Annotated in this window: 47 protein-coding genes (1 of these 47 running past the window's edge); 28 read left to right on the top strand and 19 right to left on the bottom strand. The window is 70.7% G+C overall.

What is annotated here, in order from left to right:
* The 3 genes from LWF15_RS31235 to LWF15_RS31245 form a co-directional block, all read right to left on the bottom strand.
* A partial coding sequence (locus LWF15_RS31235; protein ID WP_232814577.1) for a UbiA family prenyltransferase occupies positions 1–941 on the bottom strand: 941 nt, incomplete at its 3' end.
* Positions 938–2,182 (bottom strand): inositol-3-phosphate synthase, encoded by a 1,245-nt coding sequence (locus LWF15_RS31240; RefSeq protein WP_232814578.1) that lies wholly within the window; start codon positions 2,180–2,182, stop codon positions 938–940. The genes LWF15_RS31240 and LWF15_RS31235, both read right to left, overlap by 4 nt.
* A gap of 169 nt (positions 2,183–2,351) precedes the next feature.
* Complete coding sequence (locus LWF15_RS31245; protein WP_232814579.1) at positions 2,352–4,352, bottom strand: acetoacetate--CoA ligase; 2,001 nt, start codon at positions 4,350–4,352, stop codon at positions 2,352–2,354.
* A gap of 59 nt (positions 4,353–4,411) precedes the next feature.
* Between LWF15_RS31245 and LWF15_RS31250 the strand changes: the two genes are divergently transcribed.
* From LWF15_RS31250 to LWF15_RS31275, 6 genes are all read left to right on the top strand, one after another.
* The gene (locus LWF15_RS31250; protein WP_232814580.1) at positions 4,412–5,347 is read left to right on the top strand and encodes a M15 family metallopeptidase; all 936 of its coding nucleotides are present in this window, start codon (positions 4,412–4,414) and stop codon (positions 5,345–5,347) included.
* Positions 5,348–5,453: 106 nt separating this feature from the next.
* On the top strand, positions 5,454–8,837 hold the full coding sequence (gene recC / locus LWF15_RS31255; RefSeq protein WP_232814581.1) for an exodeoxyribonuclease V subunit gamma: 3,384 nt from the start codon (positions 5,454–5,456) through the stop codon (positions 8,835–8,837).
* Positions 8,834–12,214 (top strand): UvrD-helicase domain-containing protein, encoded by a 3,381-nt coding sequence (locus tag LWF15_RS31260; protein ID WP_232814582.1) that lies wholly within the window; start codon positions 8,834–8,836, stop codon positions 12,212–12,214. Before recC ends, LWF15_RS31260 begins: the two co-directional genes overlap by 4 nt.
* Positions 12,211–14,118, top strand: a complete 1,908-nt coding sequence (gene recD, locus LWF15_RS31265; RefSeq protein ID WP_232814583.1) for an exodeoxyribonuclease V subunit alpha — start codon at positions 12,211–12,213, stop codon at positions 14,116–14,118. Before LWF15_RS31260 ends, recD begins: the two co-directional genes overlap by 4 nt.
* Before the next feature lie 157 nt (positions 14,119–14,275).
* Entirely contained in the window at positions 14,276–14,476 is a 201-nt protein-coding gene (locus tag LWF15_RS31270) for a hypothetical protein (RefSeq protein WP_232814584.1), read from the top strand.
* Between the two features lie 194 nt (positions 14,477–14,670).
* On the top strand, positions 14,671–15,798 hold the full coding sequence (locus LWF15_RS31275; RefSeq protein WP_232814585.1) for a zinc metalloprotease: 1,128 nt from the start codon (positions 14,671–14,673) through the stop codon (positions 15,796–15,798).
* Between the two features lie 63 nt (positions 15,799–15,861).
* On the opposite strand, the gene LWF15_RS31280 is transcribed toward LWF15_RS31275, so the two are convergent.
* Entirely contained in the window at positions 15,862–16,926 is a 1,065-nt protein-coding gene (locus LWF15_RS31280) for a sodium:calcium antiporter (RefSeq protein ID WP_332879948.1), read from the bottom strand.
* A gap of 311 nt (positions 16,927–17,237) precedes the next feature.
* Here LWF15_RS31280 and LWF15_RS31285 point away from each other — a divergent pair, with 311 nt between their 5' ends.
* Positions 17,238–17,663, top strand: coding sequence for an SRPBCC family protein (locus tag LWF15_RS31285; RefSeq protein ID WP_232814586.1), 426 nt, complete (start codon positions 17,238–17,240; stop codon positions 17,661–17,663).
* Here the strand turns inward: LWF15_RS31285 and LWF15_RS31290 are convergent.
* The 3 genes from LWF15_RS31290 to LWF15_RS37955 all read right to left on the bottom strand — a co-directional run bounded on the left by LWF15_RS31290 (position 17,660) and on the right by LWF15_RS37955 (position 22,126).
* Complete coding sequence (locus tag LWF15_RS31290; RefSeq protein ID WP_232814587.1) at positions 17,660–18,307, bottom strand: response regulator transcription factor; 648 nt, start codon at positions 18,305–18,307, stop codon at positions 17,660–17,662. The two genes, LWF15_RS31285 and LWF15_RS31290, sit on opposite strands and share 4 nt — an antisense overlap.
* Before the next feature lie 58 nt (positions 18,308–18,365).
* Positions 18,366–20,078, bottom strand: coding sequence for a sensor histidine kinase (locus tag LWF15_RS31295; protein ID WP_232814588.1), 1,713 nt, complete (start codon positions 20,076–20,078; stop codon positions 18,366–18,368).
* Positions 20,079–20,359: 281 nt separating this feature from the next.
* On the bottom strand, positions 20,360–22,126 hold the full coding sequence (locus LWF15_RS37955; protein WP_232814589.1) for a sensor histidine kinase: 1,767 nt from the start codon (positions 22,124–22,126) through the stop codon (positions 20,360–20,362).
* Positions 22,127–22,242: 116 nt separating this feature from the next.
* On the opposite strand from LWF15_RS37955, the gene LWF15_RS31305 reads away from it, so the two are divergent.
* Positions 22,243–22,608, top strand: coding sequence for a hypothetical protein (locus LWF15_RS31305; protein ID WP_232814590.1), 366 nt, complete (start codon positions 22,243–22,245; stop codon positions 22,606–22,608).
* An 89-nt stretch (positions 22,609–22,697) separates the two neighbouring features.
* Here LWF15_RS31305 and LWF15_RS31310 read toward each other — a convergent pair whose 3' ends face one another.
* Together LWF15_RS31310 and LWF15_RS31315 are read right to left on the bottom strand one after the other, a co-directional pair.
* Positions 22,698–23,873 (bottom strand): baeRF2 domain-containing protein, encoded by a 1,176-nt coding sequence (locus LWF15_RS31310; RefSeq protein WP_232814591.1) that lies wholly within the window; start codon positions 23,871–23,873, stop codon positions 22,698–22,700.
* A 93-nt stretch (positions 23,874–23,966) separates the two neighbouring features.
* Entirely contained in the window at positions 23,967–24,344 is a 378-nt protein-coding gene (locus tag LWF15_RS31315; RefSeq protein WP_232814592.1) for a hypothetical protein, read from the bottom strand.
* Positions 24,345–24,466: 122 nt separating this feature from the next.
* Here LWF15_RS31315 and LWF15_RS31320 point away from each other — a divergent pair, with 122 nt between their 5' ends.
* The 3 genes from LWF15_RS31320 (at position 24,467) to LWF15_RS31330 (ending at position 26,406) form a co-directional block, all read left to right on the top strand.
* The gene (locus tag LWF15_RS31320) at positions 24,467–25,459 is read left to right on the top strand and encodes an expansin EXLX1 family cellulose-binding protein (protein WP_232814593.1); all 993 of its coding nucleotides are present in this window, start codon (positions 24,467–24,469) and stop codon (positions 25,457–25,459) included.
* A 105-nt stretch (positions 25,460–25,564) separates the two neighbouring features.
* The gene (locus LWF15_RS31325; RefSeq protein WP_232814594.1) at positions 25,565–25,912 is read left to right on the top strand and encodes an ArsR/SmtB family transcription factor; all 348 of its coding nucleotides are present in this window, start codon (positions 25,565–25,567) and stop codon (positions 25,910–25,912) included.
* Positions 25,909–26,406 (top strand): SRPBCC family protein, encoded by a 498-nt coding sequence (locus LWF15_RS31330; protein WP_232814595.1) that lies wholly within the window; start codon positions 25,909–25,911, stop codon positions 26,404–26,406. The genes LWF15_RS31325 and LWF15_RS31330 overlap by 4 nt, the downstream gene beginning before the upstream one ends.
* Here LWF15_RS31330 and LWF15_RS31335 read toward each other — a convergent pair.
* Positions 26,393–28,759, bottom strand: coding sequence for a diguanylate cyclase domain-containing protein (locus LWF15_RS31335; RefSeq protein ID WP_232814596.1), 2,367 nt, complete (start codon positions 28,757–28,759; stop codon positions 26,393–26,395). The genes LWF15_RS31330 and LWF15_RS31335 overlap by 14 nt on opposite strands.
* 123 nt (positions 28,760–28,882) lie before the next feature.
* On the opposite strand from LWF15_RS31335, the gene zwf reads away from it, so the two are divergent.
* The 7 genes from zwf (at position 28,883) to LWF15_RS31370 (ending at position 36,447) form a co-directional block, all read left to right on the top strand.
* Positions 28,883–30,379 carry a glucose-6-phosphate dehydrogenase gene (gene zwf, locus LWF15_RS31340; RefSeq protein ID WP_352396473.1) on the top strand — a complete coding sequence of 499 codons (1,497 nt, stop codon included), beginning with the start codon at positions 28,883–28,885 and terminating at the stop codon, positions 30,377–30,379.
* A 355-nt stretch (positions 30,380–30,734) separates the two neighbouring features.
* Complete coding sequence (locus LWF15_RS31345) at positions 30,735–31,994, top strand: extracellular solute-binding protein (protein ID WP_232814597.1); 1,260 nt, start codon at positions 30,735–30,737, stop codon at positions 31,992–31,994.
* Position 31,995: 1 nt separating this feature from the next.
* The gene (locus tag LWF15_RS31350) at positions 31,996–32,976 is read left to right on the top strand and encodes a carbohydrate ABC transporter permease (RefSeq protein ID WP_232814598.1); all 981 of its coding nucleotides are present in this window, start codon (positions 31,996–31,998) and stop codon (positions 32,974–32,976) included.
* A complete protein-coding gene (locus LWF15_RS31355) occupies positions 32,973–33,836 on the top strand; it encodes a carbohydrate ABC transporter permease (RefSeq protein WP_232814599.1) in 864 nt (287 codons plus the stop codon). The genes LWF15_RS31350 and LWF15_RS31355 overlap by 4 nt, the downstream gene beginning before the upstream one ends.
* Positions 33,837–34,098: 262 nt before the next feature.
* Positions 34,099–34,629, top strand: a complete 531-nt coding sequence (locus tag LWF15_RS31360; protein WP_232814600.1) for an NADPH-dependent FMN reductase — start codon at positions 34,099–34,101, stop codon at positions 34,627–34,629.
* Entirely contained in the window at positions 34,622–35,140 is a 519-nt protein-coding gene (locus tag LWF15_RS31365; protein ID WP_232814601.1) for a flavin reductase family protein, read from the top strand. The genes LWF15_RS31360 and LWF15_RS31365 overlap by 8 nt, the downstream gene beginning before the upstream one ends.
* An 80-nt stretch (positions 35,141–35,220) precedes the next feature.
* Positions 35,221–36,447 carry a hypothetical protein gene (locus LWF15_RS31370; RefSeq protein ID WP_232814602.1) on the top strand — a complete coding sequence of 409 codons (1,227 nt, stop codon included), beginning with the start codon at positions 35,221–35,223 and terminating at the stop codon, positions 36,445–36,447.
* Positions 36,448–36,523: 76 nt separating this feature from the next.
* Here the strand turns inward: LWF15_RS31370 and LWF15_RS31375 are convergent, their stop codons facing one another.
* Positions 36,524–38,161: an alpha/beta hydrolase gene (locus tag LWF15_RS31375; RefSeq protein WP_232814603.1), complete on the bottom strand. Its 1,638-nt coding sequence runs from the start codon at positions 38,159–38,161 to the stop codon at positions 36,524–36,526.
* A 235-nt stretch (positions 38,162–38,396) separates the two neighbouring features.
* Here LWF15_RS31375 and LWF15_RS31380 point away from each other — a divergent pair, with 235 nt between their 5' ends.
* Together LWF15_RS31380 and LWF15_RS31385 are read left to right on the top strand one after the other, a co-directional pair.
* On the top strand, positions 38,397–39,935 hold the full coding sequence (locus tag LWF15_RS31380) for an MFS transporter (protein ID WP_232814604.1): 1,539 nt from the start codon (positions 38,397–38,399) through the stop codon (positions 39,933–39,935).
* A complete protein-coding gene (locus tag LWF15_RS31385; protein ID WP_232814605.1) occupies positions 39,922–40,584 on the top strand; it encodes a TetR/AcrR family transcriptional regulator in 663 nt (220 codons plus the stop codon). The genes LWF15_RS31380 and LWF15_RS31385 overlap by 14 nt, the downstream gene beginning before the upstream one ends.
* A gap of 84 nt (positions 40,585–40,668) precedes the next feature.
* Here LWF15_RS31385 and LWF15_RS31390 read toward each other — a convergent pair whose 3' ends face one another.
* The 6 genes from LWF15_RS31390 to LWF15_RS31420 all read right to left on the bottom strand — a co-directional run bounded on the left by LWF15_RS31390 (position 40,669) and on the right by LWF15_RS31420 (position 48,374).
* Complete coding sequence (locus tag LWF15_RS31390; protein ID WP_232814606.1) at positions 40,669–41,190, bottom strand: hypothetical protein; 522 nt, start codon at positions 41,188–41,190, stop codon at positions 40,669–40,671.
* A complete protein-coding gene (locus LWF15_RS31395) occupies positions 41,187–42,011 on the bottom strand; it encodes a CheR family methyltransferase (RefSeq protein ID WP_232814607.1) in 825 nt (274 codons plus the stop codon). Before LWF15_RS31395 ends, LWF15_RS31390 begins: the two co-directional genes overlap by 4 nt.
* A gap of 52 nt (positions 42,012–42,063) precedes the next feature.
* Positions 42,064–42,435 carry a response regulator gene (locus tag LWF15_RS31400; protein WP_052527093.1) on the bottom strand — a complete coding sequence of 124 codons (372 nt, stop codon included), beginning with the start codon at positions 42,433–42,435 and terminating at the stop codon, positions 42,064–42,066.
* Positions 42,436–42,518: 83 nt separating this feature from the next.
* Positions 42,519–44,183, bottom strand: coding sequence for a methyl-accepting chemotaxis protein (locus tag LWF15_RS37045; protein WP_269811162.1), 1,665 nt, complete (start codon positions 44,181–44,183; stop codon positions 42,519–42,521).
* Positions 44,184–44,343: 160 nt separating this feature from the next.
* Positions 44,344–46,011 (bottom strand): methyl-accepting chemotaxis protein, encoded by a 1,668-nt coding sequence (locus tag LWF15_RS31415; RefSeq protein ID WP_232814608.1) that lies wholly within the window; start codon positions 46,009–46,011, stop codon positions 44,344–44,346.
* A gap of 182 nt (positions 46,012–46,193) precedes the next feature.
* The gene (locus tag LWF15_RS31420) at positions 46,194–48,374 is read right to left on the bottom strand and encodes an MMPL family transporter (protein WP_232814609.1); all 2,181 of its coding nucleotides are present in this window, start codon (positions 48,372–48,374) and stop codon (positions 46,194–46,196) included.
* Between the two features lie 225 nt (positions 48,375–48,599).
* On the opposite strand from LWF15_RS31420, the gene LWF15_RS31425 reads away from it, so the two are divergent.
* The 5 genes from LWF15_RS31425 to LWF15_RS31445 all read left to right on the top strand — a co-directional run bounded on the left by LWF15_RS31425 (position 48,600) and on the right by LWF15_RS31445 (position 54,443).
* The gene (locus LWF15_RS31425; RefSeq protein ID WP_232814610.1) at positions 48,600–49,274 is read left to right on the top strand and encodes a TetR/AcrR family transcriptional regulator; all 675 of its coding nucleotides are present in this window, start codon (positions 48,600–48,602) and stop codon (positions 49,272–49,274) included.
* 122 nt (positions 49,275–49,396) lie between these two features.
* Positions 49,397–49,642, top strand: a complete 246-nt coding sequence (locus LWF15_RS31430) for a DUF3311 domain-containing protein (RefSeq protein ID WP_269811163.1) — start codon at positions 49,397–49,399, stop codon at positions 49,640–49,642.
* 4 nt (positions 49,643–49,646) lie between these two features.
* Positions 49,647–51,290, top strand: coding sequence for a monocarboxylate uptake permease MctP (gene mctP / locus LWF15_RS31435; RefSeq protein WP_269811164.1), 1,644 nt, complete (start codon positions 49,647–49,649; stop codon positions 51,288–51,290).
* Between the two features lie 112 nt (positions 51,291–51,402).
* Positions 51,403–53,214 (top strand): DEAD/DEAH box helicase, encoded by a 1,812-nt coding sequence (locus LWF15_RS31440; RefSeq protein WP_232814612.1) that lies wholly within the window; start codon positions 51,403–51,405, stop codon positions 53,212–53,214.
* A 32-nt stretch (positions 53,215–53,246) separates the two neighbouring features.
* Entirely contained in the window at positions 53,247–54,443 is a 1,197-nt protein-coding gene (locus LWF15_RS31445; RefSeq protein ID WP_232814613.1) for a hypothetical protein, read from the top strand.
* Here the strand turns inward: LWF15_RS31445 and LWF15_RS31450 are convergent.
* Positions 54,433–55,239 (bottom strand): NUDIX hydrolase, encoded by an 807-nt coding sequence (locus tag LWF15_RS31450; protein WP_232814614.1) that lies wholly within the window; start codon positions 55,237–55,239, stop codon positions 54,433–54,435. The genes LWF15_RS31445 and LWF15_RS31450 overlap by 11 nt on opposite strands.
* 80 nt (positions 55,240–55,319) lie before the next feature.
* On the opposite strand from LWF15_RS31450, the gene LWF15_RS31455 reads away from it, so the two are divergent.
* Genes LWF15_RS31455 through LWF15_RS31465 form a run of 3 tightly spaced genes read left to right on the top strand, consistent with a single transcriptional unit; the run spans position 55,320 to position 57,449 of the window.
* Positions 55,320–56,015 (top strand): 7-carboxy-7-deazaguanine synthase QueE, encoded by a 696-nt coding sequence (locus LWF15_RS31455; RefSeq protein WP_232814615.1) that lies wholly within the window; start codon positions 55,320–55,322, stop codon positions 56,013–56,015.
* A 25-nt stretch (positions 56,016–56,040) separates the two neighbouring features.
* Complete coding sequence (locus LWF15_RS31460) at positions 56,041–56,628, top strand: suppressor of fused domain protein (RefSeq protein WP_232814616.1); 588 nt, start codon at positions 56,041–56,043, stop codon at positions 56,626–56,628.
* Complete coding sequence (locus tag LWF15_RS31465) at positions 56,625–57,449, top strand: sulfite exporter TauE/SafE family protein (RefSeq protein ID WP_232814617.1); 825 nt, start codon at positions 56,625–56,627, stop codon at positions 57,447–57,449. The genes LWF15_RS31460 and LWF15_RS31465 overlap by 4 nt, the downstream gene beginning before the upstream one ends.
* Positions 57,450–57,504: 55 nt before the next feature.
* Here LWF15_RS31465 and LWF15_RS31470 read toward each other — a convergent pair whose 3' ends face one another.
* On the bottom strand, positions 57,505–57,671 hold the end of the coding sequence (locus tag LWF15_RS31470; RefSeq protein WP_232814618.1) for an ABC transporter ATP-binding protein. It continues 904 nt past the right edge of the window; 167 of the gene's 1,071 nt are visible here — the last part of the coding sequence; its start codon lies off the right edge, out of view — the gene reads right to left on this strand; its stop codon occupies positions 57,505–57,507.

The raw sequence follows: 57,671 nt of genomic DNA on the forward strand, positions 1-57,671 counted from the left end.
GAGACCCCACCCACCCAGGAAGACCCATCCCCTTGTGGGGCGCTGCCCGCGGCCAAGACCTCGCCCGGAGCCCCACCTGTGCGCGAGCCGCTACCCGTTGGCGAGACCTCACCTACATGCGAGGCCCTACCCGCAGACGAGACCTCGTGCACATCCGAAGCCCCACCCGCTGGCGAGGCCCCACCCACGCCCAACGCCTCGCCTAGACGCGAAGCCCAACTCACACGCGAATCTCTACCCACTGAGCGGATCGCACCTACTCGCGTGCCCCTCCCCCCGGCCGAAACCTCACCCACTTGCGAGGCCCGGCTCTGCTCCACCTGCGTGGCCGGAGGTCGCGTGGTGCGAGCGGCCGTGAGCAGGGTGGCGGCGGCGATGGCGGCGGTGGAGGCGGCCGAGGCGTGGGCGAGGGCGGGGGTGCTTCCCCCCACCTCATCTCGGCTCACCCTCGTGATCACGTAGGTGTGGGCGGCGACGAGGCTGGCCGGCCAGAGTCCGGCGCGGAAGCTGGGGCTGCCGCGTTGTACGTCGAGGAAGCGGCAGGCGGCCATGGCCCAGGGGCCGGCGGCGGTGTTCTTCGCTGCGAAATCGTAGGTCAGTACCACTGTTCCGGTGGCCAGTGAGTAGAGGGCGGCGCGGCGGCCGGAGCAGGTCCAGGCCACCGCCAGGTCGGCCGCCAGCAGGCCCACCCCTACGGCCAGGGCCTGGTTGCTCGAGATCCGGCCGGACGGGATGGGGCGGTGGGGGCGCTCGGCAGCGTCGATGTGGCGATCGGCGAAGTCGTTGAGCGCCATGCCGGCCATGTAGGCCAGGGCTGACGAGGCCACTGCGGCGCTGGTCTCGCGCACACTGGGCGCTGCTCCACTGGCGGCGCCGAGCAGAGGGTCGCCGGGGGCGCTCAGTACTGCCGGCAGGCGCACCAGTTCGGCATAGGGGTTCACGCGCTGCCCTTGGCCCGGCCGGCCTGGTGATTTCGCATGGTGCGGCCCGGCCAGCCCACGTTGCCCGCCCCAGAGGTCTCGGCGGGAGCGGGAGCGGGAGCAGGGTCAGCCAGGTTCTGGGCCCAGGTGACCAGGCGCCGGAACTGGTGGTCCAGGCGGTGCTCGGTGCTGCCCAGTGGGTCCTTGAAGAAGAAGGCCAGCTCGTCCAGTACGCCCACCCGGCCGTTGCGGTGGGCCAGGACGGCGAAGCGGGCCAGGTCGATCACCAGCGGTGCGGCCAGCGCCGAGTCGCAGCCCTGCCAGGTGATCTGCATGGTCATCGGGGTGCCCAGGAAGCCGGTGAAACGCACCTGGTTCCAGGCCGTCTTCCACTCGCCCATGTCCTCGACGTAGTCGATGTGCACCGGGGCCGACACGTCGGCCCCGAAGGTCTCGTGCACCGACCGGGCCTTCGAGGCGAGCTTGGCCTCGGCCCGGGCCGGGTCGGCCAGGGCCCGGCCGTCACCCCCGCCCAGCAGGTTCAGGCCCGACCAGGAGGTCACCCGCAGGTTCCGGCTGCCGAACATCGAGGCCAGGGCGGTCTTCACCAGCGTCTCGCCGGTCTTGCCGTCACGTCCGGCGTAGACCGTGCCGCGGGCCCGGGCCAGCTCGTCGAGGGCGGGGATGGCCGCGCCCATGGAAGGCGTGAAGTCGATGTAGGGCAGTGCCGCGTCCAGCGCCGCGTAGGCGTAGACCGCGCTGGCCGGTAGCGGCTCGCTGCCCGCATCCAGGGCCCGGTCCAGCGCGGCGAGCGACTCGTGCACCGGCAGAACGGGCGAAACCGGTTCTGTGGAGGCGATGTTGACCACCACCACAGTGTCCAGGCCGTGCTGGTAGCGGAACGATCTGAGGTCGCGCTGGATCTGCTCGATCTCCGCCCGCCCGCCACCGCGCACCCCGGGCCGCACCCGGGCGTCGATCGCCTCCAGGTCGGGGCGCACCAGGCCGAGGGCGAAGGCGGGCAGGACGCCGGCCTGGACCAGCTCTTCGGCCCGGCCCTTGAGCGGCAACTCGGCCAGGTCGTGCCCGCCGATCACGAAGTCCCGCAGGGGCGCCAGCCCGACGCCCTCGAATTCGGCCAGCTCGCTGACCATTCCGACCCTGGCCGCCGCACCCGCCTCGGCCGAGAGCAGCGCGAGCCCCGCGCTCACGGTGGTTCCGATCGAACCTCTGGCACCGATCAGCCACAGCCCGACGGTCATTGTCGGCACCTCCCCGGCACAGCACCGGGTCACCTGCGACGCCGATGTCCGTCAAAAAGGTAACAAGCCGGACGCGGGGTGACAACACTTGATGTCACAGAATCACAGCGGTGGGTAATTCTTTGTTCAGTCGCTGATCAAAGATGCCCAGCCAGGGACCAAAGCGGCGTCAGTCGTCGGAGCGGGCCAGAGCCAGGAACGGGCCGAGGGCCGCCGGGTCGGCCAGCGCGTCCCGGCTGACGGCTCGTTCCACCGGCACCCCGGCCAGGATCTTCTTCACCGGCACCTCGCACTTCTTGCCGTTCAGCGTGCGGGGCACCACCGGAATCCGGATGAACCGGTCGGGTACGTGCCTCGGGGACAGCTGGGACCGCAGGGCCTGACGCAAAGGCTGTTCGACGTCTTCAATCAAGACACCTGGAGCCACCACCAGGAAGCACAGCAGTTCGCCCTCGGTGGCCGCACCGAGCTCGGTGGTGTCGATCACCAGCGAGTCCGCCACCTCGTCGAAAGCCTCGACCACGGCGTAGAAATCGGCGGTGCCCATGCGCACCCCACCACGATTGAGTGTGGAGTCGCTACGGCCGTAGATCACGAACGAGCCCCGCGGCGTGGCGCGCACCCAGTCGCCATGCCGCCACAACCCGGGGTAGGTGCCGAAATAGGCCTCCTGCAGACGGGATCCGTCTGGATCGTTCCAGAACGAGACCGGCATCGAGGGCATGGGCCGGGTGATCACCAGTTCGCCGACCTCGTCGCGCAGATCCTCGCCGTTCTCGTCGAAGGCATGCACATCGGCCCCTAGCGCCGCGCAGGACAGCTCTCCCAGCCAGATCGGTACCGTCGGGGAGCTGCCGAGAAAAGCCGTGCAGACGTCGGTTCCACCCGAGACCGAAGAGATCCGAATATGTTCGCCGACTTCCGAACGGATCCAGTGGAAGTTCTCGACCGACAGCGGCGATCCGGTCGAGCCGATCGTCTCCAGCGCGCTCAGATCGTGCTCGGCGCCCGGGTGGATCCCGGCCTTCACCGCAGCCTGTACGAAGGGGGCGGAGACACCGAAGAGCCGAACCCGGTACCGGGCGGCCAGTTCCCACAACCGGGACGGGCCGGGGTAGGCCGGGCTTCCGTCGTAGAGCAGGATCGTGCTGCCCGCGAGCAGACCGCCGACCAGAAAGTTCCACATCATCCAGCCGGTGGTGGTGTACCAGAAGAACACGTCACCCGGGCCGAGGTCGTGCTGGAGCCGGACGGTCTTCAGCTGCTCCAGCAGGATCCCGCCGTGGCCCTGCACGATGCCCTTGGGCAGACCGGTGGTGCCGGAGGAGTAGAGGACCCACAGCGGGTGGTCGAACGGCACCTGCTCGAAGGCCAGTTCGCCGGGCTGAGAGACGAACTCGGCCCAGCTCACCTCACCGGCCTCGCGCACCGGCTGGGCGTTCTGGTCGAGGTAGGGCAGGATCACCGTGCGCTTCAGCGAGGGCATGCTCTCGCGGAGAGTGGTCACCGTGTCGCGGATGCTGTAACTCTTGCCGCCGTAGAGGTATCCGTCCACGGCGAGCATGACCTTGGGCTCGATCTGGGCGAACCGGTCGGTGACGGCCCGGGCCCCGAAGTCCGGCGAGCAGCTGGACCAGATCGCCCCGAGCGAGGCGGTGGCCAGGAAGAGCACCAGGGCGCCGATGCCGTTGGGGGCGAGGGCCACCACCCGGTCCCCCTTGCCCACGCCGGCGGCCACCAGTCCACCCCTGGCCCGACCCACCCAGTCGCGCAGCTCGGCGTGGGTGAGAGTGCGTTCCACCCCGTCTTCCCGCACGAAAATGACCGCTTTGTCGGCGTCTTGGCGACCCGGGCCAGGAGTCAGCGCGTGCTCCGCGTAGTTCAGCCGGGCCCCCGGGAACCACTGCGCCCCCGGCATGGCGGCATCCGGAAGCACCCGCACGGCAGGCGCACTGAATCGGACGCCCAGGTATTCGGCGGCAGCGGACCAGAACTCCTCGAGGTTCTCGACCGACCAGCGGTGCAGCACCGGGTAGTCCAGATCGCCGATGGTGACGCCGCGGTGGGGCTCCAGCCAGCGGGTGAAGGCCGCGATCTGGCTGCTGCGCGCAGCCTGGGGATCGGGACTCCAGAGTGCTTCCGGGCCGCCGTCAACCGGGTGCACAGCCATCTCACAGCCTCCTCGCTCGGATAGCACCTCACCCTAGGGCCCTCTAGACTCCGGGCGATATGGCAGAACATTCGCAGAACGGGTGGCCCGTCCTGTCGAGCAACCGGCTGACCTGGTTCTCAGCGGCCGGGGGCCGGTTCGCCGCGGCCGACGCCGACGTGGCGTTCCTGGCCGCCTACCTGATCCGCTGCTTCGACGCCGAGGTGGAGAAGGTCGAGGGCCGGGTGCTGGACGACTGGTCGTGGGCCCCCCGCAACGTGCGGGGCTCGCGGTCGGTGATCAGCAACCACGCCAGCGCCACCGCCTGGGACCTGAACGCCCTGAAGCACGTCCAGGGCGCCCGGGGCACCTTCACCCGCAGCCAGGTGGACAAGGTGCACGCGATCCTGGCGCGGATCACCGACGGCCGCGGTCACAAGATCTTCCGCTGGGGCAACGACTACGTCAACGCCACCATCGACGCCATGCACTTCGAGATCAATGCCTCGAAGGCACAGGTCAGGCGCGCCCGCGCGGTGTTGCAGCAGCGACTGGAGGAAGAGGAAGACATGAAGTGGACCGACCAGATCAAGCTCACCGCCACCGACGCCAAGATCTGGGGCAAGCCCTACAAGACGGGCTCCAAGGTGACGTTCGGGCTGATGGTCCGTTACCCCACCCTGGCCCGTAAGACCCAGGCCGACCTGGCCGCCTTCGCCGCCGCCTCGGCCAAGCGCGACGCGGCCATGAAGGTGCAGCTGGACACCCTGATCGCGGCCGTGGCCGCGTTGTCCACCGGTTCGGCGCCCGAGGTCTCCAAGGCCTTCGCCGACGGCCTGAGCGCGATGCGCGCCGAGGTGACGCGGATCGATGCCGAGGTGAACGCGCTACAGGGCACCGACGTCACCGACGAGGACATCGCCGCGGACGTGGATGCGGCGATCGCCGAGGCCGAGGCGGCCGAGGCAGCCGAAGAGTCCGTCGACGTCACCGAGCGGGCCACCAGCAACGCCTGAGCATCCCGCCTCCTCGTGACCTGGCCCGGTCACGGGGAGGCGGACGTGCCCGGCCCTTCACGGGTGGGATAGAACTGTCACCCATGAAGAGAGGCCTGCCCGCGTCGTGCTGACCGTGCACCGCTGTGCGGACGGCACCGGCCTGGCCCTGGCGCTGGCCGGCCTCCTGGCCGAACCGCTGGAAGACCCGTTCGCCGTCGAGACGGTGGCCGTTCCCGCCAAGGGCGTGGAGCGATGGCTGACCCAGCGCCTCTCGCACGTTCTGGGCACCGGCACCGCCCCCACAACCGGCACTCCCGCTGCACCCGACGGGGTGTGCGCGAACGTCAGTTTCCCCTCGTCCACGGCCGTGCTGGAACGGGCCCTGGAGGAGGCGTCCGACCAGATCGCCCGGGCGGTGCGGGCCTGGGCCCCGGACCGCTCGCGCTGGTCGCTGACCGAGGTGATCGACGCCTCCCGGGCCGAGCCCTGGTGCGCCCCGCTGGACCGCCACCTGAAGGCCGGTGAACAGGACACCGGGCGGCGTCTGGCGGCCGCCACCCGGCTGGCCCGGCTGTTCGACGAGTACGGCAACGCCCGGCCGGGCATGATCACCGCCTGGGCCCAGGGCCGGGACGAGTCCGGTGACGGCCGGCCCCTGCCCGACGACCTGCTCTGGCAGGCGGAGCTCTGGCGGCGGCTGCGGGAGCGGCTCGGGGTGCCGGCCCCGGCCGAACTCCTCGACGAGGCCTGCGCCCGGCTGCGCGACGAACCGGCCACGAGCACGCTGCCGCAACGTCTCTCGGTGTTCGGCGCCAGCCGGCTGTCACCGCTGAAGATCCGGGTGCTGGCCGCCCTGGCCGAGCACCGCGACGTCCATCTGTGGCTGCATCACCCCTCCCCCGCCCTGTGGGAGGTGACCAGCGGGCTCGATCCCGCGGCCCTGCCCCTGCGCCGCAGCGACGACCCGGCCCGCACCCGGGTCCGGAACCCGTTGCTGGCGTCGATGTCCCGCGACCTGCTGGAACTGCAGCAGACCCTGATCCGCTACAGCCCGCAGGCCGGGCACCGCGAGCACCCGGCCCCGGAACCGCCCGACACCCTGCTCGGCCGGCTCAAGCGGGACCTGCGCCGGGGCGAGGTGCACGACGTGCCCGAACGCCCGGTGCTGCATCCGGACGACACCAGCATCCAGGTCCACTCCTGCTACGGCCGGGTGCGTCAGGTGGAGGTGCTGCGGGAGGTCATGCTCGGCCTGCTGGCCGACGACCCCACTCTGGAGCCGCGCGACATCCTGGTGATGTGCCCGGACGTTGAGGCTTTCGCGCCTCTGGTGACCTCGGCCTTCGCCCAGAGCGACCAGGCCGGGCAGTTGCGGGTACGGGTCGCCGACCGCTCCCCGCGCCAGACCAACGCGCTCTTCGACCTGCTCGGGCTGCTGCTCGAACTGGGCACCGCCCGGATCACCGCACCCCAGGTGCTCGACCTGGCCGGGCGCGAGGCCGTGCGCCGGCGCTTCGGTTTTGACGACGACGACCTCGCCCGGCTGCGGGACTGGCTGGTGGGTGCGGGAATCCGCTGGGGCCTGGACGATGCCCACCGGCAGACCTGGCACCTGCAGTCGATCCAGCAGGGCACCTGGCGGGCCGGGCTGGACCGGCTGCTGCTGGGCGTCTCGGTGGAGGGTGACACCGAGCAGCTCGGCGGGGTCATCGGCCTGGACGACGTGGACAGCGCCGGGATCGACCTGGCCGGCCGGCTGGCCGAGCTGATCGACCGGCTCGGGGCCGCGCAGGAACTGATGTCCGGCCGTCACCCGATCGCGAAATGGCTCACCGGGCTGGAGAACTCCGTGCTCGACCTGGGCGCCACCGACCGGAACACCGCCTGGCAGGTGAACCAGCTGCGCTCAGAACTGTGGGACGTGGCCGAGGCCGCCGCCGACAGCCAGGCCGACTGCAGCCTGGCCGACGTGCGCAGCGTGCTGGCCGACCTGCTGGCCGGCCGGCCGACCCGTTCCTCGTTCCGCACCGGCACCCTGACCGTGTGCACCCTGGTACCGATGCGCTCGGTGCCGCACCGGGTGGTCTGCCTGCTCGGCCTGGACGACGGCAGCTTCCCTCGCCGGGCCGACCCGGACGGCGACGACGTGCTCGGTCGCGACCCGTGGGTGGGTGAGCGCGATCCGCGCAGCGAGGACCGGCAACTGTTTCTGGACGCGGTGTGCGCGGCCCAGGAGAAGCTGGTGATCACCTACTCCGGTTCCGACGACCGCACCGGCGCCCCGATCCCGCCCGCCGTGCCGTTGGGCGAACTGCTCGACGCGGTGGACCGCTCCTCCTGGCTGGACGACCGGCGAGTGCGCGACCGGATCACCGTGCGGCACCCGCTGCAGCCGTTCGACCCGCGCAACTTCACCGACGGCGCCCTGGGCCGCCCCGGACCGTTCAGCTTCGATGAGCCCGCGCTGGAGGGCGCCCGGGCGCTGACCCGGGAACGAGTCCCCAGCGGCCGGTTCCTGCCTGCTCCGTTGCCCCCGGCCGGCACGGACGACGTGGCGCTGGCCGACCTGCACCGGCTGCTGCAGCATCCGGCCAAGGGTTTCCTGCGCCAGCGTCTGCAGGTCAGCATGGCCCTGGCCGACGAGGAGCCGGACGACGCCCTGCCGGTCGAGCTGGACAGCCTGCAGCAGTGGAAGATCGGCGACCGGCTGCTGCGGCAACGTCTTTCCGGTCTGAGTCCGGCCGACTGCATCGCTGTGGAGTCGCACCGCGGTCTGCTGCCGCCGGGCGACCTGGGCCGCCTGCTGCTGACCCGGGTGGGCCGGAAGGTCGAGGACGTGATGCGGGCCTCCACCCTGGAACGCGCCGCCGCCCCCGACTCCCGCGACGTGGACGTGCTGCTGCCCGACGGCACCCGGCTCACCGGCACGGTCGGGGATGTACGCGACTCGACCGTGCTCACCGTCACCTACTCCCGGCTGGGTCCCAAGCACCGGCTCGGATCGTGGGTGAACCTGCTTGCGCTCACCGCCACCGACCCCGCCCCGGGCTGGTCCGCGGTCACCGTGGGGCAGGGGCCCCGGGGTGGTGCCGCGCGCAGCGTTTTCGAGCCCCTCGACCAGGAAATGGCCCGGCTGGCCCTGGCCGAGCTGGTCGGCCTCTACCGCGCCGGGCTGAGCTCGCCCCTGCCGATCACCTTGAAAACGTCTGCCTCGTACGCCGAACGGCGCCTGCGAGGTACCCGGCACAAGGCTGCCGAGGGTGAGGCGGCCAGGCTGTGGCACGCCGGGAAGACCCGGCAGGGGCAGCGGTTCGACGGTGAGCAGTCCGAGCCGGAGCACTGTCTGATCTACGGCTCCGAGGTCGACTTCCCGGTGCTGCTGGCCGAGCCGCCGACGCCGGACGAGCAGGGCGAGGGCTGGGTGGCGGACGAGCCGCACCGGTTCGGGCGGCTCAGCCGCAGACTCTGGGACCGGCTGCTTACGCACGAACGGCTGGAGGGCCGATGAGTTCGTTCCCCGGCCAGCCGATCCTGAGCCGGCAGACCCCGTTCGACCTGTTCGGGGAACTGCCCGAAGAGGCCACCACGATGCTCGAGGCCAGTGCCGGCACCGGTAAGACGTTCACCATCGCCGCCCTGGTCACCCGCTACGTGGCCGAGGGCCTGGCCCGCATGGACGACCTGCTGGTGGTCAGTTTCAGCCGGGAGTCGACCCGGGAGCTGCGTGAGCGGGTACGGGAACGGCTGGTCAGCGCACGTGACGGGCTGGCCCTGGCCGACCCCTCGATGATCGACCCGAACGACCGGGTGCTGGTGCACCTGGCCGACACCGTCGACGAGGCCCGGCGCCGGCGCCGGCTCGAACGGCTGGAGATCGCCCTGGCCGCCTTCGACGCGGCCACCGTCACCACCATCCACGGCTTCTGCCAGCAGGTCCTGACCACGCTGGGCACGAACGGCGACCACGACCCGGGCACCGTGCTGGTGGAGGACATCGGCGACCTGGTGCGGGAGGTGGCCGACGACCTCTACCTGCGCAAGTGGGGCTTCCCGGGGGCGGGCACCCCCGACCTCGGCCAGGCCGAGTTCCACCAGCTCGCGATCGACGCCGTGGCCGAGGCGGCCGACCTGGTGCCCGATCCGGGCGTGGGTGGCACCCCCGGCCTGCGGGCCCGGATCGCCCAGGCGGTGCGGGCCGAGGTGGAACGACGCAAGCGCCGGCTGGGCGTGTTCGGCTACGACGACATGCTGACCCGGCTGGCCGGCACCCTGACCGATCCGCAGTCCGGGCCGGCCGCCTGCCGAAGGCTCCGGGAGCGCTACCGGTTCGTCCTGGTGGACGAGTTCCAGGACACCGACCCGGTGCAGTGGGAGATCATCCGCCGGCCGTTCCACGGCCACTCCACGCTGATCCTGATCGGCGACCCGAAGCAGGCCGTCTACGGTTTCCGCGGCGCCGACGTGCAGGCCTACCTGAACGCCTTCGAGAGCGCCGAGACCGTGCGCACCCTGCCCACCAGCTACCGCAGCGACGCCGCGCTGCTGCGGGGACTGGACACGCTGTTCCAGGGCGCGGCGCTCGGCGACGAGCGGATCCGGGTGCAGCCGGTGCAGGCCTTCCACCCCGGTCCGATGGTCACCGTCGAGGGCAGTCCGGCGCCGGTGCGGCTGCGGGTGCTGCCGCGCGACGCGGTCGCCTCCACCCAGCAGAGCGATCTGCCGCAGGCCCCGCTGGCCCGCGACGCGGTGCAGAAGGACCTGGTGGCCGAGGTGGTCCGGCTGCTGTCCGGGGCGGCCCGGGTACAGCCGCGCGACGGCTCGCCCGAGCGTGACCTGCGTCCGGGAGACATCGCCGTGCTGGTGCGGGCCAACTATCAGGCCCAGGACGTCAGCGCCGGGCTGGCCGCGGCCGGTGTGCCCGCCGTGGTCACCGGCCGGACCAGCGTGTTCAGCACCCCCGCCGCGCAGGAGTGGCAGCTGCTGCTGGAGGCGATGGAACAGCCGCACCGCACCACCCGGGTGAGGCGGCTGGCCCTGAGCTGCTTCGGCGGCCACACCGCGCTGGAGCTGGACCAGCAGGGCGCGGCGATCGACGAGGAACTGGCCCTGCGGCTGCGGGACTGGGGCCACCTGCTCACCGAGAACGGCGTCGGGGCGATGTTCGAGACCGTCGCCCGGCAGACCGGCCTGCAGCGGCGCCTGCTCGGGATGCCGCGCGGCGAAAGGCTTCTGACCGACCTGCGGCACGTGACCCAGGCCCTGCAGGAGGCTTCGGAGACCAGCCGGCTCGGCCTGAGCGGGTTGTTGCTGTGGCTGCGGCACCGTCAGGAGGAGGCGGCCGGCTCGGAGGGGGCGCTGGAACGCAGCCGGAGGCTGGAGTCGGACGCCGCCGCCGTGCAGGTGATGACCGTGCACACCAGCAAGGGCCTGGAGTTCCCGGTGGTGCTGGTGCCGTTCGCCTGGAACCAGAGGGGATCGTCGCGGGACGACGTCACGGCGGTCACCTTCCACGCGGACGGCCGACGGTTCAAGGACATCGGTGGGCCGGGCTGGAAGGACTGGGGGCGCCACGTGGAGGCCGCCGACGCCGAGGACGCCGCCGAGGAACTACGCCTGACCTACGTCGCCCTCACCCGGGCGCAGTCGCACCTGGTGCTGTGGTGGGCCCCCACCCACAACACCCGAACCGCGCCGCTGCACCGCATCCTGTTCAACCCCGACCCGGAACAGCCGGTGCCGCAGAGCGTACGGGTGCCGAGCGATCCGGGTGCCCTGGCCGACTTCGAGCGTCTGGCCGGACGCAGCGGCGGCACGCTGGCCGTCGAGCTGATGCAGCCCCGCCGTCCGGAGCAGTGGGAACAGCCCGCACCACAGGCAGTTCCACTCCGAGCAGCGACCCTCGGACGGGAGCTCGACCAGGACTGGCGCCGCACCTCGTACAGTTCGCTGACCGCGTCGGCCCACGAGAACCAGGGCTCCTCCAGCGAACCGGAGGTGGCCCTGAAGGACGACGAGGGCCCGGACGAGCTCGCCCCTGGGCCACTGGACGACGGTCCCGACGAGCCCCTTCGCCGGATCGCGTCGGCCTGGAACGACCTGCCCGCCGGGGCCCGCTTCGGCACCCTGGTGCACGAGGTGCTGGAACTGGCCGCCGACGCCGGCAACGAGGACGAGTTGCGCACCACGGTCGCCGCCCGGGTGGCCCGCTCCGGACCCGCCGTCGACGTGGAGACCCTGGTGAGCGCCCTCGTCCCGGCCGTCTCCACCCCCCTGCACCTGAATCAGCTGACACTTCGGGACATCGACGCGCGAGACCGGCTCTCCGAACTCGACTTCGAACTCCCCCTGGCCGGTGGCGACGATCCGGTGACCACCCGCGTCCTCTTGTCGGATCTGGTTCCGCTCTGGCGCCACCACTGCCCACCGGGCCAACTGCTCAGCCGCTACGCCGAGGCCCTGGACGACCTGGAGGCCGTGCCGCTGCGCGGCTACCTGACCGGAAGCATCGACGCGGTGCTCCGGGTGCACTCCGATTCCGGGCCCCGTTTCGTGGTGGTCGACTACAAGACCAACCGGCTGGGCACTCCGGACGAGCCGGTGACGGCCTGGCACTACCGGCCCAGCGCGATGGAAGAGGCAATGATCGCAGCCCACTACCCGCTGCAGGCCCTGCTCTACGGCGTTGCCCTGCACCGCTTCCTGCGCTGGCGCCAGCCCGGCTACGACCCGGCCCAGCATCTCGGTGGCGTGCGCTACCTGTTCCTGCGCGGCATGTCCGGACCGGACGTGCACAGCGAAGACGGCACTGCCCCGGGCGTTTTCTGCTGGGAACCACCCACCGCGCTGGTCACCGCCACCTCCGACCTCCTGGCCGGCCGGTCGTGACCGCCGCACTGAAGGACGAACCGGGCCACCCCCACCGCATCGCGGTGAACGCCACCGGCCTGCTCGGCGACTTCAACCGGGCGGGCATCCTGACCGCGGCCGACATCCACGTGGCCCGGCGCCTGGGCGCTCTGGGCGGCGAACCGGACGAGGCGGTGCACCTGGCCGTGGCCCTGGTGGTGCGCTCGGTGCGGCACGGTTCGGTGGTGCTCGACCTGGCCTCCGCGGCCGGGACGATCAGCCCGGACGACGAGGACGAGGCCGAGGAGCCCCTGGAACCGGCCGTCACCCTGACCTGGCCGGAACCGGGTGAGTGGGCGAAACGCTGTGCGGTGAGCCCACTGATCGGCGGGCCGCTGCGGATGACCGGCTCGAGTCTGTGGCTGGCCCGCTACTGGGAGCAGGAGCAGACCGTGGCCGCCGAACTGCTGCTGCGCGCCGCCGACCGCCCGGCCGACCTGGACGAGGAGGTGCTGCGAGCCGGCCTGCAACGACTCTTCCCCCAGGCCGAGTACGCCGACCAGCAACTGGCCGCCGCCGTCTGCGCGCTCTCCCGGGTGGGGGTGCTCGCCGGTGGGCCGGGAACCGGCAAGACCACCACCGTCTCCCGCCTGCTCGCCCTCCTGCGCGAGCAGCACCCGGAGTACCGCATCGCCCTGGCCGCCCCCACCGGCAAGGCCGCGGCCCGGCTGCACGAGGCTGTGCGTTCCTCCACCGCCGACCTGCCCCCGGCCGACCAGGCCCGGCTGGGCGCCGATCTGTTCGCCACCACCCTGCACCGGCTGCTCGGCTGGCGCCCGGACGCCCGCAGCCGGTTCCGCCACGACCGCACCAACCGCCTGCCGTTCGAGGTGGTGATCGTGGACGAGAGCTCGATGGTCTCGCTCACCCTGATGGCGCGGCTGCTGGAGGCGCTGCGCCCGGCCACCCGGCTGATCCTGATCGGCGACCCCGACCAGCTGGCCTCGGTCGAGGCCGGGGCGGTGCTCGGTGACCTGGTCGACCGCTCCCGGCTGAACCACCGCACCGAGGACTTCTCCGCCGTCCTGCAGCGCGTGCTCCCCCAGAACCAGCCGGGCGAACCGGTTCCGGACACCCCGACGGCGCGTTTCCGCAACGGAGTGAGCACCCTGCTCTCGACCCGCCGCTTCGCCGCCGGTGGCGACATCGCCGCTCTGGCCGCGGCGATCCGCGACGGAGAGGCCGACCGGGCCGTGGACGTGCTGCACTCCGCCTCCGAGGCCGTGGAGTTCGTCGAGCTGGCCGATCAGGAGCGTCCCGGCCCGCACCAGCTGGAGCCGATCCGGGCCGAGGTCCGGGCCGGAGCCGCGCAGGTGATGGCGGCCGCCGCGGCCGGTGACGGGGTGGCCGCCCTGGCCGGCCTGGAACAGCACCGCCTGCTCTGCACCCACCGGCGCGGGCCGCGCGGGGTTCAGTTGTGGAGCGACCTGGCCGCCGGATGGATCTTCGAGGACCATCCGGTGGTGCCGCGCAGCGACGGCCGCTACGCCGGGGAACCGCTGCTGATCACCACCAACGACTACGAGTCGGGGCTCTACAACGGCGACACCGGCGTGGTGGTCTCGAACCAGGACGGTTCGCTGACCGCGGTTTTCGGGCGCGGTGGGGATCCGATACCGGTGCCGCTGGCCCGGCTGGGCGCGGTGCGCCCGCTCTACGCGATGACCGTGCACCGCAGCCAGGGCAGCCAGTTCGACCGGGTGAGCGTGCTGCTGCCGGCCGCCGCCTCGTCGCTGTGCACCCGTGAGACGCTGTACACGGCCGTCACCCGGGCCCGCCGGCACGTGCGGGTGATCGGCTCGGTGGAGGCCCTGCGCACCGCGATCGCCCGCCCCGCGGCCCGGGCCACCGGACTGCGCGGACGGCTCTCACCCGGAGCCTGACCTGCGCAGACGATAACACTTGCATTAACACATGGCATGGTAAATGCCCATAGGCGCAGCGCGAGTGTTCGGTCACACAATGATCAACTATCGGATTCCATAGTGCGCGTTTACTGTGAAGTACGTGTAAACCACACCGGGAATTCGGGAGTTGGCCATGAACAACGACGTTGCGCTGACCTCAGCAGCAGAATCCTTCCCCGGCTCAAACTCCGTCCCCCTCCTGGGTTCTGAGAGTGGCACGATGATGTCGTGCGACACCTGCAACCTGGTGGGTGGACCGTTCCCGGCCGCCGAGGCGGCCCATCTGCGGGCGATCCATGATCGCCTGCACCACGGCATGCTCTTCGCCGCCTGATCCTTTCCCGCCTCGTCCAGAAGTCCCCGGCCGTCGCGACCGGGGACTTCTGCCGTTCTCCAGGCCCGCAGCAGCCGGGAGTTGCCTGGGAATCGGCTGACCGACTCGCCCTGGAGCGAGGCGGCGGGAGACGATGGTCCGGTGACCCGCACAGAACGTCCTCGCCCCACCGTCCGCCTGACGAAGGTGCCCGCATGAGCCTGAGCGGCCCCACCAGCGGGCCCGTCGAGGGCGGCCGGGCCCTGTTCAAGGGCCGACTGCTGGGCTTCCCGGTGCACCTGGACCTGTCGTTCATGGTCGTGATGGCGGTGCTCGGCTGGATGTCCACCTACGGCGATCTGGAAGGCATGATCGTCTGGCTGCTGATCACCCCCGTCGCCGTGCTGGTGCACGAACTGGGCCACGCCGTGGTCGCTCGCACCACCGGTGCCAAACCGGAGATCGCGCTGGCCGGTTTCGGCGGGGTCACCAGCTTCACCCCGCCCCGGGAACTGTCCCGCGCCCGCTCGATCGCGATCTCGCTGGCCGGCCCGGCCGTCGGTCTGGCGATCGGCCTGGTGCTGGTGCTCGTCGACCGCACCGTGGCGGCCGACCTGACCAACGAGTGGGCCTGGTGGGCGCTGCGGATCGGGATCTTCACCTCGATCGGCTGGAGCCTGCTGAACCTGCTGCCGGTGCTGCCGCTCGACGGCGGTCAGGCGATGCGCGAGTTCCTGCCCGGAGACCCGGTGACGAGGTTGCGCCGGGCCGCGATCGTCTCGATCGTGGTGGCCGTGCTGGCCGCCGCCGCGGTCTACGTCTATCGCCCGGGCAACCTCTTCCTGGCCCTGTTCCTGCTGTTCTTCGCGGTCAGCAACTACTTCACCCTGCGCGACCTGTCGCAGAACCGGTCGGTCAGCTCCGACGGTCTGCGCGGGCCCCGTCCCGGGCAGACGCCGGAGACGATGATCGTCGAGATGCTCTGGCGCAACCAGGCCGAGCGGGCCCGCCAGGTGATGCACACGCTGCCCGAGGGCGTCACCATCGACCTGGCGCTGCACGGTGCGGTTCTCAGCCTCACCGGTGATCCGGAGCAGGGGCACGCGCTGCTGGAGCAGGAGACGGCCCGCCGGCCCGATGATCCCAACCTGGCCGCCGTCCTGGCCCTCACCCAGGCGCTGGAACACGACTGGGACGCCCTGATCCACACCATGCAGGGTCCGCTGGGCAAGCTCATCCCGGCGCCGGTCCTGGACCGCACCATGGTCGAGGCGCGGGCCACCGGCCGCGACGACGTGGCCGGGCGCATCGCGTTCCTCCGGTCGCAGAACACCCCGTCCTGAAAAGCCACCACCAACTGAAGACGTCGGTGGGCACCGAAGGCGCACCGACGTCTTCAGTTCGTACTACAGAAGAACCACCAGACCGATCGCGAAAACCGGGTACAGCAGCGCGGTCAGGGCCAGCCGCAGCGGGGTGAGCCGGTTCGTCGCCATCGTGGCCAGCAGGTAGCCGATGGCCAGCATGGTGATCACCGCCGACCAGACCAGCGGCGCGTCGAAGTGCCAGTCGGCGAACAGCATCGCCGAGGCGCTGGGCACCGTCACCTGGATCATCATCGCGCCGGAGATGTTGGCCAGAGCCAGTTTCGCCTTGCCCTGCCGCACCCAGATCACCGAGTTCATGATCTCCGGCAGCTCGGTGGCGACCGGGGCCAGCAGCAGAGCGGTGACCGCCCCGGAGAGGCCGATCATCGGGCCGATCGCCCCCAGCTGGCCGACGAAGACCTGGGAGGCGAAGAAGATCACGGCCAGCGTGGCGGCGAGCTGCGCGACGATCGCCCACGAGGCCGGAGCGGCCTGGTTCGGCTGCAGTTTCAGCGGTTCCAGCTCCTCCTCGTCGGCGTCCCCGGCCTCCGGTTCGTCCGCGCGGCTCATCTCCTTGAACACGTACAGCGCGTAGACCCCCAGGAACAGCAGGCCCAGCCACGGTTTCCAGGCGAAGACGACCAGGCCCAGGAACACCTTGAACACGAACACGGCCAGGAACCAGCGCTGGTCGCGGGAGAGCCGGGCGACGTCGCGAGGGCTGCCGAGCATCGCCCGGTCGTCGGCCGGGCGTTCTTCGGGCGAGCTGGTGGGGGCGCCCACCGACACCAGCTCCCGGGTCAGGATCCGCTTGCGGAACAGCAGCATCACCCCGGTGACGCCGTAGGCCAGCGTGGCCAGGGCGAGCGGGCCGCCCATGGCCGCGCCGACGCCGATCTCCTTCTGCTCGTCGCCGCCGGTGGTGACGGCCACCAGGGTGACCACCGATTCGGGCAGGGCGGTGCCGAAGGCCGCGAGAATGGTACCGACGGCCATCTTTCCGACGTTGAGCCGATGGCCGAGCCATTCCACAGCGTTGACGAACCACTCACACGAGAGATAGATCGCCACCGCGCACGCGATGAGCAACACGAAGTGCCACACGATTTTTTGTCCTCAGCCTGGTCCGGCGCGTCCACGGACGGGGCCGGAGGCATTCGGGGTGAGCAGGCCTCGGCCCCGGAAGCAGACGCACTTGTGCGTTCACCTGCGGGACCGAAGGTCTCGTCCACCCACCGGTGACGGTGGGCCTCACGACCGGAGAACCAGGTTCTCAGTGTGTCGATCGTGGGATTCGCGGACTACTCCCCCTCGGAACCCTACGAGCCTCGCACAGGGCGATCCGGGCGCGCAATCGCCCGGGCGAGTGTGTGGCGCAGGCGACAACCGGCCCCGGCCGGGGCATGCTCGGGCACATGCCCTTCTCCTGGCCGGATCTCACGGTGCGCCAGCGACTGGAGGCCGTCGGGCCGGTGGACGCGGCCCGGGCCTGGCAGCGCTATGCCGAACCGGCACTCTGGCCCACCTGGTCACCGCACCTGCGCCGGGTGGACTACGCGCACGAGCGACTGCGCGCGGGCACCCCGGGACGGGTGTTCGGCCCGGGCGGGGTGTGGCTGGACTTCTGGATAGAAGACGTCAGTGAGCCCGAACGCTCGTGGACCTGGCTGGTGCGGCGGGGACCGGTGTCGATGGTGCTGGAGCACGGCGTGGAGGCCACCGCCGAGGGCTCGCGCACCTGGCTGGCCGTGCGGGGCCCGGCCCCGCTGGTGGTGCCCTATCTGCCGGTGGCCCGGATCGCCCTGGGCCGGCTGGTGACGCTGCCCTGGAGCCAGACCTAGGCTGCCCCGGGACCGGCCCGCAGCCAGGAGAGCACGGCCAGCACGCGGCGGTTGTCGTCCGACCCGGCCGGGATGTCCAGCTTGCCGAAAATGCTGGCAGCGTAGTTCTCCACGGTCTTGTGGCTGAGGTTGAGCACCGACGCCACCCCGGCGTTGGAGCGGCCCTCGGCCATCTGCCGCAGCACCTGGCGCTCGCGCACGGTCAGGGCGGCCAGCGCGTCCTGCCGCCGGGAGTGCCCGATCAGGCTGTCCACCAGCGTGGTGTCGACCAGTGACTCCCCCGCCGCGAGCCGGACCAGCGCGTCGCGCAGGGTGGCCACGTCGTCCACCCGGTCTTTCAGCATGTACCCGCGGCCCGAACTGCCGTTGGCGAACAGTTCTGCCGCATAGGTGGTCTCGGCGTAGGTGGAGAGGATCAGCACACCGATGCCGGGGTCGATCTCGCGGATCCGGGCGGCCGTCTGCAGGCCCTCCCGGGTGTAGGTCGGGGGCATCCGGATGTCCAGGATGGCCACCTCGGGCCGGGCCTCGGCGATCCCGGCCAGGAGCTCGTCGCCGTTGCCGGCCTCCAGGCAGACCTCAACCCCCACCTGGCTCAGCAGCAGCCTCAGCCCACCCCGGAAGAGGGTCGAGTCGTCCGCCATCGCTACCTTCACACCGGCCTCCGGTTCCCGCGTAGTTCTGTCACTGGTCGCTCTTCGGTCATCGGTAGGGGATCTCCGCCGTCAACGTGGTCCCGGCCCCGGCCGGGCTGTCCAGGTGCAGCGTGCCGCCGCCGGCCAGCACCCGTTCGCTGAGCCCGCTGAGCCCGGTGCCGGCGCCCAGGTCGGCCCCGCCGCACCCGTCGTCCTCGATGGTCAGGCGCAGGCTGTCGCCGGTGTCCGCGCCGTGGACCGCGATCCGGGTGGCCTCGGCGTGCCGCACCGCGTTGGTGATCGCCTCGGCCGCGACGAAGTAACCGGCCACCTGCACCGGCATCGGCAGCCCGTGCTCGGGCAGGTCGACGTCGACGGTGACCGGCTGGGCGGCGCCGATCCGGCGGACCGCCTCGGCCAGGCCGACCTGGTCGAGGATCGAGGGGTGCAGGCCGGCCGCGATCTCGCGCAGCTCGCCCACGGTCAGGCTCAGCTGCTCGGAGGCGTACTCCTGGGCGGCCCGGATCTCGCCGACCGGCTCGGCCCGGATCTGCTCGAGCAGCTCGCGCACCCGGCGCAGGGCCCCGTCGTCGAGGTCCTTCTCGAGCGCCTGACGCTCGGCCAGCTGGGCTGCCACGATCCGGGCGTGCGAGGCCCGCACCAGTTCCAGCTGGGCCCGGGCCTCCACCTGGAGCCGGGCGTTCTCGATGGCCAGCCCGGCCGCCGAGCCGACCGCCTCGACCAGGTCGGGGTAGCGCCACAGCGCCTGGTCGGCCCGGATCATCGCCAGCCGGGCGCCGTTGGTCGAGGTGATCGGCAGCAGCAGGCCGTTCTCACCGCTCTCCGCCCCCGGCTCGGCCGAGGTGGCGCCGTGCCGGTCCACGTAGGCCCCGATCTCCGCCGCCCAGTAGTGGATCTCCAGCCCGGGATCGGCCAGCACCTCGCGGAAGGCGGCCTCCAGGCGTTCCGGCGTGCGGTCGACCCGGAGCCGCGGCAGCAGGTCGGCGATCACGACGCTGGTCAGGCGCCGGCGCACGGTGGCGATCACGAAGGCCACCGGCACGGTGAGCAGCAGCAGGGTCTGGACCACCAGGATGTCCTCGCGCAGCTCACCGCGAACCCCCAGCCGCTGGGCGAACGACACGGCCGTGCTGGCGGTACCGGCGAGCGCGGCGGCGGCGGCCACCGGCAGGATCAGCTTGCGGTCCAGGCCGCGGATGCGCCGGCTGCGGCGGACCCAGAGCACCAGGAAGGCGACGGTCAGCAGCAGCTCACCGGCCGAGGACAGGTAGGTGAGCCAGCGGTGCAGGCCGGGGTCGCCCGGCACCATCGGCCACCAGGCCGTCCCGGCCCCGCGGTGGGTGGCCAGGTCGGAGCTGATCGCCACGACCAGGCGGCCGACCAGCAGCCAGGCGGTGAGGGCGAGAAGGACCCGGCGCTCGGCCCGGCCGACCGTGGAGTGGTCGGGGTAGGCGTAGATCGCCCAGGCCGCGAGCAGCAGGGTGAGCGGGCCGGCCAGGAAGGCGATGAGGTGGTAGTCGCCCCGGCTGATCTCGGAGATCCAGCTCAGCGGCCAGACGCAGCCGGCCACGACCAGGGCCCGGCCGGCGTTCAGCTGGCCCGGCTCGCGGGAGAGGATCACGCCGGCCGCGACCAGCGCCCCGGCGAAGGCCACCACCGGGGCCGCGAGCTCGGGGCTCTCGGACCAGATCGAGGTGGTGCCGAGCGAGGCCAGCAGCGTGACCAGTGAGCCGGCCAGCACCGCCCCCAGCCAGGGCACCGGGCGGGGCCGGCCGACCGGCGGGCCGGCACCGCCCCCCGGCCGTCCGGGGAACCCCGGTGACCTGGGCGCCGAGGAACGCCGGACGACCCCGGCGAGCCTGGCGGCCCTGGTGTTGGCTGACAATCCGTACCTCGCGCCCGCAGGTGGGCAAAGGTTCCCCGAACCAGCCGCTCAGGGAACGACAGTGACTGGACAGCATCAGAGAGTATCGGCTGCCCGGCGCAATGACCCCATCCAGGACGGATCTCCTCGGCTTTTGGCGCAGCGTGACCGGCCCCTCAGGTGCAGGGGATGGCCGCGACCATCAGTGAGCCGCCGCGGGCCAGGGTGGAGATCATGACGTCCCCGCCCAGCGCCCGCACCCGGTCGAGCATGCCGGGAAGCTCGGCGTCGAGCCGCAACTGGGCCGGGCGCCGGGCTTCGTCCTCGACCTCGATGGTGAGCACTCCGTCGGCCTCGTGGCCGCGGATGCTGACCCGTGAGACGTCCGCCGCCCCCTTCAGGGCGGCGCAGATCAGGTAGTAGGCGGTCTCCTCGGTGGCGGCGGGGAAGCGCCCGGCGGGCAGGCTGGCCTCCACGGCCACCGACTGCTGGTCGGCCACCGCGCCGACCGCCGCCGACAGCCCGGCCTGGCTGAGCACCGCCGGATGGATGCCGCGGGCCAGGTCGCGCAGTTCGTTCAGGGCCAGCGCGATCTCGTGGTTCATCCGGCGCAGCCGCTCCCGGGCCGGGCCGGGCAGGCCCGGGTGGTCGGAGGCGGCCAGCACCAGGCGCAGGGCCAGCAGTCGCTGCTGGGCGCCGTCGTGCAGGTCGCGCTCGACCCGCCGGCGCTCGGCCACCCCGGCCTGCACCGCCTGCATCCGCAGGGCCCGGACCTGGCTGAGCCGCCCCAGCACGGCGGCCTGCAACTGGGCGTTCTCCAGGGCCAGACCACTGGCCGCCAAGGCGTTCGAGAGCACCAGCGGATGCCGGCTGAGCGCCGGGTCGGCGTCGATCACCGCCAGCGGGCCACCGGTCGGCGCGGTCACCGGCAGCACCAGCCGGTCCGCATCGGCCGGGGGCCCGGCCGGGGCCCCGGTGACGTCGACGTGGGTGTTCAGTTCGGGGGCCCAGTAGCGCACCCGGAGGGTGGCGTCGCGCAGGGCCGTGCGCAGAGCGGTCTGCACCGCCTCGGGGGTGGGGCGGCGCTGCAGGAGCTGGATCAGGGTGAGCACGGCGTTGTCGGCCAGCCGCCGGCGCACCACGCTGATCAGGAAGGCCAGCGGGATGACGGCGAGCACGGCCGGTTGCAGCGCGTACACCCGGTCCATCGTCTGCTCGGTGAAGCCGAGCAGTTTGGCCACCGGCACCGCGCCGACCGCCACCGCGATCACCGGCGAGGCCGTCGCCATCGGGGTGAGCAGCTCCCGGTCCAGGCCGCGCATCCGCCGGATCCGGACGATCCACAGCAGCAGGAAGACCCCGATCACGAGCACCTGCACCGGGCGCAGCAGGTGGCCGAGGGCGGTGTTGAACTCCTGGTCGGCGAACACCGTGAGCCACCAGGTGTCCGCCTCGAAGCCGCGCCACTGCGGCCGCGCGGTGAGCGTCTCGGCCAGGATGCCGCCGACCGCCACGGTGGCCAGCACCCGCACGAACACCCGCTCCCGCCGGTTCATCAGGGCCGGGTCGGGGTAGCGGAACATCGCCCAGGCGGCCAGCGACAGGGCGAGGTAGCTGGCCGGCCCGGACAGGAACGGCAGCGGCCCGAACCTCCACTCCTCGCTCCAGCCCAGGGCCCAGAACTGCCCGGCCAGGATCAGCAGCACGGCGGTGCGGCGGTGCCCGGGCTCGTCGAGCAGGATCACCCCGGCGCCGCTGAACATCGCGGTGAACAGGATGCTGCCCGCCGCCACCTCGGGATAGCGCTGCCAGAGCGGGCCGAAGATCAGGGCGCCGACCACGGTCAGTACGGCGGTGAGGGCCAGGGTGCGCGACCACTGACGGGTCGGCGAGACCGGGGCCGACCCCGGCTGCCAGGTCGGGGCCACGGAGCTCGGCGGCACCGCGTTCACCCTGTTGGCCCAGCCGAATTCGGGCAAGCGGGGTATCCCTGGGCACAGCCCGGGCGGACTCGGCCGAAAGGGTTGAAGCTGACACCAGCCGGTGCAAGCCTGAGCGCATGCCCACCCTGCGCGGTCCCGGGACCGACGACCGCTTCGACTCCACCGACCTGGACGACGTGCGGCTGCGGGTGGTGCTTCCGGTGCTGGAGGGGTTGCTGCGGGAGGGCGAGCTGGAGGCGGTGGATCTGGGCCGCGGACCGGACCGGGAGATCTGGCTGGCGGTGCGGGCGGCCGGGCAGACCTGGCGCTCGGCCTTCTGGTTCGGCCCCCAGGACGATCCCGCCGAGACGGTGGGCGAGGTGGCCTATTTCCTGGCCGACCGGCTCGAGGACTGGGTCTGCGCCGACGTGGCCTGGGGTGAGCAGCGGATCGCGGACATCCACATCCCGGCCCGGCGCCGGAACCGGGCGAAGCAGGACTGAGGCCGCGGTTCCCATCGTCCGAATATAGGACGGGCGGGCGACGTCCGACGTCGCCCGCCCGGTCCTGGTGGTACCGGCGCCGGTACTGATCAGCGCACCGACTCCCCGCCCCGCGGTTCGCCGTGCCCGGGCATGCTCGGCACCGCGTCGCGCGGGGTGGAGGCGTCGGACCAGCGCAGCAGCGCACCGATGCCGTCGTTGAGCCGCGGGGTGCCGTGCTCCAGCACGGTGATCCCGGTCTGCGAGGCCAGCGCGGCCCAGGCCAGAGCCGTGTCGGCGCGCAGCTTCACCGGCTCGGCGGTGCCCATCGCCCGGACCTCGGCGGCGTCGGTGGCGATCTGCAGAGGCCCGTCGCCGACCCACAGGTGGTAGGTCGAGGACGGGTCGTCGTGCAGCAGGATCTCCTCCGCCTGCCCGCGGCGCAGCACGTCGACCACTCCGTCCAGCCCGGACACCGCCGTGTCCTGCCGGCCCTCGCCGAGCTCGAAGCGATCGGCCAGTTCCGCCTCCCGGGCCTGGCGGTGCTCGTTCAGGCAGGCCTCGACCGCCTCGGCCACCGCCTCGGCGGAGATGCCCTCGGCCCGGCCGCCGGTGGGCAGTCGCCGGGTGACGGTGGACGCCTCGCTGCCCAGGTGCTTCTGGAAGTGCGAGACCGCGTGGTCCTCCCCGGCCACCATGACCAGTTCGGGGCGGTGCCGGCGGAACAGCTTCTCCACCGCCTGCGCCACCTCGGCGGCGTTGCGCTCCCAGGAGTCCTCGGCACGGTGCTGGTAGCGCAGGTGCGACCAGCCTCCGCCGGGAACCTTGCGCAGTTCGTCGTTGCTGCCCTCGATCTCGATCTGCTGCACCGGCTCACCGGTGGCGCCGTGCAGTTCCAGGTCGGCGCCGGCCCGGTCGATCCGCACCAGCAGGTAGGGCGTGACCCCCTGGTGCGTGCGCACGGCGGGCATCAGCACCGGGGCCGCGTCCCAGGCGGCCACGGCTGCGGACGGCGGCCGCGGCAGCGGCACGTCCAGCACCAGGCCGTCTTTCTCGGTGGCGATCAGGAGGCGGCCGGGGAACGCCGCACCGTCGCTCTGCAGCGCCGCGCCGATCGCGTCGGCGACCGGTTCGGGGGTGCCCTGGCCGGTGAGTTCCCGCCGGGCGTTCTCCCAGCGGGTGGTCACCCCGGCGGCCCCGGCCTCGTCCGGCCGGGAGGTGTCCAGGGCGACAGTTGCGTATGGGCCGCTGTGATCGAGCAGTCCGTGCCAGTTGTCCAGCTTCACGGCGCTCCTCTCCTAGGCGAGCTTGCTTGCAGCGAAAACCCTAGTGAGCAACGGATGAGGCGCAGTTCCAGCCGACCCTCGGGGAGAACCACCTCAGTCGCGGTAGCGGAAACCGTCGAGGAACCGCCGGAAGACACCTCCCTGGGGAGGCAGCGGGGCCGCCGGCACCGGGGCGGTGCGGCGCTGGGTGGCGACCGGCTGGTCGTAGTCGGTACGGGCGATCGTGTCGACCACCTGGGCCTCGTCGAAGTTCTCGGAACCGGGCACCGTCGGCACGAACCCGACCAGCACCCCGTTACGCATCACCTGGGCCTCCAGCCCGGCCGAGCCGTCGGTGTCCCAGATCGCCTCGCGCCCACCGCTGATCCGGATCCAGAGTCCGAACTGGTAGACGCCGGCCTTCTCCATCCGTGCGTCGATGCCTCGTTCCCGCAGCGCGTTCACCACGCGCCGGGCCCGGTTCTCTTCCATGCCGGCCAACGTAACGCGCAGTTCCTGGGAAACACCTGGATGTTGTCCGCAAAGCCGATCGGGGATTTCCTTAACCCCGGCCGAAGGTGCACCTGACACCAGCCCCTCCAGGATCTGCCGACGTGTCGCGAAAGAAGATCGATGTCCGGCCGGCCGCCGCCCTGGTGGCGTTCGCCGTCGTGGTGGTGACCGGAGGCGTCTTCTACGCCCAGTCCGGCACCAGCACCGACGCCTCCCTGGTGCTGTCCCGCCCCGACCTGGCGATCAGCACGCAGCAGGCCCAGGCGCCGCAGGAGGCCCCCGACCTCGGGGCCACCCCCACCCCGTCCGCCGACGCCACCCCGGACAGCGACACCTCCGAGGCGGCCGAGCCGGTGCTCAAGGCCGCCCAGACCTCGGCCACGAAGAAGCCCGAACCGAAGAAGAAGCCCGAACCCGCCAAGCCGGAGAAGAACGCCGCAGCCGGCCCCGGCTCGACCGACGCGGTGGTCGCCCGCAGCGCCGCGAACGACCGCATCAAGTTCGGCGAGAAGTACTCCGGCATCGCCACTTTCTACGGGGCCACCGGGGCGGGCAACTGCTCCTACGAGCCCACCGGCGACCTGATGGTGGCCGCCATGAACGAGCAGGACTACCAGGGCTCGCAGGCCTGCGGCAGCTTCGTGGACGTGACCGGCCCGAAGGGCAACACCGTGCGGGTGAAGATCGTCGACCGCTGCCCGGAGTGCGCCCCCGGCCACATCGACCTCTCCGCCGAGGCCTTCGCCGAGCTGGCCGAGCCGGTGCAGGGCCGGATCGACATCAGCTGGAAGCTGGTCAGCCCCAGCGTGTCCGGCCCGGTGAAGTACGTGTATAAGGACGGCTCGTCCCAGTGGTGGTGCAGCATCCAGGTGCGCAACCACCGCAACCCGATCCGCTCGGTCGAACTCAAGGGCAAGAACGGCTGGGTCGCCCTGCCCCGCGAGATGCACAACTACTTCACCTCTGCCAACGGCGAGGGCTGCGGCGGCCAGGTCCGGATCACCGATGTGCAGGGGAACCGGCTCACCGACAGCGGCATCCAGGTGAACCCGAACCAGGAGCAGGCCGGCGCCCAGCAGCTCCCGGCCGCCTGAACCGTCTGAACCACCCCGACAACGACCCGGCTCCCCGCAGAGGGGAGCCGGGTCGTCCTTCGTTTGCCTCCTTGACGTATGCCTATATGGGAATACGATGAGGTCATGGCGAGGGCAGCGACAACGACAGATGCATTCAACGCGGTGGCCGAGCCGCGCCGGCGGCAGATCCTGGAACTGCTGGCGCAGGGGGAACGACCGGTGGGTGAGCTGGCCGGGCTGACCGAACTGGCCCAGCCGGTGGTCTCGAAGCACCTGCGGGTCCTGCGCGAGGTCGGGCTGGTCACCGTGCGGGAGGTCGGACGGCAGCGGGTCTACCGCCTCGATGTCGCTCCACTGGGCGAGATCCGCACCTGGCTCTCGTCTTTCGAGCAGCTCTGGCAGGAGCGGTTCGACGCGCTGGACACCGTGCTCGAAGAACTGATCACCGAGGAAAAGGGGCAGGGACGATGACGGCACCAACCACCACCGGGACGGCCAAGGTCGAGCTCCCGAGTGCGACCACCATCCTGATCACCCGCGAGTTCGCCGCACCGAGACACCTGGTGTGGCGCGCCTACACCGAGCCCGAACTGGTCAAGCGCTGGTGGGCCGGCGAGAAGGGCGAGGTCACCCTGGTCGAGTCGGACTTCCGGGTCGGCGGGCGCTGGCGTCAGGTGATGGTGGCCGGGCCGGGCTTCGAGGTCGGCTTCAACGGTGAGTTCCGCGAGATCGTCGAGTTCGAGAAGATCGTCTGCACCGAGACCTTCGAGGGGATGCCGGACGCCTACTCGGTGAACACCATCTCGTTCGCCGACTCGGCCGGCGATCCCGGGCGCACCACGCTGACCATGCTGATCGAGCACACCGAGGCCGCCCACCGCGACGCGCACATCAACTCCGGCATGGAAGAGGGCATGCAGGGCTCGATGGACGCGCTCGAGCGGGTCGCGGTCAGCCTGCGCTGACCACCCGGTCCCGCCCGGTGCGCTTGGCCTCGTACAGGGCCGCGTCGGCCCGGTTCATCAGGTCGGTGGCACTCGGGGTGCTCCGGGCGGGATCCCACTCGCAGTAGCCGATCGAGATGGACTGGCCCCGGGGCATCGCCTGACGCACCCGCTCCAGCACCTGCCGGGCGTCGGCGTCGCGGCAGTTCGGCAGGGCGATCGCGAACTCCTCGCCACCCCACCGGGCCACCACGTCGACCACCCGTAGTTCGGCCTTGACCGCCTGCGCCACCTCGCGCAGCAGCACGTCGCCCTCCAGGTGCCCGTGGGCGTCGTTGTAGTTCTTGAACCGGTCCACGTCGGCGAGCGCGACCACGAAGGGCTCACCCCGGCGGCGGGCCGCGGCGATCAGGACCGAGAGCCGCTCGTCCCAGGAACGCCGGTTGGGCAGCCCGGTCAGCTGGTCGGTGCCGGCCAGGTCCTCGTACCGGCGCAGCAGGGCGTCGTGCTCCAGGGCGAACGCGGCCTCGTCGGCCAGCAGCGCCACCGCCGCCAGCCGTCGGTCGGTCAGGTCGGTGAGCACCTGGTCCCAGCTCACCGACAGCAGCGCGATCATCTCGTCGCCCGACTTCACCGGCTGGTACAGGATCGACTTCACCCCCATGGCGTGGACCAGGTCCTGGTTGATCAGCGGGTGTTCCTCGGCCCGCTCGATGAACAGGGCCTCCTCCTCGCGCCAGACCGCGGCGGTGGCCGGCACCGCGTCGGGGTGGAAGCTGGTGCCCACCAGCCGGGGGTCCGAACTGCCGGTGATCACCGTGTCCGCGCCCGGGCCCCGCTCCAGCAGGCTGGCCAGGTTCGCACCGGCGATGTCGACCAGCGCCGTCACGATCGCCCCCCGGGCGTCCTCACCGGAAAGGATCCGCCGGGTCACCACGTTGATCGCGGCCAGGTTGGCCTCGCTGTCGGCCAGCGCCGTCTCGGCCCGGCGCCGGTCGGTGACGTCGAAGACGTGGGCCATCAGGTGCGGTTCGGGGTCGCCGTCGTGGATCCAGCTCAGCCAGGCCGAGGCCCAGGCCAGCACCCCGTCGTACCGCTGGTACCGGACCAGCACCTCCATGCTCTCGCCCGGCCGTTCCATCAGCTCGCGCATCGCCCCCGGGTGCAGCGCGGCGTCCGCCGGATGGACGAATTCCGAGCGCAGCCGCCCGATCAGCTCCTCCTGAGGCACCCCCAGCAAACGGCACATGGCCGGGTTGGCGGAGATGATCCGCCCGTCGGTGTCGGTCAGGGTGATGCCCATCGGGGACCCCTGGAAGATGCTGCGTAGTCGCTCCTCCGAGCGGGCGATCCGGCCCGCTGCGTCCACCCGCTCGGTGACGTCCCGCGCCGCGCAGTGGATCTCGAGCTCACCCCGGTCCGGGTCGTAGAGCGGGGCCAGGGCGCACTCCAGCCAGCGCCAGTTCTCGTCGCCCGCCAGCACCCGCACCGTGCAGGTGGTGCTCTCGCCCTCGCGCACCCCCTCGGCCGCCTCGCGCAGGTGCGGCCGGTCGTCCGGGTGCACCCGGGCGAGCAGGTTGACGCCGGCCTCCAGGGCCGTCCCGGCACCGAGCACCGAGGCGGCCGAGGGGCTGATGTAGGTGATCCGGCCGTCCAGGGCGAAGCGGGCGATCACGTCGCCGGAGTTCTCGGTCAGCAGCCGGTACTCGCTGCGGGAGCGGGCCAGCCGGCGCTGGGCCGCGGTCCGCCGCTCGATCTCGCGGGCCTGTTCGACGGTCAGCCGGCGCAGCTCCAGCTGCGAGGAGACCTGGCGGGCGAGGGCCCGCATCTGCTCGCGCTGGGTCAGGGTGAGGTTGCGCTCGACCAGGTCGATCACACAGATCGTGCCGAGGACCGCCCCGCCCGGGGTGCCGATCGGATAGCCCGCGTAGAACACCGCGTGGGGTGGGCCGGTGACGAACGGGTTGTCCGCGAACCGCGGGTCCCGGCGCAGGTCGCCCACCTCCAGCTCGGTGCGCCCGCGCACCACGAAGTCGCAGAACGCCACGTCCCGGCCGGTCTCGCAGAGGTCGACCCCGACCCGGGCCTTGAACCACTGCCGATGCTCGTCGATCAGCGAGACCAGGGCGATCGGGCAACCGGTGACCTGCGCGGCGAGCGTCACCAGATCGTCGAAGCCGGGTTCGGAGGGGGTGTCGAGGATGCCCAGCGAGTGCAGCTCGGCCAGGCGCGCGGACTCGGCGGCGGACGCTGTGGCGGAGGCGGCGGAGGGCTCCGTGGGGGTGAACTGCCGGGGCATCGCCGGGCGCGCGTCGGCGGACGCCGCCGGGGTGTCCCGGGGCGTCGGTTCGGCTGCGGCTCCACCCATGGTCATCTCGACCCCGGTATCGGCAGGTCCGGCGCCGGAGCTGAGCCGTCCGGATACCAGGCAGAACTTCTGCCCGTGCGGGCGGAGTCTCCTTCGCGTCGGGCGAGGAGTGGTGCCATCATCGAAGTTGTGTCCGATCTAGCACCCCAGACGATTTCCTACCCGGCCCCCGGGTCACGGCCGTCGCGGAAGGGTGAGGAGCCTCTCGCCCCGCACGTGATCGTGCTCTTCGGGGCGACCGGCGACCTCGCTCGCCGCAAGCTGTTGCCCGGCATGGCACACCTTGCCGCCTCCGCCCTGGCTCCGGACATCCGCGTGGTCGGCACCTCGCTCGAGGACATGAGCGACGACGCGTTCCGTTCGTTCGCCCAGGCCGCCATGCAGGAGTTCGGTACCCACAAGCTCACCCCCGAGCAGTGGGACACCTTCGCCAAGAACCTCTGCTACGTGCCCCAGTCGGCCGGGCCCGAGGCCCTGGCCACCGCCGTCAACGACGCCGAGGCCCAGCTCGGCCCGGACGCGCGCCGCCTGCACTACCTGAGCGTGCCGCCCAAGGCCGCCCTGGCGGTGATCACCATGCTGCGCGACGCCAAGCTGGTCGAGCGCTCCCGGGTGGTGATGGAGAAGCCGTTCGGCACCGACCTGACCTCGGCCATCATCCTCAACGACCAGGTGCACGAGACGTTCCGGGAGAGCCAGATCTTCCGGATCGACCACTTCCTGGGCAAGGAGGCGGCCCAGAACATCCTGGCGTTCCGTTTCGCCAACGGCCTTTTCGAGCCGATCTGGAACCGCAACTTCATCGACCACGTCCAGATCGACATCCCCGAGACGCTCGGGCTGGGCGGGCGGGCCAACTTCTACGAGAGCACCGGCGCCTACAAGGACATGGTGGTCACCCACCTGCTCCAGGTGATGGCGTTCGTCGCGATGGAGCCGCCGACCGCCCTGGAACCGCGGGCGATCAGCGAGGAGAAGAACAAGGTCTTCCGCTCGATGCTGCCGATCGACCCGCGCGACGTGGTGCGGGGGCAGTACAGCGGCTACCGCGGTGAGGAAGGGGTCGCCCGCGACTCCGACACCGAGACGTTCATCGCGCTGCGGGCCGGCATCGACAACTGGCGCTGGGCCGGGGTGCCGTTCTACCTGCGCACCGGCAAGCGGCTGGCGGAAGGCGCGCGGATCATCTCGATCGCCTTCAAGGAGGCGCCGAAGTCGATGTTCCCGGCCGGCTCGGGCGTCGGCGCGGCCGGTCCCGACCACCTGACCTTCGACCTGGCCGACGCCTCCAAGGTGTCGCTGTCGTTCTACGGCAAGCGGCCCGGCCCGGGCATGAAGCTGGACAAGCTGTCGATGCAGTTCTCCACCCAGGAGACCGAGCGGGCCGGCGACGTGCTCGAGGCCTACGAACGGCTGATCCTCGACGCGATGCGCGGCGACCACACGCTGTTCACCACCGCCGAGGGCATCGAGAGCCTGTGGGAACGCTCGATCCCGCTGCTGGAGGACCCGCCGCCGGTCAAGCCGTACGCCCCGGGCACCTGGGGGCCGAACGCGATCCACCAGCTGATCGCCCCGCACGCCTGGCGTCTGCCGTTCGAGCGGGCCTGGCGCGAGCACCGTTAGGCGACAGTTCGGTAGCACGACAAGAGCAACAACGTAGGACGCTCGGAAGCTCGGCTTCCGGGCGTCCTGCGCGTTTTGCCTGCCCAGTGGCCTGAATCGGCCGCCGGGCGAGGTTACCGACGCGTGTGGCGCGCGTTTCGCCCATTGTTCGCCTGCGTGCCCTTCCGCCCGGTCGGGCAGATCGTCCTGATCCACCCCTTGACGGCGTCCGGACGCGTGCGCGAGCCTTACGGCCAAATCGTAAGGCGTCTTTATAAACCCCTCCGTAACCGGTTCCGGGGCGGACCGGAGCGTCGGAGAAGCACCTCGCGCATCACCTCTTGACGGCCTCTGCCCAGCACACAGGAGTACTGCGATGAACAGACGAACCCAGGCCCTGGCGATCGGTGTCACCGGCCTCGCCCTCACCCTGGCCGCGTGCGGCGGCGGCACCGGCGCCGGTGACTCCGAGAGTGGCGGCGGCGACGGCGGCAAGGTCGAGTCGATCAAGCTGGTCGCCGCCGAGTACTCGGCCGAGACGGCCGGTTTCTGGGAGGACTTCGCCAAGACCTACCAGGAGAAGACCGGGACGAAGCTCGAGGTCCAGGTGGTCAGCTGGGACGACATCGACCAGCAGAGCAGCACGATGATCCAGAACGGCAACCCGCCGGACATCCTGAACCTGAACGCCTACGCCAGCTACGCCCAGGACAACCTGCTGTACAGCGCCGACGAGGTGCTCTCGCCCGAGGTGAAGTCCGACCTGCTGCCGAACTTCGTCGAGAGCGGCACGTTCGAGGGCAAGCTCTACGGCATGCCCGACCTGTCCTCGGCGCGCGCCCTGTTCTACAACAAGGCGCTGTTCGAGCAGGCCGGCATCGACGCCCCGCCGACCACCTGGGACGAGTTCGCCACCGACGCCAAGAAGATCGCGGACGCCACCGACTCGGCCGGCTACGCGATGCCGCTGGGCCCGGAGGAGTCGCAGGCCGAGTTCTCGATCTGGATGTTCAACAACGGCGGCAACTGGAAGACCGACGGCGCCTGGTCGATCAACTCGCCGCAGAACGTCGAGACGCTGGAGTTCCTGAAGAAGCTCGCCGACGACGGGGTCACCCAGAACAACCCGGGCAAGACCAACCGCACCGACGGCGCCTTCGCCGACTTCGCAGCGGGCAAGGCCGGCATGGTGGTGGGCTTCTCGCCGCTGGCCGCGCAGCTCGACGAGGCCGGCAAGGTCGAGTACGGCGTCGCCCCGATGCCCTCGAACACCGGCGAGGAGCCGAAGTCGTACGGCGTCACCGACTACCTGATGGCGTTCAAGAAGGACGGCAACGCCGAGGCGGTCAAGGCCTTCTACGACCTGTACTACCAGCCCGACCAGGTGAACACGTTCATCGAGAACGAGGGCTTCCTGCCGGTCACCCAGTCCGGGGTGGAGAAGTTCAGCTCCAACGCCGATCTCAAGGTCTACCTGGACACCCTCACCGGTGTGCAGCTGACCCCGACCGACGACCCGAAGTGGGACACCACGAAACTGGCTGTGCAGCAGGAACTCGGCGCAGCGGTGGGCCCCGACGGCGACCCCAAGGCGATCCTGGACGACCTGCAGGAGCAGGCGGAGTCCGGGAGCTGACTTGACCGCCGAACAGCTCGACGCTCCCGCCGGTGCGGCCGATTCCTCGGCCGCGCCGGCGGCGGCGCCCCGGTTCCGTCGCCGTCGGCACGAAACCGGCTACGCCAGCGGATTCTCCGCCCTGCCCTGGCTGATCGTGCCGGTGGCCCTGATGGCCGGTGTGGTGGTCTACCCGGTCATCGCCCTGGTGCAGGCCTCCCTGTCGGAGTACTCGTTCACCGGCCTGCGCACCGGCTCGGCCGGTCTGGGCAACTACACCGACGTCCTGAAGCACGACGACCTGTGGACCGTGCTCGGCAACACCGCGCTCTGGGTGTTCGCCACGGTCGCCCTGACCATCCTGTTCGGCCTGGCCCTGGCCCAGTTCATGAGCAAGGACTTCTACGGCCGCACGGTGATGCGCTGGGCGATCATCGTGCCCTGGGCCGCCTCGCTGGTGATCACCGCCCGCCTGTTCACGCTGATCCTCGACTACGAGCACGGCATCCTGAACCAGTGGCTGACCACGCTGCACATCGTCGGCGAGCCGATCGACTTCCTCGGTGACGACACCTGGGTGATGCCCTCGATGATCGGGGTGGGGGTGTTCGTCTCGCTGCCCTTCACCGGGTACGTGCTGCTGGCCGGGCTGAACGCGATCCCGCACGACATCGTCGAGGCGGCCCGGGTGGACGGTGCCTCGCCGTGGAAGATCTACCGCCACATCACCCTGCCGCTGCTGCGCCCGGCCCTGCTGGTGGCCAGCGTGCTGAACCTGATCTACGTGTTCAACTCGTTCCCGATCCTCTACACGCTGAACGACCGCAATCCCGGGTTCACCCACGACACCTCCATCACCTTCAGCTACAAGCTGGCCTTCAAGGCGGCCGAGCGCAGTGTGGGCATGTCGGCGGCGATGGGTGTGATCAACGTTCTGCTGATCCTGGTCGTGGTGCTGATCTACCTGAGGATCATCCGCTGGAGGGAGGTGACCCAGGCGTGAGTGTCACCACCGCACCCCGGGCCCCACGAACGTCCATAAGCAAAAAGGTTCGCCCCTACTACCTTTCGCTGATCGGCCTGGTGGTGACCACGGCGTTCGCCTGGCCCTACGCGGTCATGCTGCTGGATGCGCTACGGCCGGCCTACGACGTGCTCAGCTCCCCGCCCTCGTTCTTCCCCCGCGACTGGCAGTGGAACACGTTCGGCACGGTGCTGTCGGACAGCCGCTTCCTGAACTGGCTGAAGACCTCGCTGATCGTGGCGGTCAGCTCGACCGCGGTGGTGCTGGTGGCGGCGGTACCGGCGGCCTACTTCACCGCCCGGTTCCGCTTCCCCGGCCGCACCGCGTTCCTGCTGGCCGTGCTGGTCACCCAGATGTTCTCGCCGACCTCGCTGGTGGTCGGGCTGTACCGGCAGTTCTACGACCTCACGCTGGTCAACACCTACCTGTCGATCATCATCACGAACGCGGCCTTCAACCTGGCCTTCGCGATCTGGATCCTGCAGGGCTTCTTCGCCTCGATCCCGCGCGAGGTGGAGGAGGCCGCCCACCTGGACGGCTGCGGCCGGGTGCGCACGCTCTGGCACGTCATGCTCCCGCTGACCCTGCCCGGCCTGGTGACCACGGTGATCTTCACCTTCATCGCCGCCTGGAACGAGTACGTGGTGGCCCTGACCCTGATGACCGAGGAGACCCGCAAACCGCTCACCGTGGGCATCAACAGTTACGTGACCGGTTACCAGCAGCACTGGGACGAGTTGTTCGCGGCCTCGCTGGTCGCCGTCGTCCCGGTGGTCATCCTGTTCGCGCTGATCGAGAAGCACCTGGTGGGCGGGCTGACCGCGGGCTCGGTGAAGTAGGGCCTTCCTCACTGTTTCTGTCGAGAATGTTGACATTACGGAAGGCCGATCTAATATCGAGTGAAGCAGCGTAAGACGTTGCAGCTGCCGTCGCGACACAAGAACGCGGCGGATGAATGTCCCTGTACCGCAGGCGGTTAGGGCCGGCCGGGAGCGCGCGACCCGGGTGGCGGGCCGGCGGTCGGGGGCGGACCATCTCGTCAGCGCCGCGTTACCGAAAGGGTGCGCGGCGCCCGGCCGCTGTGAAGGATGTGTGCGAACGGTGAAGATCGCCGTGGTTGTGGGTAACCCCAAGCCCGCCTCCCGAACCCTCCGCGTGGCGGAGGCCGTCACCGACGTGATCGAGAAGCTGCTGCCCGGCGAGAACGCCGAGCGCCGGGTGATCGATCTGGCCGACCACTCGAGCAGGTTGTTCGAGTGGCCCGAGCCGACCCTGGCCGAGCTCAACGACGCGGTCGCGGCCAGCGACGTCCTGGTGGTGGCCTCGCCCACCTACAAGGCCACCTACACCGGCCTGCTCAAGGCCTTCCTCGACCGCTACCCCAGCAACGGCCTGAACGGCGTGGTGGCGGTGCCGGTGATGACCGGCGCCGCCGACACCCACGCCATGGCCACCGAGGTCAACCTGCGCCCGCTGCTGGTCGAGCTGGGCGCGACCGTGCCCAGCCGCGGCCTGTACGTGGTGATGACCCGGATCGCCGAGCTCGAGGCGACCGCGGCGGAGTGGGGCGAGGCGAACGCCGCCGCGCTGGTGCCCGCGATCACCGGGCGGCTGGGGGTGCGGCATGGCTGAGAACACCCTGGACTTCGACTCCGCGCAGTTCCGCAAGGTGGTCGGCGGCTTCGCCTCCGGCATCACCGTGGTCACCGCCGTGCTGGACGGCGAACCGGTGGGGATGACCTGCCAGTCGTTCTTCAGCCTGTCGCTCGACCCGCCGCTGATCGCCTTCTCCCCCGCCCTCACCTCCAGCAGCTATCCGCGGATCCGGGAATCGGGTTCGTTCTGCGTGAACATCCTGGAGGCCGGGCAGGAGGGCCTGTGCGGCCAGTTCGCCCGCAGCGGAGGAGACAAGTGGCGGGGCGTGGAGTGGGAGCCCGGAGTCACCGGCAGCCCGCGCCTGAAGGGCGTCCTGGCCAGCATCGACTGCGACCTCGAGAACGAGTTCGTGACCGGTGACCACTACCTGACCGTGGGCCGGGTGCGCTCGTTGCACGCCACTCCCGGCCTACATCCGCTGCTCTACTTCAACGGCGGCTACCGGCGGCTGCACCCCCACCAGGAGCTCGGAGCCCGGAGCGCGTAGCGCCCGGACTGCCTGCCTCGGGCAACCACCGGGGGCGCCCCCACTGACGAAGGCGTCCCCGGTCGGGCAGACTGCCACTCATGGAAGACGACGACGACGAGCTGACCATCCTGGTGGGCGCCGCTGAGGGTTCGACGGCGCTGGAGCGCGACGGCATGCTGCGCCGACTCGAGGAGTCGGTCACGCTGGCCATCGCCGAGTGCACCAACGAGGGCTACCTGACCAACGGCCTCACCGGCGACGTCGACATCAGCCTGACCGTCGCCGCCCCCGGCCTGGCCGCCCCCGAGGTGCTGAGCCTGGTCGGCGACAGCGTCGCCGCGCTGATCAACGATCCGGCCAACCCGGGCTGGGGACCGTTCTCGGTGAGCGTCACCGGTGAGTCCGCGGACGTCACCGAGGGCCTCGACGACGTCGGCACCGACCTGCAGGTGCTGGACGACCTGGACGATCTCGACGACCTGGACGAGACCGAGACGCTCGTGGTGATCGAGGGACCGGACGGGCTGAGCCTGACCGGCATCGCGACCACCCGCAGCACCGAGGCCGGCCGGGCCCGTCTGCTGACCAGCGCCGAGCTGCTGACCAGCGTGGACCTGGCCCAGCTGACCCCGCTGGACCTGCAGGCCGAGGACGAGGAGGAGCGCCAGGAGGCCGAGGCCCAGGCCCGCTTCGTGGCCGGCGCCCTGTTCCAGGCCTCCGTGGCGGTGGTGGACCAGCTGTTCATCGACCTGGACACGCTGACCCGCGACGGCACCACCGAGACCGTGGCCGACGCCCCGGACGACGTGTTCTTCGTGCTCGGCGGGCTGCCCGACCGCTACGCCGACCGCTACGACGCGCTGTTCACCCAGCGGCTGATCATCGCCACCGCGGACGTCACCCGGCGGCTCACGGCCGGCTGGGAGCCGCTCGCCTGCGTGGCCCACGAGCTGGCCCTGCGGCTGATCCTGGACGCCACCGAGGTGCAGCTGGACCTGGTCGACGTGGAGCTGGAGCCGGGCTGGCGTCAGACGATCGAGGAACACCTCTTCGCCGACACCGAGCACGAGATCCTGTACGACCCGCAGACCGAGGACGACGAGGACGACGAGGACCTGCGGGCCCGCCCGGACTCGGCCCCGCTGGGGTTCGCGCACTGGTTCACCCCGTTCGGCGCCGACCTGCACCTTCCGCCGTACCTGGTGGAGGGCTACACGGAGGACGACCTCGAGGACTTCGACGAGGAGGAGGACGACCTCGAGGACGAGTTCGAGGACGACCTCGAGGACGGCGAGGGGCCCCGGCAGGAGCACCAGCAGCACTGATCACCGTCTGATCCCCCTGGAACACGGGAAAGGCCCGGTACCCGCAACTGCGGGTACCGGGCCTCTCTGTCGTGCCTCAGGCCGTGGCGTCGGCCTTGGAGGTGGCGGACTCGCTGGCCGCCGGGTCGGGCTGCGGCACGGGGTCGCACTGCTTGTCCGACTTACGGCCGGCCACCCGGTCGGGCAGCGTGCCGTCCTTCAGGTAGGCGGCGATCGTGTCGTCGGTGCAGGCGATGCCGTTCAGCGAGCCGGAGTGGGTGGTGCCTCCGACGCCCTCGACGAGCACCGACTTCGGGAAGCGCTTGCGGACCTCGAGCGCACCCTCGTACGGCGTGGCCGCGTCGTGGGTCTCCGAGATCAGCAGGATCGCCGGGGCCTTGGTGCCGTTCACCTTGACCGGCTTGCCGACCTCACCGCCCCAGTTCAGGCAGGGGGCGTTGAACCAGGCGTTGGACCAGGTCATGAACGGGGCCTCGGCGTGCACGGCCCAGTTGTCCTTCTTCCACTTCGACCACTTCTTCGGCCACTGCACGTCGGTGCACTGGGTGGCCAGGTACATGGCGTAGCCGTTGTCGGCGCCCGGGCCCTGCGGGTTCGAGTCGTCGAACAGCGTCTTCAGGGTCTTCCAGTCCTTGTCGTGGACCCAGCCGGAGAACGCCGAGGCGACCTCTTCCCAGCCGAAGACGTAGTAGCCGGCACCCAGGAAGATGTCCGTCCACTCGTCGCCGCCGATCTTGCCGCCGGCCGCCTTCTTGTCCAGGGCCTTCAGCTGCTTGTAGTACTCCTTCTTCACTGCGGCGCCGGTCTTGCCCAGCTTGTAGGTGGCGTCGTTCTTGGCCACCCAGGCGAAGAAGACGTCCATGTTCTTGTCGAACGCGACGTCCTGGTCGAGGTTGGCCTGGTACCAGACGTTGCGCGGGTCGACCACGCCGTCGAGGACCATCCGGCGCACCCGGGTCGGGTACTGGGTGGCGTAGACCTGACCGAGGTAGCTGCCGTAGGAGAAGCCGTAGAAGTTGATCTTCTTCTCGCCCAGGGCCTTACGCAGCACGTCCATGTCCCGGACGTTGTCCCGGGTCTTCAGGTTGTCCAGCAGCGCCCCGCCGGCCTTGTCGCAGGCCTTGGCGTAGGCCTTGGTGCGCTTCAGCCAGATCTTCTCGCCCTTGGCGGTGTTCGGCACGTACTTCGGCCGGTCGTAGGTGGTGTACTTGCCGTTGCAGGTCAGCGCCGGCTTGCTCGAACCGACCCCGCGCGGGTCGAAACCGATCCAGTCGTAGGCGCTCCCGGCGTTGTCCGGCACGTACTGGCCGAGCGACGAGAGGGTGAGGCCGGAACCGCCCGGGCCGCCCGGGTTGACCAGCATGACGCCCTGCCGGTCGGCCTTCTTCACCGACGCCTTGATCCGCGAGACGGCGATCTGGATCTTCTTGCCCTTGGGCTTGTCGTAGTCGAGCGGAACGCTCAGGTAACCGCACTTGGCGCCGAGCTCGGTCAGCCCGGCACTCTCACACTTGCCCCACTTGATCGGCTTGGGCTTGAACGCCACCTCGGTGGCGACCGTCGCGCTGCTCGCGGCCACCGTGCTCGCCGTGGCGGCGGTGCGCGGACCCTCCGAGTCGCCGGAGTTCGCGGCCCGGGCCACCGAACCCCCCACCACCGTGGTGGTCACCAGCGCGGCGGAGGCCGCCACGACCACCAGTTTCTTCTTCAGCATCAGCCCTCTTCGTCAGCCTCTTGGTCCGATTCGGCGTACTAGGTCGTGCTTGATGAGTTCTCGGTAACCCGCCGAGTGTTCCGCCCATGTGTCCGGTTGGCAATAGAAGGTGCCGATCGGGAGGCGACGCAGGTCACATCCGGCACTTCCGGAAAAGAAGCGGAATCTGCATTCCGGCGCGGTTACGCTGCTCGCAGCGGAATCCCAGTTCCGTTTTGCGATGACAAGGAGCACGATGCAGTCCGCTCACCCGAGCGCTCCCCTTGAGAAGTCCTTGAAGCCCCTTCCCCGACGCACCCGCCCGCAGGTGACCTTCGCCGTCCTCACCCTGGCGGTCGGTGCCTTCACCCTTCTGCAGTCGCTGGTCATCCCGGTGATGGCGACCATCCAGCACGACCTGGGCACCACCCAGAACGGGGTCACCTGGGTCCTGACCGCCTACCTGCTCTCCGCCTCGGTGGCCACCCCGATCATGGGGCGGATCGGCGACCTGGTGGGCAAGGAGCGGGTTTTCGTGGCCGCCCTGGCCGCGCTGGCGGTCGGCTCGCTGCTGGCCGCGCTGGCCCCGAACCTGGCCGTGATGATCGTCGCCCGGGTGATCCAGGGCATCGGCGGCGGCGTGCTGCCGCTGGCCTTCGGCATCATCCGCGACGAGTACCCGGCCCACCGGGTCACCGGCGCGGTGGGCACCCTGGCCTCGCTCAGCGCGATCGGCGGCGGACTGGGCCTGGTCCTGGCCGGGCCGATCGTCGACCTGCTCAGCTACCGGTGGCTGTTCTGGATCCCGCTGATCATGACCGGGATCGCCGCGGTCGCCGCGCACCTGCTGATCCCGGCCTCCCCGGTGCGCTCGGGCGGGCACATCTCCTGGCGCCCGGCCCTGCTGCTGTCCGGCTGGCTGGTCTGCCTGCTGCTGGCGCTCAGCCAGGCCTCGTCCTGGGGCTGGGTCTCACCGCAGGTGCTCGGCCTGCTGGCCGCCGCCGCGGCGCTGGCCGGGCTCTGGATCCGGGCCGAGACCCGGGCCACCACACCGCTCATCGACATGCGGATGATGCGGCGCCGGCCGGTCTGGACCGCCAACCTGGTGGCCCTGCTGCTCGGGGTGGCCATGTACGCGGTGTTCGGCTTCCTGCCGCAACTGCTGCAGACGCCGGTCGAGGCGGGTTACGGATTCGGCGCCGGGATCACCGCTTCCGGGCTGCTGCTCGCCCCGCAGTGCGTGGTGCAGCTGCCGGTCGGCATCCTGTCGGGCAACCTGTCGGCCCGCTACGGCGGCAAGTGGTTCACCGTGGCCGGCTGCGCGATCACCCTGCTGTCGCTGCTGATGTTCGCCTTCGCCCACGACACCCGTCTTCAGATCATGCTGGGCTGCGCGGTCTTCGGACTCGGTATGGGGATGGTGTTCTCGGCCCTGTCCGGGCTGATCGTGCAGGGCGTGCCGCAGGAGCAGACCGGGGTCGCCAGCGGGATGAACGCGAACATCCGCACCATCGGCGGGGCGATCGGTTCGGCGGTGATGGCCAGTGTGGTCACCGCGCACCAGGGCCCGGCCGGTTTCCCGCAGGAGTCCGGCTACACCTTCGGTTTCGCCCTGCTGGCCGGAGCCCTGGTGCTGGCCACCCTGGCCGGACTGCTCATCCCCGACCTGCGGCCGGCCCCTCCGGTGGTCACGGCGGTCACGGCGGTCACCACCGGGGACCCCCGGACCGCGCCCGGGCACGAAACACGGCCTGTACCCGTGGGCGGTACGCTCGTGGGTGATGAACCGGATTGACCGGGTAGCTGGGGTGAACGCCGTGGGAACCATCGAACGCCCGATGCGGAAAGACGCGGCGCGCAACTCCGGTGCCGTGCTCACCGCGGCGCGCGAGGTGATCTCCGAGTTCGGCGTCGAGGCCAGCATGGAGCTGATCGCCTCGCGGGCCGGGGTCGGCGTCGGCACGCTCTACCGGCACTACCCGAACAAGCAGGCCCTGGTCGACGAGCTGGTCCGGATCATCCTCGACGAGCTGATCAGCACCGCCCGGGCCGGTCTGGAAGACGAACGCGGTCACGGCCTGGAGACCTTTCTGCGGGCGTTCGGCCGCTCGCTGGCCCGGCACCACGGCTACTCGGCCAAGCTGTTCAGCCCGGGCAACTCCGACCACCAGCAGAAGCTGAACGCGCTGATCGCCGACCTGCACACGCAGGCCTGCGAACACGGCCGGATCTCGGCCGAGGTCAGCCTCGGCGACGTCCGGGCCCTGATGTGGGCGCTGCGCGGGATCGTCGCGGTCACCGGGCAGAACGCGCCGGACGCCTGGCAGCGTCACCTCGACCTGCATCTGGCGGCCTTGCGCATCGAGCCGGTACCGAGCACCCGCCCCTCGGTCACCGCCGAGCAGCTGCAGCGGATCTCCGAGGCGCACCGCAAGGGTCGCTAGGCACATCAGAGTCGGCCGGACCGGGAGCTTCCCCGGGCCGGCCGACTCTGGTCGTTCTCTGCTCGTTCTCTACTCGTTCTGCGGTCAGCGGGCGCCGATCTCGGCGTCGTGCTGGGCCGAGCCCGAGGGCCAGCGGGTCTGCGGGTCGGCCGAGTGCAACGGCATCACCACCAGTTCCACCACGTTGCCGAGCAGGCTCGCCCCGGCCCGGATCGCGTCCGGCGCATCCCCCTCGTGCTCGAAGGCGAGCTGGGCCGAGGGCAGCGAGAGCTGACCGTTGTGGCACAGCAGCGACTTCACGTTGCCCCCGGCGATGTTCCCGAGTTCCGCGATGACGTCGAGCATGTCGTCCGGCGCGGGCTCGGCCACGCCGAGCAGGGTGGCGGCCAGCGTGGTGATCAGGTTGCCCTCGGCCCGCACGTCGACCCCGAGGTACGAGCCGTCGGTCGGGTCCTGGATCACCAGGCGGGAGACCGCCAGCCCGACCGCGGCCGGCAACGGCTCGGGGGTCGGCTCGGCCTGCTCGCCGAGCACCGAGGCGATCATCTCGACCAGCAGGATCTCCAGATCCGGCTGGGCCGCCGCCAGTTCGGCCGGGTCGATCACGCCGCACCCCCCAGGTGCTGGAACACCACTGCGCGGTCCACGTCCACCCGCTTCCAGTGGGGCCCGAGCGAGGGGGCGGTCTCGGCGCCGCCGAGAACCAGGTACCCGCCCGGCCGCAGGGCCGAACGGCAGTTCTCGATGACCTTCTTCTTGGTCGGCGGATCGAAGTAGATCAGCACGTTCCGCAGGAAGATGATGTCGCACTGCGGATGGCCGACCGGCAGCTGCGCCAGGTTGCCCCACTTGAACGAGGCCAGGTCGCGGACCTCCTTCTTCAGCACCCAGTCGCGGCCGACCTGGTCGAAGTACTTGACCAGGTAGGGAACGCGCAGGCCGCGGTTGATCTCGAGCTGCGAGTACTTGCCGGCGTTGGCCCGCTCGACCATCTTGTGCGAGATGTCGGTGCCGACCACCCGGGCGTCGAAACCCGGGTTCCGGGGCAGCCAGTCGAGCATCAGCATGGCCAGCGAGTAGCCCTCCTGACCGGACGAACAGGCGGCCGACCAGACCGTGATCTTCTTGGTCAGCGACGACTTGGCCACGTCGGGCAGCAACTGCTTGGCGAAGACGTCGAACGGCGCGGTGTCCCGGAACCACAGGGTCTCGTTCGTGGTCAGGGCGTCGATGACCGAGTCGATCAGCTTCTGGTCCCCCCGCCGCAAGCGGCTGACGAACGCGCCCAGGTCGCTCTCTCCGCTGGTCCGCATCAGCGGAACCAGACGGGACTCCACCAGGTACTCCTTACCTGGCTGCAGGTCGATGGCGCTGCGCTGGCGAACCAGGTCGGCCACGAAGGTGAAGTCCGTGGACGCGATACTCATCGGGGGAATCCTCCTTCACCCACTAGTGAACCCACTTCCGGATTTTCGCCGCTCACCGCTCGATCAGCCCCAGCATCTCCAGCTTCTCGGCGATGACCTCGTCGGTGAACGGCTTGATCACGTACTCGTGGGCGCCGGCCGCCAGCGCGCGGACGATGTTCGCCTGCTCGCTCTCGGTGGTCACCATCATCAGCACGACATCCCGGTACTCCGGGTTCTGCCGGCACTTCTTGATGAAGGTGAGCCCGTCCATGACCGGCATGTTCCAGTCCACCAGGGCCACCTCCGGACGGGCGCCGGCGTCCAGGGCCGCCAGCGCCTCAGCTCCGTCGCCGGCCTGAACCACGTCGAAGTTCAGGTTGGTGAGCAGCTTGGTCAGGATGGTCCGCATCACCCGTGAGTCGTCGACGACTAGTGCCTGCATGATCCGCCTATCTCTCTCGTGCTGATCTCAGCCGGTCGGTTCGATGTCGTCACCGCAGGCGGGAATGCCTGCGGCGGAATGGGTCAGAGCCGGAAGCGGGCGACCAGCTGACGTAGCTCGGTCGAGAGCCCGGCCAGCTCACCCGAGGCCCGCTCGGCCTGCTGGATACTGGAACTGGAGGCCTGCGCCGCACTCGCCACCGAATCCACACTGGTGGCGATGCTCGCCGAACCCGCCGCCGCCTCGGTGATACTGCGCGAGATCTCCGACGTGGTCGCGGTCTGCTCCTCGACCGCCGAAGCGATCGTGGTCTGATAGGCGTTGACGTCCTCGATCGTCTGCGAGATCCGCGCGATCGCGTCCACCGCCTCCTGCGTGTCCGCCTGAATGGCCTCGACCCGCTTCGAGATGTCCTCCGTCGCCCGGGCCGTCTCCTGCGCCAACTGCTTGACCTCCTCGGCCACCACCGCGAAACCCTTACCGGCCTCACCGGCCCGGGCCGCCTCGATCGTCGCGTTCAGCGCCAGCAGGTTGGTCTGCTCAGCGATCGACGTGATCGCCTTGACCACATTGCCGATCTCGACACTGGAGTCACCCAGCTTCGCCACCGTCGCCCGAGCCGTCACCGCCTCGTTCACCGCACTCGAAGCCACCCGCACCGCCTCGGCCGACGAAGAAGCGATCTCCCGGATACTCGCCTCCATCTCCTCCGTCCCCGCCGCCACCGTCTGCACGCTGCCCGATACCTCCTGCGCCGTACCGGCCAGACCCGACGCCTGATTCGACGTCGAATCCGCATTCGCCGAGATCTGCGAAGAGATCGCATTCAGGCTCCGCGACGAATCCGACAACGTCGACGACGTCCCGTTGATCTGCACCATCGCCGAACGCAGCGAGGCGCTGGCGTCGTTCAGGGCGTGGGCCATCTGCCCGATCTCGTCGCGGCTGTTCACGTCGGCGGTGGCGGTCAGGTCACCCTCGGACAACGCCACCAGCGAGTCCCGCAGCCGGCTGACCGGACCGGAGACCAGCCGGGCGATGCCCAGGCCGACGGCGATCAGGACGATCGCGCCCAGACCGGTGAACAGCCAGATCCGCACCGTGGCACTCCGGGCATCGGCGGCGGACTGGTCCACCTGGTCCGACATCGAGGTGTCGAGATGCTCGGTGATCACTGCGATCTGGTCGCGGACCTCGTTCGCCACCGGGTCGAAGTCGGTGGCGACCTGGGTCATGTAGGCGTCGAGCTGGCGCAGGTTCAGGTCGAGGTTCGAGGCGGTCGGCAGCAGCTGCTGCGACCACACCGTCCAGGCCTGGTCCATGGCCGGCAGCAGCGTGTCGGCCAGGATCTTCCGGTCGGCCTCGGGAAGATCCATGCTCTGCAGGCCCTTCAGCCCGTTGAGCGCGTCGTTGTAGTTCTCCTCGGCGCTGGCCACGGCCTTGTCCCGGGACTCGGCGTCCTGCGCCATCGCGGTGCTGTAGATGTAGCGGCGGAAACCGCTGAAGTTCGCCCGGGCGGCCAGGATCGCCTGGCTCTCCTCGGCGGTGACGTTGACGATCCGCTCGCCGGCCTGCTGCACGTTGTTCACGGCGAGCTGGCCGGTCACGCCGACCAGCACGGTGAGCACCACGGCAAGGACGGCCAGGATCAGGATCTTGGCGCCGATCCGAAGGTCGGTGAGAACGCGCAGGGGTGAGAAGCCGCCGCCCGAGGGGCGCGTGGACGTCATGTCACTCACGACGGTCATGGAGCTTTTCCTGGACCCTTCCGAGGCGGGCACCGGCCGTGGGGGCGGCCGGCAGAACGGGGGACGAACAGGTGGGGCAGTTGGGCGTCGGCCCGGCAGCGCTCACCGGATCGGATCGTCCAGACCTCATCGGCACCGCCGGGGCAAACCTGAACCGGCCTCAGAGCCGGAAGCGGGCGACCAGCTGACGTAGCTCGGTCGAGAGCCCGGCCAGCTCACCCGAGGCCCGCTCGGCCTGCTGGATACTGGAACTGGAGGCCTGCGCCGCACTCGCCACCGAATCCACACTGGTGGCGATGCTCGCCGAACCCGCCGCCGCCTCGGTGATACTGCGCGAGATCTCCGACGTGGTCGCGGTCTGCTCCTCGACCGCCGAAGCGATCGTGGTCTGATAGGCGTTGACGTCCTCGATCGTCTGCGAGATCCGCGCGATCGCGTCCACCGCCTCCTGCGTGTCCGCCTGAATGGCCTCGACCCGCTTCGAGATGTCCTCCGTCGCCCGGGCCGTCTCCTGCGCCAACTGCTTGACCTCCTCGGCCACCACCGCGAAACCCTTACCGGCCTCACCGGCCCGGGCCGCCTCGATCGTCGCGTTCAGCGCCAGCAGGTTGGTCTGCTCAGCGATCGACGTGATCGCCTTGACCACATTGCCGATCTCGACACTGGAGTCACCCAGCTTCGCCACCGTCGCCCGAGCCGTCACCGCCTCGTTCACCGCACTCGAAGCCACCCGCACCGCCTCGGCCGACGAAGAAGCGATCTCCCGGATACTCGCCTCCATCTCCTCCGTCCCCGCCGCCACCGTCTGCACGCTGCCCGATACCTCCTGCGCCGTACCGGCCAGACCCGACGCCTGATTCGACGTCGAATCCGCATTCGCCGAGATCTGCGAAGAGATCGCATTCAGACTCCGCGACGAATCCGACAACGTCGACGACGTCCCGTTGATCTGCACCATCGCCGAACGCAGGGTGTGGGTGGCCTCGTTCAGGGCCCGGGCCATCTGACCCACCTCGTCCCGGCCGGAGGCGTCGGCCGTGGCGGTCAGGTCACCCTCGGACAGCGCCACCAGCGCCTGCCGGAGCCGGCCGATCGAACTCGACACCAGCCGGGCGATCCCCACGCCGATGGCGAACAGCACGGCCGCACCGGCCGCGGTGATCAGCCAGATCCGCACCGTGGCGCTGGTGGCGTTGTCGCCGGACTCGGTGACCTGTGCGGACATCGACGCGGCGAGGCTGTCGGTGATCGCGGTGTTGGCGTCCAGGAAGCGCTGCACCGGCGGGTCGAAGACCTCGTCCATCTGGGCCAGGTAGCCCTGCAGACCGCGCAGGGTCAGGTCCGGGTCGGCCGCGACCGGCTGCAGGGTCCCGGTCCAGACCTGCCAGACGTCCTCCAGGGCCGGGAGCACCTCCTGCGTCAGGGTGGCCCGGTCGCTCTCCGAAAGAGGCATGGTCTGCAGCTCTTTCATCGCGTCGACGACCTCGGTGTAGTTCTCCTCGGCGCTGGCCACCGCATCGGCCTTCGCCTCGGCGTCCGGCTGCACGGCAGCCAGGATCACGCTGCGCCGGAACCCGCTGAAGTTGGAACGGGACCGGATGTTCAGCTGCGACTCGGCGGCGGTCACGTTGACGATCCGCTCACCGGTCTCCTTCACGTCGTGCACGGCGAACTGCCCGGTGAGACCGACCAGCGCGGTGAGCACCACGGCCAGACCGGTCACCACGAGGATCTTGGCCCCGATCCGCAGACCCGCGAACCATCCGAGCGGAGAGGAACGACGGGAGGACGGGGCCTGAGGGGCCAGGGGGTCGGCGACGGCAGTCATGGATCAGTGGCCTCTTCCGGTCGTGCACGGGGGGTCGTCATCCATGCATCGGCGGCCGCTGCGCCTACTGAAACACCGAAGACCCGCGCAGGTGACGCAAAGTCCCGTAGTCACTCGTCCAGGCCAGCAGACGCCGGGGGCCCGGCGAACACAGTGCGTTCACCGGGCCCCCGGCTCGCCGGTCAGACCGTGCTCGGCTCGTTCTTGTCCTGAGCCTCGAGCCGCTGGTCCAGACCCTCGCCCTCCACGTCCAGGTGCGGCAGAATCCGGTCCAGCCGACCCGGGATCCACCAGGCGCCCCGGCCCATCAGCGCCAGCACCGCCGGGACCAGGATCATCCGGACCACGAAGGCGTCCACGAACACCCCGACCGCCAGGGCCAGGGCGATCGGCTTGATCTGGGCATCGCCCTCGGGCACGAAGGCGGCGAAGACCGAGACCATGATCAGCGCGGCCGCGGTGACCACCCGCGAACCGCCGGCGTAGCCCAGCTGCAGCGCCCGCCGGGCGTCACCGGTGCGGACGAACTCCTCCCGGATCCGCGCGACCAGGAAGACCTCGTAGTCCATGGCCAGGCCGAAGAGCACACCCATCAGCAGGATCGGCATGAAGCTGATCACCGGGCCGACCCGCTGCACGCCGAGAAGGTCTGCCAGCCAACCCCATTCGAACACCGCGGCGACCACCCCGAACGAGGCGCCGACCGAGAGCAGGTAGCCCAGAGCGGCCTTCACCGGGACCGCGACCGAACGGAAGACCGCGCCCAGCAGCACCAGGGAGAGCCCGACGACCAGGATGCCGAACGGCACCAAGGCGTCGGCCAGCCGGTCGGACACGTCGATCGCGATCGCGGTCTGCCCGGTCACCCCGACCTGCACGCCGTACCTCTCCTCGTACTCGGCGTCGGCGTCGCGGATCTCCTGCACCAGGTCGGAGGTCTGCGCCGAGGTGGCGCTGCCGGAGGGGACCAGGGCCACCACCGCCAGGTCGCCGGCCTGGTTGACCGCCGCCGAGCTCACCCCGGCGACCCCGGGCAGGGCGCCCAGCCCACCGGCCAGGGCGCCGAGCAGTTGCTGCGGATCGCTGCCCGCCGGCAGGTCGGCGGTGACCAGCAGCGGGGCGTTGGCCCCGGGGCCGAAGTGGTCGGCGACCAGGTCGAAGGCCTGACGCTGGGTGGTCTCGGCGGCCGCGGTGCCGTTGTCGGGCAGGGCCAGACGCAGGTCCTTGGCGGGCACGGCGAGCAGGCCGAGCCCGACCACCACGAGCAGGACGGTGACCACGGGCCAACGGATCACGGTGTTCAGCCAGGCGTCGGCGAAGCCGTGACGCTCCTGCCCCTCGCCCCTGGCCTTGGGAATCAGCCGGCCACCGAGGAATCCGAGCAGGGCGGGCAGCAGGGTGAGCGCGACCAGCACGGCCACCAGGACCGCCCCGGCCGCGGCCACGCCCATCACGGTCAGGAAGGGGATGCGGGCCACGGCCAGGCCGACCAGCGCGATGATCACGGTGAGCCCGGCGAAGACCACCGCCGACCCGGCCCGGGCCACCGCCCGGGCCGCCGACTCCTCCGGCTCCAGCCCTTCGTGCAGCTGGTCACGGTGCCGAGAGACGATCAGCAGGGCGTAGTCGATGCCGACCGCCAGGCCGATCATCAGCGCGAGCAGCGGCACCGTGCTGGACACGTCGACCACCGGGGTGGCCAGGAAGATCGCGGCCATCGCGACGCCCACCCCGAGCAGCGCGGTGATCAGCGGCAGACCGGCGGCCAGGACCGAGCCGAAGGTGACGATCAGGACCACCAGCGCGACCACCACGCCGACGGCCTCGGTCGGGGTGACCTCGGGCAGGGCGACGGCGAACACCTCACCACCGAACTCGACCGTGCCTCCGGCCTTCTCGATCGGCGCGGCCGCGGCCTCGATGTCCTCGCGCAGCGTGTCCTGGTGTTCGCGCCAGCCGGCCTCCACCTGCACCGTGCCCAGCGCCACCTGGCCATCGGCCGAGATCGCCCCGCGGACCTGCTCGTTGTACGGGTCCACGACCGCGGTGACGCCGTCCACCTCGGCGATGGCGGCCAGCGAGGCCTGGACCGCCTGCTGCACGGACTCCGCGGTGACCGAGGAGCCCTCGGGAGCCACCGCCACGACCTGGGCCTGCCCGCCGCTCAGCTCGGGGAATCGTTCGCCGAGGTCGTCGAGCGCGTCCTGCGAGGCCGTCCCCGGGATCCGGAACTCCTCCTTGGTGCCGGTGCCGAGGGTGGCCGCCCCGGCGGCCAGCGCGATCAGGACCACCACCCAGACGGCGAGGACCGCACGACGGCCCCGATAGGCGCGCCGGCCGAGCGCGTAGAGCAGCGTGGACATACATCTTCTCCCTTGCCGTCCCACCAGAAGTGCGGCTGAACAGGTTCGATACAGAACTGTATTGAATACACTAATGTATCCGGCGGATCCTGCCGGTGCCCGGCGCCCTCCGCGGCCGGCGTCGCGGTACTGCCCGATCGGGCCGACTGAGAGACACTGACGGTCGCGCCGTCCGGCCCGGGGCGGCGCGAGCCGGGATGAACCAGGAAGCCGAGGAAACACTCCGTGAGCGAGCCGCAGACCCACAGTGGCCGGACCGAGCGGATCAGCCCCCGCCGGGCCGCCACCCGAGCGCGCCTGCTCGCCGCCGCGACCACGGTGATCGCCGAGCGGGGGGCCAACGGGGCCAGCGTGGAGGCGATCTGCGAGGAGGCCGGGTTCACCCGCGGCGCCTTCTACTCGAACTTCTCCACCAAGGAGGACCTGCTCTACGCCCTGATGCAGGAGAAGCACCAGTCCCTGCTGGAGGGCATCCGCAAGATCCTCGACGAGACCGAGCAGACCCCGGCCCCCGAGGGCGCGGACGTGATCGACGACCTGGTCGACAAGGTGCTCGCGGCCAACCCGGTGGACCGGCAGTCCCGGCTGATGGAGACCGAGATCGGCCTGTACATGGTGCGTAATCCGGAGCAGGCCCCGGTGCTGCAGAAGGCGATGGCCCCGTTCCACGACGAGCTGGCCCGCCTGGTGGTGGCCGGGCTGGGCCGGGCCGGCCGCCGGCTGCGGGTCGACACCGGCGACGCGCTGACCCTGCTGATCGCCGGCTACGAGACCGGCACCACGCACATGTGGTTCCCGGCCGAGCCGGGCAGCAGCGCCGCGGCGGGCGAGAAGGCCGGTCTGGACGCCTGCCGCCGTTCCTTGGCCCTGATCCTCAAGGCCGTCTCCGAACCGGCCTGAACTGCCACGAATAACATTCGGATCTCACCCACGGTCCATGGCCCGCAACTCTTGGCGGACAAACTGTGACCTGATAGACAGTCAGTCGCCCTGGCCGTCGTGTGAGTGAGGGGAGCCGGACGATGTCGTCCACGCAGCCTCCGGAGGATCCGCGTCCGGATCGTTCGACCGTGCAGCAGACCGACCGCAGCCCGTGGAACTGGGTGCTGCTGATCCCGATCGTGATCCCGCTGAGCACCCCGCTGTTCAACCACGAGACGCCGGCCCTGTTCGGCTTCCCGCTCTTCTACTGGCTGCAGCTGCTCTTCGTGCTGCTCGGGGTGGGCTGCACCGCGCTGGTCTACAACCGCACCAGGCGGAGGGGCTGAGCCGATGCCGGAGGCTTCCGACCACGTCGTCGAGATCGTCGTCTTCGTCCTGCTCTTCACCCTGGTCTCGGTGATGGGCTTCGTGGCCGCCCGCTGGCGGCGCGCCGAGTCGCTCGACCACCTCGACGAGTGGGGGCTGGGCGGGCGTAACTTCGGCGCCTGGATCACCTGGTTCCTGCTCGGCGGCGACCTGTACACCGCCTACACCTTCGTCGCGGTGCCGGCGCTGGTGTTCTCGGCCGGGGCCATCGGCTTCTACGCCGTGCCCTACACGATCCTGATCTACCCGCTGGCCTTCCTGGTGCTCACCCGGCTGTGGTCGGTGAGCTACCGGCACGGCTACGTCACCCCGGCCGACTTCGTCCGCGGCCGGTTCGGCTCCCCCACCCTGGCTCTGCTGGTCGCACTGACCGGCATCGTCGCCACCATGCCGTACATCGCGTTGCAGCTGGTCGGCATCGAGGCGGTGCTCAAGGTGATGGGGGTGCACGGGCACCTGCCGATCATCATCGCGTTCCTGATCCTGGCGCTCTACACCTACAACTCGGGCCTGCGCGCGCCGGCGCTGATCGCCTTCGTCAAGGACACGCTGATCTACATCGTGATCATCGTGGCGGTGATCGTGATCCCCTACAAGCTCGGCGGCTGGGACGCGATCTTCGGCGGCGCCGAGCAGGCGCTGGCCCAGGAGAACCCGAACACCGGCCAGCCCCGGGGCAGCCTGCTGCTGAACGCGAACAACCAGCTGCAGTACATCACCCTGGCGCTCGGCTCGGCCCTGGCCCTGTTCCTCTACCCGCACTCGCTGACCAGCGTGCTGGCCGCGAAGGACCGGGACACGATCAAGAAGAACATGTCGGCGCTGCCGGCCTACAGCTTCCTGCTCGGGCTGATCGCGCTGCTCGGCTACATGGCCCTGGCGGCCGGGATCAAGCCGGTCACCAGCGAGGGCAAGACCGACACGAACACGATCGTGCCGCTGCTGTTCGACCAGATGTTCCCGAGCTGGTTCACCGGCGTGGCCTTCGCCGCGATCGGCATCGGGGCCCTGGTCCCGGCCGCGATCATGTCGATCGCGGCGGCCAACCTGTTCACCCGCAACGTCTACAAGGAGTACCTGCGCCGGGACGCCACCCCGAAGCAGGAGGCCTCGGTCAGCAAGATCACCTCGCTGGTGGTGAAGGTCGGGGCGGTCGCGGTGATCCTCTTCCTCGACCCCCAGTTCGCCATCGACCTGCAGCTGATCGGCGGCGTGCTGATCCTGCAGACGCTGCCCGCGGTGGCGATCGGGGTGTACACGCGCTGGTTCCACCCGTGGGCGCTGAGCAGCGGGCTGGTCGCCGGGCTGGCGGTCGGGATCGGGATGCTCTACCAGATCCCGAACCCGAACAACGGCAAGGAGCACTTCGGCGGCTCGGCCTACCGGCTCTCGCTGGCCGGGTTCGACACCGAGAAGCAGATCTACGTCGGGTTCGTCGCGGTCGCGGCCAACCTCGTCGTCGCCGCCCTGCTCACCCTGGTCCTACGGCGAACGGGTGCCACGGACACCGGCGACGCGACCCGGCCCGAGGACTACACGGTCGACCGGACCCCGGACGCACCCCCGCCGGCCGCATCCGGTGAGCCCGCTTCCCTGGCGGGTGACTAGCTAGCGCAGGGTGATCGGACAAAGCCGCTGCACAACCGCGGGCCCCGGGACAAGTCGGTTCCCGGGGCCCGCGTTGTGCAGGAAGCCCTCCGGCTCCGTAGATTGGTGGGCGATGAACACCGATCCCGCCGTCCGCGACACGCCGGAAGACCACGCGGACTCCCCCGAAACCACCGCCGAGGTAGCACAGCCGGGCGAGGCCCAGCCCACGTTCGCCGACCTCGGGATCGACGAGCGGGTGCTGCGAGCCCTCAGCGACGTCGGCTACGAGATGCCGTCGCCCATCCAGGCGGCCGCCATCCCACCTCTGATGCAGGGCCGCCACCTGGTCGGCCTGGCCCAGACCGGTACCGGTAAGACGGCCGCCTTCGCGCTGCCCGTGCTCAGCCGGATCGACCTGGAGCAGCGCGCCCCGCAGGCCCTCGTGCTGGCCCCCACCCGCGAGCTCGCCCTGCAGGTGGCCGAGGCCTTCGGCCGCTACTCCCACCACATCCCCGGGCTGCACGTGCTGCCGATCTACGGCGGCCAGAGCTACGGGGTCCAGCTCAGCGGCCTCAAGCGCGGCGCGCACATCGTGGTCGGTACGCCCGGACGGGTGATCGACCACCTGGAGAAGCGCACCCTCGACCTGTCCCAGCTGAAGTACCTGGTGCTGGACGAGGCCGACGAGATGCTCCAGATGGGCTTCCAGGAGGACGTGGAGACCATCCTGGCCACCACGCCGGAGCAGAAGCAGGTGGCGCTGTTCTCGGCCACCATGCCGCCGCAGATCCGCCGGATCTCGAAGAAGTACCTCACCGACGCGGCCGAGATCACCGTGGCCAACCGCACGGTGACCTCGACCAACACCCGGCAGCGCTACATCTTCGTGGGGCACCAGCAGAAGCTGGACGCCCTCACCCGGGTCCTCGAGGTCGAGGACTTCGAGGCGATGATCATCTTCGTCCGCACCAAGCAGGCCACCGAGGAACTCGCCGAGCGCCTGCGCTCGCGCGGCTTCTCCGCCGCCGCGATCAACGGCGACCTGGCCCAGCAGCAGCGCGAGCGCACGATCGGCCAGCTCAAGTCCGGCCAGCTCGACATCCTGGTGGCCACCGACGTGGCCGCCCGCGGTCTCGACGTCGAGCGGATCACCCACGTGGTCAACTACGACATCCCGCACGACAGCGAGTCGTACGTGCACCGGATCGGCCGCACCGGCCGGGCCGGGCGTTCGGGCGAGGCGCTGCTGTTCGTCACCCCGCGGGAGAAGCGGCTGCTCGGCTCGATCGAGCGGGCCACCCGCTCGACGATCGAGGAGATGCCGCTGCCCTCGGTCGACGACGTGAACTCGACCCGGGTCACCAAGTTCACCGACTCGATCAAGGCCAACCTGGACAGCCCCGAGGCGGCGGTCTTCCGGGGGCTGATCGAGGAGTACATCGCCGAGCACGACGTGCCCGCCGCCGCGGTGGCGGCCGCCCTGGCGGTGATCGCCCAGGACGGCAAGTCGTTCCTGCTGCCCCCCGACCCGCCGCCGTCGGCCCGTCGGCCGGCTCGTGAGCCCAACGGGGTCCGCGACCGCAACGGCCGTCCGGCTCCCCGCGTGGCCGGGCCCCGGCGTCCCCGCGGAGACGTCCCCCTGGCCACGTACCGGATCTCCGTCGGCCGCCGCCACCGGGTGCAGCCCGGCGCCATCGTCGGGGCCATCGCCAACGAGGGTGGCCTGGGCCGGGGCGACTTCGGGCACATCGACATCCAGGCCGACCACACCCTGGTCGAACTGCCCGCCAACCTCTCGCGGGAGACCGTCGAGGCGCTCACCCAGACCCGGATCTCGGGCAAGCTGATCCAGCTGACCAAGACCGACGGCCCGCCGCCGCAGCGCGCCCGCAGCGGGTTCGGCGAGCGCAAGCAGTTCCGCAAGTCCTACCCCGGTAAGTAAAGACGGGTGAGCCGGTCGCCGAACCTCACCAGGTGGCGACCGGCACCGTCCCCCCGCTGACCCCGCTGTTCAAGGTCGGCCGGCACCTCGACGGCCTGGCCCCGGCGCTGCACCTGGCCGTGCGCCTGCGCTGGCTGCTGTGCGTGATCGGCGCCGTGCAGGGCGCCGCCCCGATCGCGAACGGCGGCCTGATGCCGGCCGACTTCATCCGCTTCGCCCGCGCCGGGAAGCAGATCCTGCTGGGCCGGTTCTCCGGGATCTACGCCGACCCCTGGATGCAGGCCGGTCCGCTGGAGCTGCTCGGCAGTTGGGCGCTGTTCCCGTTCGACCACCAGCACCAGGCCGCCTACGTACGGGAAGGGCTGGAGGGGCAGCTCTGGCTGCGCGCCACGCTCGGGGCCGCTCTGGTCGCCGGAGCCCTTCTCCTGGTCCGCCATCTGCGCCGCGTTCACGGCCGATCTGCTTCTCCGGCAATGGAACTGGCCGCCGGAGTCGCCGCGGTCCTCACCGCCGTCCCCTACGTGTTCCTTCTGGGCGGCCACCTGGCCCAGTTCGGCGTGGCGCTGATGTGGGTGCTCGGAGCCTCCTTGGCGGTGCGGGGCCGAACCGTCGCGGCAGGGGTCGTGATCGGCCTCTCGGCAGGCTGGGAGCCGTGGGGGGTGCTGGCGGCCGGGCTGCTGCTCACCGAACGCCGCCCGGTCCGGCTGGTCGTGGGCTGCGCCGCCTTCGCGGTCGCGGCCGTAGCCTGCTACCTGCCGTTCGTGGCCGCCGGCCGGTTCGAGATGTTCGAGCTCGAGTGGGCCGTCCTGCCGGGCACCCTGGTCAGCTCGCTGAACCCCGGCCTCGACCATTTCTCCTGGCCGCTGCGGCTGTTGCAGGGTCTGGCCGCCGGTGCGGCCGGCGCGGGCGCGGCACTGGCCCTGGGCCGGCGCCCGGACCTGATCTGGGCCGGACCGCTCGCGGTACTGCTGGCCCGGCTGCTGTTCGACCCCCTGATGCTGTCCTACTACTGGTACCCGTTCCTGATCGCCGTGGTGATCGGGATCGGGCTGCTGCATTCCCGGTGTTCGGTGCCCCGAAGCGTCCTCGTGCTTGCCCTCACCGCCGTGCCGATCGTCCGTTATCGGTTCCTCGCGGGCCACGACATCACGTTGCTGGTGATCGCGGCCGCTCTCCTGATCGCCCTGGCCGTGCTCCTGCGCCGGGAAGAAGCCGTGGTCAGTCCCTGAAGAACGCCACCCGGTCACCGACGATCTCGAAGCGCGGAGTCACCGTCTCGATCTCGCGTTCGGCGACCAGGGCCTGCAGCGCCTCGGCCACCGTGCCGTGGCGAGCCAGTTCGGTGAGTGCCGCGCGGGTGGGCGGCATCAGAGTCAGGCCGGCGTCCAGAGCCTGCGCCGGACTCAGCCAGACCCGCCGATCGGCCTCGGTGCCCGCCTCCCGCGGCTCCTGCCCCTCGGGCAACGCGGCCACGAAGAACCAGGTGTCGTAGCGGCGCTGTTCCGGCTCGGGGGTGATCCAGTGCTGCAACGGAGCCAGCCGGTCGGCCCGCAGGGCCAGGTGGTGACGGGCGAGCAGGCCGGACAGGGAGATCCGGCCGGCCTCCAGATCGGCCCGCTCGGTCTCGGTCAACGAGGCGGTGGTCGCCTCGGAATTCATGGACGACGCCAGCAGGACTCCCGCTTCCTCGAAGGTCTCGCGCACCGCCGCGCGCACCAGCGAGGCCGCGGTGACCTCGTCCGTCCCGAACCAGCCGGCCCACACCGAAGGCGCCGGGCCCACCCAGCCCGTGACCGACGTCTCCAGTTCGACCGAGGAGTCCGAAGCGTCCACCGAACCGCCCGGAAACACGTACATCCCCGCCGCGAAGGCCATCCGGGGTTGCCTGCGCAGCAGGTAAACCTGCAGGCCGTCGGGGGTGTCCCGGATCAGCGCGACGGTGGCCGCGGCCCGGGGCAGGACCGGTTCGAGCTCACCGGCCAGCAGCAGCCGGGCGCGGTGCAGCAACTGAGCATCGACGTCCACCCCTGCATGGTGGCACGATGAACGGTCGCGGAGGTGACTGGATATGAGCAGTTCGTGACGGCCCCGGCTGAGCCGCCGGGATGACCGGCGACCTGACGCTCTCCGTGGCCGGGGTGATGGGCCCGGTGATCCACGGTCAGGGGTCCGCCTCCGGTCGCCGCACCTCGGTGATCCAGCTCGGCGGCTGCAACCTGGCCTGCTCCTGGTGCGACTCGGCCTACACCTGGGACGCGGCGCGCTACGACCTGAGCCGCGAGCTGGCGATGTGGACCATCTCGGAGATCACCGAGGAGGCGCTGGCCTGCCGGCCGAGCACCATCGTGATCTCCGGCGGTGAACCGCTGATGCAGCAGACCAGCCCGGCCTGGCCCTACCTGCTGGCGGCGCTGTCCGGCAACGAGATCGGGCTGGAGACCAACGGCACCATCGCCCCGACCGAGCAGACCCTGCGCGGGGTCAGCTGGGTCACCGTCTCACCCAAGCTGGCCCACTCCGGCGATCCGGCGTGGGCCCGGCTAAACGGCGACATCCTGGTGCTGTGGGGCCGGCTGGCCCGGCGCCTGGATGTCGACTTCTCCTTCGTGGTGCGCGAGGTGGAGGACATCGCCACGGTGTCGAGCCTGGTCAGGGCGCACGGCCTGCCCCGCGACCGGGTGTGGATCAGCCCCGAGGGCACCCGGCCGGGCCCGGTCGTGGCCCGGCTGCAGGCGATCACCGGCCCGGCCCTCGACGCCGGCTTCAACGTCTCTCCGCGGCTGAACGCCCTGATGCCCTGAGCGGCGCTCGTGATGGAATGCCCCGGTGCCCGCCGTCTCGCAGCTCGTCCGTTCCCACCTGGCGGCCACCTTCCCCGGTCCGGTGGCCACCGCCTCGATCACCTTCCTGGGCACCCAGCCGCTCGAGGTCGACCGCTTCGGCCCCGATCCGTCCGGCCTGGTCCGCTACGCCACCGTCGGGGTCAGCCACGCCCCGATGCACCCGCCCACCGCCGCGGTGATCGACCCGGTGCGCGGGCCGCGCGCCGAACTGGTCCTGAGCCTCAGCGCCGCCCGCGACGAAGTGCTGCGCACCCTCGCCGTGCTCGCCGCCACCCCACAGGTCGAGGGCCTGGTCCTGGCGGCCGGCGCCACCCTTGACCTGCAGCAACCGCTCTGGCCAGGAGCCCGGACCACTGCAGTGATGCTTGGGGACGCCGGTGGGCTCGTTCCCGATCTCGACCTGCGTCAGGTGGGTGAGGGCGTAGAACCGGTCCGGTTCTTCCCCGTGCTCCCGATGACCCCGGACGAGGCCGCGCTGGCCCGCGCCCGCGGCACCGGGCACCTGCGGGAGCTGTGGCTGCAGGCGGGCACCGACCTGCGCGACCCGGCCCGGGTCTCGGTGCTGCGATGAGCGTGAGCACCTGGTTCCTGCTGGTCCTGGCCGGCGTCGGCGGTGGGCTCACCGGCAGTATCGCCGGGCTGGCCTCGCTGGTCAGTTATCCGGCCCTGCTGGCCGCCGGGCTGCCCGCGACCACCGCCAACGTCACCAACACGGTGGCCCTGGTGTTCTCCGGCGTGGGCACCGCCCTGGGGTCCCGGCCGGAGCTGCGCGGGCAAGGCCGGTTGGTGCGGCAACTGCTCTACTCGGCCGTGCCCGGCGGGATCGTCGGCAGCATCCTGCTGCTGCTCACCCCGTCGGAACTGCTCGAGCGGGTGGTGCCGATCCTGATCGCCGCGGCCGCCCTGGGCGTGCTGATCCGCACCACACCGGCCGCTTCGGCCACCTCGGCCGATTCGGCCCTCGGGGACATCCCGGCCGACGAGATCCCGCACACGGCTGCCGACGTCAGCCCGAACCCACCGAAGGTCGACCCGTCACGGGCCTTCCGGATCGGCACCTTCTTCGTCGGCATCTACGCAGGCTATTTCGGAGCGGCGGCCGGAGTGATGCTGCTGGCCCTGGTCCTCGGCTTCACCGGCCTCAGCCTGGCTCGCTCCAGTGCCGTGCGCACCATGGTGCTCACCGCCGCGAACGTCGTCGCCGCAGTCTATTTCGCGCTCTTCGGCCCGGTCGACTGGGCGCACTGCCTACCGCTGGCGATCGGCTGCCTGATCGGCGGGCGGATCGGCCCGATGGTCATCCGTCACGCCCCCGCCGGACCTCTGCGCATCCTGATCGCGCTGGCCGGACTGGGGCTCGCGGTCAAACTCGGCCTGGACGCCTTCCTCTGAACCCGCAAACCGAAAACGGCGCTGGGTGGTGACCCAGCGCCGTCCTCAGTTTGAATCAGCCCTTGACCACCAGGATCGGGTCGGAGCGGAAGGAGACCCGGGCGGTGTCGCCCGGTGTGAACCCGACGGCCTGCGAGGTGGGCAGCTGGGCCAGCACCTTGCCGTGCTCCCCCAGGTCCACCGTGATCCGGGTGACCGCGCCCAGGAACGACACCGCCACCA

The sequence above is a fragment of the Kineosporia rhizophila genome, from assembly GCF_021277265.1.
GTDB lineage: Bacteria > Actinomycetota > Actinomycetes > Actinomycetales > Kineosporiaceae > Kineosporia > Kineosporia rhizophila.

What these genes read in the sequence shown, in the direction of transcription:
- LWF15_RS31240 (WP_232814578.1), bottom strand. Translation starts at nt 2,182, where the DNA reads ATGACCGTCGGGCTGTGGCTGATCGGTGCCAGAGGTTCGATCGGAACC.
- LWF15_RS31245 (WP_232814579.1), bottom strand. Translation starts at nt 4,352, where the DNA reads ATGGCTGTGCACCCGGTTGACGGCGGCCCGGAAGCACTCTGGAGTCCC.
- LWF15_RS31250 (WP_232814580.1), top strand. Translation starts at nt 4,412, where the DNA reads ATGGCAGAACATTCGCAGAACGGGTGGCCCGTCCTGTCGAGCAACCGG.
- LWF15_RS31260 (WP_232814582.1), top strand. Translation starts at nt 8,834, where the DNA reads ATGAGTTCGTTCCCCGGCCAGCCGATCCTGAGCCGGCAGACCCCGTTC.
- LWF15_RS31270 (WP_232814584.1), top strand. Translation starts at nt 14,276, where the DNA reads ATGAACAACGACGTTGCGCTGACCTCAGCAGCAGAATCCTTCCCCGGC.
- LWF15_RS31275 (WP_232814585.1), top strand. Translation starts at nt 14,671, where the DNA reads ATGAGCCTGAGCGGCCCCACCAGCGGGCCCGTCGAGGGCGGCCGGGCC.
- LWF15_RS31285 (WP_232814586.1), top strand. Translation starts at nt 17,238, where the DNA reads ATGCCCTTCTCCTGGCCGGATCTCACGGTGCGCCAGCGACTGGAGGCC.
- LWF15_RS31290 (WP_232814587.1), bottom strand. Translation starts at nt 18,307, where the DNA reads ATGGCGGACGACTCGACCCTCTTCCGGGGTGGGCTGAGGCTGCTGCTG.
- LWF15_RS31305 (WP_232814590.1), top strand. Translation starts at nt 22,243, where the DNA reads ATGCCCACCCTGCGCGGTCCCGGGACCGACGACCGCTTCGACTCCACC.
- LWF15_RS31315 (WP_232814592.1), bottom strand. Translation starts at nt 24,344, where the DNA reads ATGGAAGAGAACCGGGCCCGGCGCGTGGTGAACGCGCTGCGGGAACGA.
- LWF15_RS31325 (WP_232814594.1), top strand. Translation starts at nt 25,565, where the DNA reads ATGGCGAGGGCAGCGACAACGACAGATGCATTCAACGCGGTGGCCGAG.
- LWF15_RS31330 (WP_232814595.1), top strand. Translation starts at nt 25,909, where the DNA reads ATGACGGCACCAACCACCACCGGGACGGCCAAGGTCGAGCTCCCGAGT.
- LWF15_RS31335 (WP_232814596.1), bottom strand. Translation starts at nt 28,759, where the DNA reads ATGACCATGGGTGGAGCCGCAGCCGAACCGACGCCCCGGGACACCCCG.
- LWF15_RS31345 (WP_232814597.1), top strand. Translation starts at nt 30,735, where the DNA reads ATGAACAGACGAACCCAGGCCCTGGCGATCGGTGTCACCGGCCTCGCC.
- LWF15_RS31365 (WP_232814601.1), top strand. Translation starts at nt 34,622, where the DNA reads ATGGCTGAGAACACCCTGGACTTCGACTCCGCGCAGTTCCGCAAGGTG.
- LWF15_RS31370 (WP_232814602.1), top strand. Translation starts at nt 35,221, where the DNA reads ATGGAAGACGACGACGACGAGCTGACCATCCTGGTGGGCGCCGCTGAG.
- LWF15_RS31375 (WP_232814603.1), bottom strand. Translation starts at nt 38,161, where the DNA reads ATGCTGAAGAAGAAACTGGTGGTCGTGGCGGCCTCCGCCGCGCTGGTG.
- LWF15_RS31380 (WP_232814604.1), top strand. Translation starts at nt 38,397, where the DNA reads ATGCAGTCCGCTCACCCGAGCGCTCCCCTTGAGAAGTCCTTGAAGCCC.
- LWF15_RS31385 (WP_232814605.1), top strand. Translation starts at nt 39,922, where the DNA reads ATGAACCGGATTGACCGGGTAGCTGGGGTGAACGCCGTGGGAACCATC.
- LWF15_RS31395 (WP_232814607.1), bottom strand. Translation starts at nt 42,011, where the DNA reads ATGAGTATCGCGTCCACGGACTTCACCTTCGTGGCCGACCTGGTTCGC.
- LWF15_RS31400 (WP_052527093.1), bottom strand. Translation starts at nt 42,435, where the DNA reads ATGCAGGCACTAGTCGTCGACGACTCACGGGTGATGCGGACCATCCTG.
- LWF15_RS37045 (WP_269811162.1), bottom strand. Translation starts at nt 44,183, where the DNA reads ATGACCGTCGTGAGTGACATGACGTCCACGCGCCCCTCGGGCGGCGGC.
- LWF15_RS31415 (WP_232814608.1), bottom strand. Translation starts at nt 46,011, where the DNA reads ATGACTGCCGTCGCCGACCCCCTGGCCCCTCAGGCCCCGTCCTCCCGT.
- LWF15_RS31420 (WP_232814609.1), bottom strand. Translation starts at nt 48,374, where the DNA reads ATGTCCACGCTGCTCTACGCGCTCGGCCGGCGCGCCTATCGGGGCCGT.
- LWF15_RS31430 (WP_269811163.1), top strand. Translation starts at nt 49,397, where the DNA reads ATGTCGTCCACGCAGCCTCCGGAGGATCCGCGTCCGGATCGTTCGACC.
- mctP (WP_269811164.1), top strand. Translation starts at nt 49,647, where the DNA reads ATGCCGGAGGCTTCCGACCACGTCGTCGAGATCGTCGTCTTCGTCCTG.
- LWF15_RS31440 (WP_232814612.1), top strand. Translation starts at nt 51,403, where the DNA reads ATGAACACCGATCCCGCCGTCCGCGACACGCCGGAAGACCACGCGGAC.
- LWF15_RS31455 (WP_232814615.1), top strand. Translation starts at nt 55,320, where the DNA reads ATGACCGGCGACCTGACGCTCTCCGTGGCCGGGGTGATGGGCCCGGTG.
- LWF15_RS31465 (WP_232814617.1), top strand. Translation starts at nt 56,625, where the DNA reads ATGAGCGTGAGCACCTGGTTCCTGCTGGTCCTGGCCGGCGTCGGCGGT.